Origin of the sequence: Rathayibacter sp. AY1F3 (assembly GCF_002931975.1) — a bacterium.
Taxonomy (GTDB): domain Bacteria; phylum Actinomycetota; class Actinomycetes; order Actinomycetales; family Microbacteriaceae; genus Rathayibacter.
Window position 1 is genome coordinate 1 of the sequence record NZ_PSVF01000015.1, and the last position, 55,874, is coordinate 55,874.

The window sequence follows — 55,874 nt, forward strand, 5'->3', positions numbered from 1 at the left end:
GGGCAGGACGACGCGGCCCGGCCCCGTCGTCCTGCCCCGCGAGGCGCGACCCGCCCCGCCACGGCTTCGACCACGCAGCGGGCCGTCGAGCAGCCCTCCACGTCTGAGGAGCGGTCGCGCACATCCGTCGAGGTCGAGAGGACGTTCCGCCCTCGAGGCGAACGCGGGGAACGCGTGTCAGCGTTTCCCGCTAGCCGGTCGCGACCCGCTCTCCGAATCGCGACCCCTCGCGAAGCCGACCGCGGTGAGGAGAGCGCAAGCGCTCTCCTCACAGTTCAGAACAGATCCGGCGACGGCGTCGACGCGTAGCGGATGGCGACGTCGGCGTGGCGGTCGAAGCGGTAGCCGACTCCGCGGACGGTGCGCACGATCTCCTCGTAGCGGCCGAGCTTGGCGCGGAGGCGGCGGACGTGGACGTCGATGGTGCGCTCGTTCGGTGCGTCGTCGTCCGCGGCGCCCCAGAGCGAGGCGATGAGCTCGGCGCGCTCGATGGTGCGGCCCTCGCGGAGCACGAGGTACTGGAGGAGCTCGAACTCCTTGTAGGTGAGGGGGGTGGTCTCCTCGTCGAGGATGACGCGCTTGCGGGAGATGTCGATGACGACGCCGCCGGGTGCGCGGTCGGGGTCGGGCTCGGCGTCGGAGCGGCGCTTGGCGACGGCGGCCGGGTCCTGCAGCGCGAGGCGGACCACGTCCACGTCGCGGCCGCCGGCGCCCTGCGGGGCGAGGGCGACGGAGGCGTACGTCTCGGCGTCGGGGGCGAGCTGCGCCGTGACGCGCTTGAGCTCCTCGACCAGGCGGCCGAGGTCGACTCCGGCGGCGCGGGCCTTGGCCTCGTCGATGCCGACGTAGAGGGCGAAGCCGCGGGCCTCGGTGCCCTGGGGCACGGCGCGGAGACGGGGAGCTGCGGGCGCTCCGTCGGCGACCGGCTGGAGGCGGGGCGCCTCGGTGGTGGTGGCAGCGGGGACGGTGCGGGTGTGGAGGAGGGTCATGACGAGTCCTTGGCTGGTCGGATCCGGGACGAGTGTCCGAGGGAGCGGATCCGGGTGTGCGCGATCGAGCCGGCCCGCGGTGCGCGGTGGCGGCAGAGTCGGATGCGGGGCATCCAGGGGATCATCCGCGCCTCGGACGCTCAGCCGATCGTGACGATCAGCGGGCGGAGGCGGTGCGGGGATCCGGCGAGGTCAGTTCCTCATGCACACATTCGACAGCACATGACGGGGCCACCGGCCATCATCATGCCGGCATTCCCGATGGCCTCGAGGGAGGTCGGGGCGTGCAGGGTGTCAGTCATGTCCGTCAGTAAAGCGGAGGCCGGTGCGGTGCGTCAACACTTCCGTGGGGATGGACGGCGCGTCGCGGGTGGTTCCGGTGCTCGGGAGGAGGCGCGAGCCGTGTCGGGATTCTCGATGCGCCCGCTGAGCGGGCTGCTCGATCAGCAGGACGGCGGTGCCGGACGGCCGCGGCGGGGGTCGTCGAGACCCTCGCTGCGCCGGCCGACCGGCACGGCTCAGCGGGGCTCCCTGTTCCAGGGCCCGACGCGGGGCCCGCTCGTCCGGGAGCCGGCCGGCTCAGCCCGCGAGGCCGTAGAGGCGGTCGCCCGCGTCGCCGAGGCCGGGGACGATGTAGCCGAGCTCGTTGAGCCTCTCGTCGAGGGAGCCGAGGACGATGGTCACATCGCGGTCGCCGAAGGCCTTCTCGACGGCGGCCAGGCCCTCGGGGGCGGCGAGCAGGCAGACGGCGGTGACGTCGACCGCTCCCCGGTCGAAGAGGAACTGGATGGCCGCGACGAGCGAGCCGCCGGTCGCGAGCATCGGGTCGAGGACGAAGCACTGGCGGTTCGACAGGTCGTCGGGCAGGCGCTCCGCGTACGTGGTCGGCTCGAGCGTCTCCTCGTTGCGCGCCATGCCCAGGAAGCCGACCTCGGCGGTCGGGATGAGCTTGACCATGCCCTCGAGCATCCCGAGGCCGGCCCGGAGGATCGGGACGACCAGCGGCTGCGGGTCGCTGAGCGCGAGGCCGGTGGTCTGCGTCACGGGGGTCTCGATGGTGACGGTGCGGGTGCGGACGCCGCGGGTGGCCTCGTAGGCGAGGAGCGTCATCAGCTCCTCGGCGAGCTGCCGGAAGGTGGGGGAGGGGGTGCGCTTGTCACGCAGCACGGTGAGCTTGTGGGTGATCAGCGGGTGGTCGGCTACGTGGACGCGCATAAGCTCAATCTACTGGCCGGAGCGGCGCCCCACCGGCCGCAGCGGGCCGCCGCAGGAGGGGGAGCGATGCGCGACAGCGATCTCCGGGTCCCCCGCCGCTCCGAGGAGTGGATGGGCCTGGCGCTCGACGAGGCGCGGCGGGCCGCGGGTTGGGGCGACGTCCCCGTGGGCGCGGTGGTCCTCGACTCGGAGGGGGTCGTGCTCGGGCTCGGGCGCAACGAGCGCGAGCTGCGGCGGGATCCGACGGCGCACGCCGAGGTGGTCGCGATCCGCGCGGCGGCCGAGGCCCGCGGCGACTGGCATCTCGAGGGCTGCACGCTGGTGGTCACGCTCGAGCCGTGCGTGCTCTGCGCCGGAGCGATCCTGGCGGCGCGGATCGACCGCGTCGTCTTCGGTGCGTGGGACGAGAAGGCGGGCGCCTCCGGATCCGTGCACGACCTCCTCCGCGACCGCCGGCACAACCACGTGGTCGAGGTGTACCCCGGGGTCCGCGCCGCGGAGTGCTCGCGGCTCCTGCTGGACTTCTTCGCCGACCGCCGCTGACGCCGAACGGCGCCGAACCCCTCAGCTCGGAGCGCCCAGCCACTCCGCCAGCGCGAGCCGCGTCGCCGCGTGCATCCGCTCGAAGCGCTCCGCCGCGACGTCGTCGGCGAGCACGGCGGCGTCGTAGCCCGCCGCTCCTGCCCACTCCCCGTCGCCCTCGAGCCACTGCGCGGCCATCGTGCCGGTCAGCTCGGGGTGGAACTGCACGCCGAGGAGCCAGTCCTCCACGGCGAACGCCTGCACCTCGCCCGCCGGCGACGACGCCAGCAGCGCCGCTCCGCTCGGCAGCGCGAAGGTGTCGCCGTGCCACTGCATCACGTCGACGCCGGCGAGGTGCCGGAGCGGGGAGCCGGCGCCCTCCTCCGTGAGCACGACCGGGCGGAAGCCGACCTCGCGGGCCGATCCGGGATGGACGGACTCGCCCAGGGCGGTCGCGATCAGCTGCGCTCCGAAGCAGACGCCGAGCGTGGGACGGCGGTGGTGCATCCGGTCCTGCAGGAGCGCGATCTCGGGGCTGATGAAGGGGTGCCGCGAGGTCTCGTAGACGCCGGCGCTGGAGCCGAGCGTGACGACGAGGTCGGGGGCGAGGATGTCGATCGCGTCGAGGTCCGTCCCTGCGACGGCGTCGACGGCGAACCCCCGCTCGGTCAGCATCGGCTCGAGCGCGCCGAGCCCGGCACCGCGCTCGTTGACGATCGCCAGGGCCCGGCGCATCTCAGGCGCTCCCGTGCGGCGCGGCCGGCGGGGAGGCGGCGGGCGGAGCGGCGGCAGCGGCCGTCTCCGTCACGGCCGGACGGGTCGCCGCCGATCCTGCGCGTCCACGGTCGACGTCGGGCTCGAGGTAGATCGTGGTGGCGGCGGGGACGGCCTCGCGGATCCGCTTCTCCGCGGCGTCGATCCCGGCGGCCACGTGCTCGAGGGTCTCGGCGGCCGGGAAGGCGAGCTTCGCGGCCACGAGGATCTCGTCCGGTCCGAGGTAGAGGGTGCGCATGTGGATGACGCGCTCGACGTCGCGCCCGGCCTCGAGCGCGGCGCGGATCGAGGCGGCGTCGGCGGGGGTCGCCCCCTCGCCGACCAGCAGGCTCTTCGTCTCGACGCCCAGCACGATCGCCACCACGATCAGCAGGGTGCCGATCATGATCGTTCCGATCGCGTCGTAGATCGAGTCGCCGGTTATCACGGTCAGCCCGACTCCGAGCAGCGCGAACGTCAGGCCGGTGAGCGCGGCGACGTCCTCGAGGAGCACGACCGGCAGCTCCGGCGCCTTCGCCCGGCGGATGAACTGGAACCAGGACTGCGAGCCGCGGACCCGGTTCGACTCCTTCACTCCGGTGCGCAGCGAGTAGCCCTCGAGGCAGATCGAGATCACGAGGACCAGGATCGGCAGCCAGGCGTTCTCGAGCTCGTGCGGCTCGGCGATCTTCTCGATGCCCTCGTAGAGCGAGAAGACGCCGCCGACGGAGAACAGGATGATCGACACCACGAAGGCGTAGACGTAGCGCTCGCGCCCGTAGCCGAACGGGTGCTCCTCGTCGGCGGCCTTCCGCGACTTGCGGCCGCCGAGCAGCAGGAGCAGCTGATTGCCGGAGTCGGCGAGTGAGTGCACGCCCTCGGCGAGCATGGAGGCGGATCCGGAGAAGAACCAGGCGACGAACTTCGTCAGGGCGATGCCGAGGTTGGCCGCGAGCGCCGCGATGATCGCGGTGCCGCCTCCGGATGCGCTCACGTGGTCTCCTCGGGCTCGCCGCTGGATGGTCGGGCCATCCTACGAGGCGCCGGACCGCACCCGGACCCCCTTGCCGCGGGCTCTTCGTAGGATGAGCGGCGTGACCGATGCGCCCGTCCTGCTCCCGTCCATCGCCGTCCTCGGCCTCGGCTCGATGGGGGGCGCGATCCTCCAGGGCCTGCTGGCTCCCGGCGTGCGCGTCGAGGGGGGCGTGCGGGTGACCAACCGCGACTCCGCGAAGGCCGCCGCGTGGGACGGCCACCCGGTGGTCACCGCCTTCGCCACCGCGGACGACCCGGAGGCCAACCGGCGTGCGGTCGAGGGCGCGGCGATCGTGCTCGTGGCCGTCAAGCCGCACATGGTGCCGGACCTGCTCGACGAGATCGCCGACGCGCTCGCCCCGGGCGCGGTCGTCGTCTCCGTCGCCGCCGGCGTGACCGCGGCCACGTTCGAGCGGCACCTGCCCGCGTCCGTCGCCGTGCTCCGCTCGATGCCGAACACTCCCGCGGTCGTGGGCCGCGCCGTCACCGGCCTCAGCGCGGGCACGCGGTCCGGCGACGAGGACCTGGCGCTCGTGCGCCGCCTGTTCGAGACGGTCGGCGAGGTGGTCGAGGTGCCGGAGTCGCAGCTCGACGCGCTCTCGACGATCTCCGGTTCGGGGCCCGCCTACGTGTTCCTGCTGATCGAGGAGCTCATCGCGGCCGCTGTCGCGAAGGGCTTCACTCCGGAGCAGGCGTCGACGATGGTGGTCGGCACGTTCCGCGGCGCCGCCGAGCTGCTCGCGGACTCCGGCGAGGAGCCCGCGGAGCTGCGCCGGCGGGTCACGAGCCCGAAGGGCACCACCGAGCGGGCCGTCGCGGTCCTGCAGGAGGCCGACCTCGCCGCCCTCTTCACGCGGGCGACCGACGCCGCGCTGGCCCGCGCCCGCGAGCTCGCCGCCTCCTGACTCCGCCCTCCTCTCCGCGAGATGCCGCTCGGGTACGCGACACCCCGGAGCGGGCGTACCGGAGCGGCATCCCGCAGAGGAGGAGGAGGGAGGGGGCGCGGGTCAGGAGCCGAGGGCCGCGAAGCGCTCGATGTCGCTGGGGGTGCCGCTGACCACGATGAGGTCGTGGTTCGAGACGACGGTCTGCTCGGTCGCGTAGGTGAAGGGCTTGCCCGGGCTCTTGACGCCGACGACGGTCACGCGGTGCTTGCGGCGCACGCCCGACTCCGTGAGCGTCAGCCCCCGGATCGGCTTGGGCGGGTACATCTTCGCGAGCACGAAGTCGTCGTCGAACTCGATGAAGTCGAGCATGCGGCCCGAGACCAGGTGCGCGACGCGCTCGCCCGCCTCCGCCTCGGGGTAGATCACGTGGTTCGCGCCGATCCGCTCGAGGATCTTGCCGTGCGAGCGCGAGATCGCCTTCGCCCAGATCTGCGGGATCTTGAGGTCGACGAGGTTCGCAGTGATCAGCACGGACGCCTCGATGGAGGAGCCGACCGCGACGACGGCGACCTGGAAGTCCTGCGCGCCGATCTGCGCGAGGGCGTCGAGCGAGCGGGCGTCGGCCTGCACCGCGTGGGTGACCCGCTCCGACCACTTCTGCACGAGACCGGCGTCGGCGTCGATGGCGAGGACCTCGCGGTCGAGGCGGTCGAGCTGGCCGGCCGTGGCGGCTCCGAAGCGCCCGAGGCCGATCACCAGCACCGGGGCGTCGTACCTGATGCGGTCAACCAACGATGGGCCTCTCTTCCGGTCGTCTGAACAACTGCCTCCGCTGGCTCGCGGCGAGCGCGGCGGCGAGAGTCACGGTACCAACGCGGCCCATGAACATCGTCAGCGCGAGGATGTAGACCCCGGACGGCGGCAGCTTTGCGGTGAGCCCCGTCGAGAGCCCGGAGGTCGCGAAGGCCGAGATCACGTCGAAGAGCACGTGGTCGAGCGAGGCCTTGGTGATGTGCAGGATCAGGACGCTCGACACGGCGACCGTCGTCGCGCCCCACAGCACGACCGAGACGGCCAGGCGCAGGACGTCGTTCGGGATCCGGCGGCCGAAGGCCTCCATGTCGTTGTTGCCGCGGGCCTCGGCGAAGGCGGCCAAGAACAGGATCGCGAGGGTCGTGACCTTGATCCCGCCGGCCGTGGAGGCCGATCCTCCGCCGATGAACATCAGCATGTCCGTCACGAGCAGGCTCGAGCCGTTGAGGTCGGGGACCGAGATCGTCGAGAAGCCGCCCGACCGCGTCATCGTCGAGAGGAAGAAGGACTGGAAGACGGTGTCTCCCGCATCGAGGCTGCCGAAGGTCCTCGGATTGTCGAACTCGAGCACGATGTAGAGGACGGCCCCGGCGACGAGCAGGATCACGGAGGTGACCAGCGTCAGCTTCACGTGCACCGACCACTTGCGCGGGCGCCGCCAGCCGCGGGAGAAGGCGTAGATGACGGGGAAGCCGATCGAGCCGAGGAAGACGCCGAGCATCAGGATGCCGAGGAACCAGTAGTCGTCCTCGAACGGGGTGAGTCCCGCGGCGTTCGGGGCGAAGCCGGTGTTCGTGAACGCCATCGCGGAGTAGTAGAAGGAGTGCCAGACGGCCTCGCCGATCGGGATCCCGTCGATCAGCATCCGCGGGAACAGCAGCAGCGCGACGATGATCTCGATCGCGGCGGCGCTGATCGCGACGGTGGCGAGCAGTCCGCCGATCTCGCCCAGGCGCACGGCCTGGCCCTCGGCGACGGGGCCGGAGTGGATCCGCAGCGGATTCGAGTCGCTGGCGACCATGAGCTTCGCCCGGAGCCCGAGGCGGCGCGAGATCGCCAGGCCCATGATCGAGGCGAGCGTCAGCACTCCCAGAGCGCCGATGTTCACGCCGACGAAGATGATCGAGTGGCCGAACGCCGACCAGTGCGTCGCCATGTCGACCGTCGCGAGGCCGGTCACGCAGATCACCGACATCGCGGTGAAGAAGGCGTCGTGCAGCGGAGTGACGGTGCCCGTGGTGCTCGACACCGGCAGCGAGAACAGCAGGGTGAAGACGAGCACGAGCGCCGAGAAGATGAGGATCGCGAAGCGGGACGGCGAGCGTCCGGCGAAGTCGTCGATGAGGTCGCGGGCCCGCTCGAACCCCGACCAGGGGGAGACGGGCGAGACGCCCACGGGGCTGCGGAACTGCTGCCGAACCACCACGGCGGATCCTCCACTCGATCGCGGCCATGCTACCCGCTCGGTGCCGGGCCCCCGGGGCGCTGACTAGCCTGGGCGCATGGCTGACATCTTCGGGGTGATCGCGGACGGGACCCGCCGGGACATCCTCGCCCTGCTGCTCGAGCAGCGGCGGGACGGCTCGGCCGAGGGCATGAGCGTGTCGCGGATCGTGGCGCGCCTCGAGCTGAGCCAGCCGACCGTCTCGAAGCACCTCAAGGTGCTGCGCGAGACCGGCCTCGTCACGGTGCGCGAGAGCGGACAGCACCGCTTCTACGCGCTCGAGTACGCGCCGCTGGCGGAGGTCGAGGACTGGCTGCTGCCCTTCCTCGCCGAGGACGAGGCGGCCGGCGCCCTGCTCGACGCTCCGACCGCGGCCCGGGCGGAGTCGCTGGGTCGGGCGCTCGCCGAGCGCACCCACCAGGTCAGCACCGTGGTGCAGGACATCCAGCGGGGCGTCAGCGAGGGAGCGACGAAGGTGGCGGAGGCGCTGCGCATCCGCAAGTGAGGGGCGCCGAGGAGCCGGAAACGGTGGAGCCCCGGGTCGTGTAAGCTCGCGGGAGCCAGTTTTTCGTAAGCGGCCGCCCGTCGGGCGGTCGACCCCCTGAACGTTGTGAGGTCTTCGTGGGTTCTGTCATCAAGAAGCGTCGCAAGCGTATGGCGAAGAAGAAGCACCGCAAGCTGCTTCGCAAGACTCGCCACCAGCGTCGCAACAAGAAGTAGGCTCGCGCCTCTTCCCACTCGAGCGTCCGCCCTTCCGGGGTCGGGCGCTCGTCTGCGTTCAGGAGATGATCCCGGCGGCGCTCGCCGTCTCGGCGCCCGTCGCCGGGGCCGCCGTACACTGACCGCATGGTGGACGTGGAGCTGACGCTCGTGGGCAAGCCGGGCTGTCATCTCTGCGACGACGCGCGGACCGTGGTCGAGCAGGTGGTCGCCGATCTGGGCGGCGAGGCGTCGGTCGCCGTCTCGGAGGTGTCGATCCTCGACGATCCCGAGCTGCACGAGCGCTTCGTCGAGGAGATCCCGGTGGTGCTGATCGACGGGCGCGTGCACACCTTCTGGCGGGTCGATCCCGCGCGGCTCCGGCGGGCCCTCCTCGATCGCGGGTGAGCTTCGACCGGGCCGTCCGGACGGAAGCACGACCGCGACGTCCCTCTGACGGGGGACGGGACGGCTCGCGATAGCTCGCCTCTCGCCCTTACCCTCGTGAGGGGGGAGTGCGCTCCTCCGTGCGCGGACGCAGATCGTCGCCCGTGGAGGAAGGAACCGCCATGCCGTCATCCCGCCGACTCGCCCTGCCCGCCGCCGCTCTCGCGGCGCTCGTGCTCGGCCTGGCCCTCCCCGGAGCGGCCGTCGCGGCACCCTCCGCCTCGACGGTCTCGACCACGGTCGAGCAGCCGGCCGCGACGACCATCCCCGGCGTGCCGGAGGATCCCGAGCAGCCGGGCGACGGCGGCTCCGACCCCGTTCCCGGCGTCCCCGAGGAGCCCTCCGTTCCCGGAGTGCCCGAGGAGCCGGCAGAACCCGAGCAGCCCGCGCCCGTCGACCCCGCGCCCGTGGACCCCGCGCCGGTCGATCCGGCACCGGTCGACCCCGCGCCCCAGCAGCCGAGCCAGCCCTCCACCGGCGGCGGATCCACCGGCGGCGGCTCGACCGGCGGCGGCCAGCAGGGCGGCTCCGGCGGCGGTCAGCCCTCCACCGGCGGCGGATCGTCCTCCGGCGGCTCCGGCTCCGGCGGCGGCACCACCGGCGGAGCGACGCCCGGCGGCACCTCCGGCGGCGGCACCACAACCGGCACCACCACGTCCGGCACCGCCGGCTCCTCCGGTGCGGGCGCCGTCACTCCGGCGGCGTCGGCCCCCGGACGCACCGAGCTCGGCACCTCGACCGAGGGCGCGAAGCCGGCGGCCGGTGCCGCGACCGCGGACGTCTTCCTCACCCGCGAGCTCGCCGTGCAGCCGGAGGCGCTCACCGTCGAGCTCGCCCGCTTCTACGGCGTCGGCTTCTCGTACACCGGCTTCGCCAGCGGAGAGGCCGTCTCCGCGGTCCTCCGCGACCCGAACGGCACCAAGACCCCGCTGACCCTCGAGGCGGGGAGCGGCACCGCGACCGTGCCGACCGCGCTGATCACCAAGTCGGGCGCCTTCACGGTCGACCTCACGGGCGACCAGGGCTCCGCCGCCAAGGTCGTCTTCCGGCTCGCGCCCTCCACCGGCAACGGCCTCCTGCTCGAGCCGCGCGAGCTCGGCGACGGCAGCACAGAGGCGCCCCGCGGCGCCGTCTGGGGCTTCGACGCCGACGAGGAGGTCGCCGTGGGCGCATTCGAGACCTCCGGAGCCCGCGCCGACCTGGCCGCCGGCGACGTCGCCGTGCAGTCCGACTCGATCGGCTGGGCCGAGCTGGCGCTGGGCGACGCGGTCGTCGCCGACCCCGACCCCTCCGTCTACTGCGTCGTCGCCTTCGGTCGCGAGTCGCACCGCACGGCAGCCGTGACCGTCTCCTACCGTGACAGCGACACCACGGCCGCACCGTGGGAGGCGCAGCAGGTCTGCGGCACCGCGATCAGCGCCGCGCGCACCGCCTTCATCAGCACGGCCGCCTCGGCGGGACCGGCCGGCATCACGCCGACCACCGCGCTGATGATCGGCGGCGGTGCGGTCGCCGCGTCGCTCGTCGCCTGCGCGGCCGTCCTGGTCGTGATGCGCCGCCGGCGCATGAACACGGACCTCTTCATCGGCGGACCGCTGCCGCGCACGCAGAGCGACTGACGCGTCCCGAGGACGAGGGAAGGCCCGCGGGACGCGATCCCGCGGGCCTTCCCTCGTCCTCTTCCGGCGCTCAGCCGGCCGCGGTGAAGCGGAGGAGGATCGTCCGTGCCTCCGGCCGCAGCTGGAAGTCGGGCCACACGTCCGGACCGCACGCACGGGAGCCCAGGCCGTGCTGGGCGGCGTCGATCACGAGGACCGCGCGCTCCGACGCCGGCAGCTCGTGCGGGTGCGCGGCGGCCGTGATCTCCTGCGGCGTGTGCCTCGCCAGGGTGAAGCCGGGGAGGCGTCCGTGCAGGTCGCGCGCGGCTTCGATGCGGAGCCGGGGCGAGCCCGCCTCCGTCAGCGTCAGCTCGCGCACGCTGCTGCGGTGACCGCTCTCCTGCGGGCGGGCGTACGGAGTCGTCAGCCGGTCCATGTCCGCCGTGAAGCGCCCCACCCGCGCGGCGCGGAGGCTGTCGGGGTAGGACTCGAGCGGGCCGGTGCCGAACCACTCCGCGCCGTCGATCGACGCGGGCAGGTCGATCCGGATGCCCAGCCGCGGCCAGACGGAGTCCCAGCCCCGGGTCGGCACGAGGTCGACGCGGAGGACCGTGCTCTCCCCGTCGACGCTCCAGCGCTCCTCCATCAGGAGTCCCGCATCGAGATCCGCGGCCGAGAAGCGGGTCACGCGGCGGAGCCCGGCGGAGGCGTCAACCTCCTGCACGCGGCCGACCAGGCGGTCGAGTCCGGCCTCGCGCCAGCGGGCGGCGGAGGAGGGGGCCGGCATCCCGCGGCCGTCGCCGTCGTACGGGTCGCCGGTGACGTAGCCGGGGAAGCCCGCGCCCTCGTCGTTGTCGGTCGGGGCGCGCCAGAGCTCGGCGCGCGGTCCGTCGACGGGCAGGCCGGCGAGGGAGGCGAGCCGGCCGTCGCGGAATCGCGCGACTCCGAGCGCGCCGCCCTCGAGGGGCGGAGCGGCGCGGACGGCGCGGGTCCACGCGGGCACCGCCGACGGCACGGCGAGGAGGTGCTGACCGGTGGAGAGCACGTGGCCCTCCTCCGCCCAGGCGGTCGAGGCGTCGAGGACCGCGTCGACGGTGAGCCAGGTCTCGCCGCCGGGGCGCACCTCGAGCGGGGGGAGCTCCACGTGCACGGCGTCGCCGGCCGCGATGACCGGGGCGTCGAGCACTCCCTCCGCGGTGACCCGCCCGTCCCGCTCGACCCGCCACGCGAAGCGCAGATCGGCGGTGGAGGCGTCGTGCCGGCGATTCTCGATGACGACGCCGTCGCCGCGGACCGTGAGGCGCACCGGAGCGACGATCTGCTTCCACTCGAACAGGCCCGGGCTGGGCGTGCCGTCGGAGAGCACCATGCCGTCCATCACGAAGTTGCCGTCGTGCACCACCTCGCCGAAGTCGCCGCCGTACGCGTAGTACTCGACGCCCTCCGGCGTGCGCGCCCGCAGGCCGTGGTCGCGCCACTCCCAGACGAAGCCGCCGTGCAGCCGCGGGAAGCGGTCGACGAGGTCCTCGTACTGGTCGATCGCTCCCGGGCCGTTGCCCATCGCGTGCACGTACTCGCAGAGCAGGAAGGGCTTGGAGCGCTGCCGAGCGGACTCGCCGGGGGAGCAGCCGAGCAGCGGAGTGAGCGAGCCGTCGGTGCCGATCCGCTCGGTCTCGGGGATCGAGGAGTACATCCGCGAGTACACGTCGGTGTACGCGCCGGTGTAGTCGCCCTCGTAGTGGACGGGGCGCTCGGGGTCGCGGCCGTGCACCCAGGCGGACATCGCGGCGAGGTTCGCGCCGGTGCCCGCCTCGTTGCCGAGGGACCAGAGCACGATGCTCGGGTGGTTCTTGTCGCGCTCGACGGTCCGCTCGATGCGGTCGAGGTAGGCCTCTCGCCAGGCGGGGTCGTCGCTGGGGTTGCCCGCCCAGCCGACCCGCTCGAAGCCGTGGGTCTCGAGATCGCACTCGAGGACCACCCAGAAGCCGAGCTCGTCGGCGAGGTCGAGCAGACGGGGATGCGGCGGGTAGTGGCTGGTGCGGATGGCGTTCACGTTGAAGCGCTTCATCATCGCGAGGTCCTCGCGGGTGGAGTCCTCGTCGAACGCTCGACCGCGGTCGGGGTGCGTCTCGTGGCGGTTGACTCCATGGAAGACGACGCGCTCGCCGTTGACCAGGAAGCGGTCGCCGCGGATCTCGACCGTGCGGAAGCCGAGCCGCAGCGAGACCGTCTCGCCGGCGGAGGCGAGCGTCGCGTCGTAGAGGCGCGGAGCCTCCGCCGACCACGGCTCGACCTCGGGGACCTCGATCGCGGCGATCTCCTCCGCCGAGGCCCAGACCGTCTCGATCCCGAGCCCGGGCACGCGCAGCGTCAGCGGGAACGCGTCGGCCGCGGCGGTCACCTCCGCCTCGATGCGGCCCGCGCCGCCGGCGAAGGAGGAGCGCAGCCACACGTCCTCGATCCCGCCGACGGGGCGCGCGAGCAGGTGCACCGAGCGGAAGATCCCCGGCAGCCACCACTGGTCCTGGTCCTCCACGTAGCTCGAGGCCGACCACTGGTGCACGCGGACCACGACGAGGTTCTCGCCCGGGCGGACGACGCCGGTGACGTCGAACTCCTGCGCGAGCCGGCTGCCGGAGCCGATCCCGATCTCGACGCCGTTGACCCAGACGCGGTAGCGGGACTCGACCCCGTCGAAGCGCAGGACGACCGCCTCGGCGGAGTCCCACTCCTCCGGGACCACGACAGTGCGGCGGTAGTCGCCCGTCGGGTTCGCGTCCGGCACGAACGGCGGCTCGGTCGGGAACGGGAACTGCACGTTCGTGTAGACCGGCAGTCCGTAGCACCCGTCGCCCTGCAGCACCCAGTGCGAGGGCACCGGCATCAGGTCCCAGCCGGAGTCGTCGAACGACTCGTCCCCGACGGCGTCCACGCCCTCGCCCTCCGGCAGCACGCCGGCGCCGCCCGGGGTCCCCGGAGCGGCGGGGAGCAGGCGGAAGCGCCACTCCCCGTCCAGCGGGAGCGCCGGGGCGTCGGTGTGCAGCCACGAGCGGGGGGCCCGGCGGCGGCCGGAGCCCGGTCCGGTGTCCGTCAGGTAGTGGGAGGTCGTCGGGGGAGTCGTCACTTCACGGAGCCTTCCGTCAGGCCGCCGCGCCAGAAGCGCTGCAGCACGATCATGGCGATGGCGAGCGGGATGATCGACAGCAGGACGCCGCCGGTCGTCAGCTCGTAGAACTCGGGCAGGCGGTCGACCTGTCCGAGCCAGTTGTTCAGTCCCAGTGTGATCGGGAACAGGTTCGTGTCCGAGAGCATCACCAGGGGCAGGAAGTAGTTGTTCCAGATCCCGACCAGCTGGAAGAGGAACACGGTGACCAGCGCGGGAGTCAGGATGCGCAGCCCGAGCGTGTGGAAGATCCGCAGCTCCCCGGCGCCGTCGATGCGCGCCGCCTCGATGATCGCGGTGTCCACGGTCGCCTGAGCGTAGATCCGGCAGAGGAACAGCCCGAACGGCGAGACGAGCGAGGGGATCAGCACGCTCCAGTAGGTGTTCGCGATGCCCATCTGGCTGAAGAGCAGGAACAGCGGCAGAGCGGTCGCGGTGCCCGGCACCAGGACGCCCGCGAGGATCGTCCCGAACACGAGCCTGCTGCCGCGGAACTCGTACTTGGCCAGCGCGTAGCCGCCCGCCGCGGCGAGGTAGGTCGCGAGCAGGGCGCCCACTCCGGCGTAGAGGACGGAGTTGAGGAACCAGCGGACGAAGATGCCGTCGCCGTAGGTCAGCACCTGCGTCAGGTTGTCCCAGAGCGCGAACGTCGGGGCGAACCAGAAGCCGTAGGTGGCGAAGAGGTCCTCGGTCGTCTTGGTCGCCGCGACGACGACCCAGTAGACGGGGATGAGGAAGTAGACCGCCACGACGACGAGGATCGCGGTGACGATGATGGTCGAGGCGCGGTTGCGGCCGGCCGAGCGGTCGGGCCCGCGTCCGGCCTTCACGGGGCGGTCGGCGGTGACGACTCCGGTGGTCGTGGTCGGCGGGGTCTCGGTGCGGCTCATGACGACCTCCTGTTCGAGATCGAGAGGAACGTGAAGGAGAGCAGGAACGCGACCAGCGCGATCAGGACGGCCTGGGCGGCGGCGACGTTGTAGTCGTTGTAGGCGAAGGCCGTGGTGTACGCGCTGAGGTTCGGCGTGTACTGGCTGTCGATCGCCGGAGCGACCGTCTTCAGCACCTGCGCCTCGGCGAACAGCTGGAGCGTGCCGATGATCGAGAAGATCGTCGTCAGCACCAGCGCGGGGCGGATGAGCGGCAGCTGGATGCTGCGGGCGACGCGCCAGGTGGAGGCGCCGTCGACCTTCGCCGCCTCGTAGAGCTCGACCGGGATCGCCTTGAGCTGGGCGACGATGATCAGCATGTTGTAGCCGGTGTAGCTCCAGAGCGAGATGTTCGCGATCGACCAGAGCACGGTGTCCGCACCGAGGAAGTCGGGCTGGAGCCCGACCACGTTCGCCGCGTCGATGAGCGGGCTGAGGCCGGGCACGTAGAGGAACGACCACAGGATCGTCGCGATCACTCCGGGCACTCCGTAGGGGAGGAAGTAGGCCGCCCGGAAGAAGCCGGGGAACTTCGCCGACGCCGACTCGAGCATCAGCGCGAGGACGGTGCAGAGGGCGATCATCACCGGGACCTGGACGATGCCGAAGAGGAACATCCGCCCGATGGAGGCGATGAAGTTGCCGTCGGCGAGGGCCTGCGCGTAGTTGTCGAAGCCCGCGAACCCGCTGGTGACCCCGGCCTCGCCGAAGAGGCCGGAGCGCGTCACCTTCGTGAAGCTGGAGCCGACGGCGACGACGATCGGGACGATGAACGTGAGGACGAACAGGGCCAGGAAGGGTCCGAGGAGGATCCATGGGGCGCGGGCGACCGCGCGGCTGCGCCGGGGCGCGCCCGGCGTCCGCGTGGTGGCCGCGACCGCGGCGGCGGCGGGGGAGATCGTGGTGGTCATGCGGAGGCCCTCCTGATGCTCAGGCCCTTGTTCTCGAAGACCGTGATGATCTGCTGCTCCGCCTCGGCGACCGCGTCCACGAGCGAGAGCCCCGACGCCTTCTTCCGGAAGCCGTCGCTGAGGATGTTGAAGGACTGCTGCGTGACGGGCCACCAGGACCAGTCCGGGTTCTGCTCCTTCGATGCGGGCACGAGGACGTCCTCGTTGTAGTTCTGCCCGCTGAAGAATTCGCTCGGACCCTTGCGGGCCGTGCCGATCTCGCCGACCGCGGGAGACCAGCCGATGCCGCTGTTGGCGATCATCGCGTCGATGCCCTCCTGCGTGGTGGTCATCCAGACGGCGAACTCGATCGCCTCCTCCGGGTGCTTGCTGCTCGAGAACACCGCCGCGGTCGATCCGCCGAGGAAGCTCGAGCCGAAGCCGGTGTCGCCCCAGACGGGCATGGGAGCCGCGCGCCACTTGCCCGCGCCTCCGCTGACCCCCTCGATCAGGGCGTCGCCCCAGCTGCCGGTGGCGCAGGAGGCGATGCCGCCCTTCGCCGCGGCCGCGAACCACGCGGGGGAGTAGGCGCCGTAGCCGGTCTGCACCAGGTCCTGGTCGATGGCCGTGTCGAAGAAGGAGGCGACGCGCGTCGTGGCGTCGTCGGTCATGTCGATGACCCAGCCGTCCTCCTCCGGGCGCAGCCACTGCGCGCCGGCCTGCGTCGCGAACGCGGCGAAGACCGAGGCGTCGGCGAGCGGGAAGCAGTCGATGTAGGAGCCGGCTCCGCGCAGCTCCGTCGCCACCGCGGCCCAGTCGTCCCAGGTCGTCGGCGGCTCCGCACCCACCTTCCCGAACACCTCGGGCTGGTAGAAGAGCGCCATCGGGCCGCTGTCCTGCGGGATGCCGTAGACGCCGCCGGTGTAGCTGACCTGGCCCCAGAGAGTGGGGTCGTACAGGTCGCGGTACTGCTCGACGCCGTACCGGGTGAGGTCGACGAGGCCGTTGACGAGCATGAACTCGGGGACGGAGCGGATCTCGACCTGGCCGAGGTCGGGCCCGCCGCCCGCGGCGAGGGCCGAGTAGAGCTTCTGGTACCCGCCCGCGTTGCCGCCAGGGATCCAGACGGCCTCGACCTGGATCTCGGGATGCGAGGCGTTCCAGACGTCGCAGACCTTCTGCAGGTCCTTCAGCCAGCCCCAGTACTGCAGGCGGACCGGGCCGTTGGCCGGGGCGATCGTCGGCGCCGTGTTGACCGAGACGGTGCCCGGTGTCGCGCAGGCCGTCAGGCTCCCGAGTGCCGCGGTGCCGAGACCGGCGGCGATGAGCTGTCTCCGGGTGAACGGATGCATCTTCCCTCACTTCGTCGTGGTGGAGAGCCGGGGAGTCTCACCCGGCGATGATCGGGACGCTACCACGAATTCGAGTAGGTACTCGAAATTGGCGGGACTGCTCCTCCGCCGCCGCTACGCTGGCCGTTCGAGGGGCACGGCGAGGCGCCTCCAGTGCTGAGGAGGGGTCCATGGCGGAGGCGACGAGGCGACGCGGCCCGTACGCGAAGTCGGCCGAGCGCCGCCGCGCCATCATCGAGGCCGCCCACCAGGTCTTCGCTGCACGGGGCTACGCCCGCGGCTCCCTCCAGGAGGTCGCCGACCGCGTCGGGCTCAGCCAGACGAGCCTCCTGCACTACTTCCCGTCGAAGACCGACCTGCTCTTCGCGGTCCTCGAGCACCGCGACCTGATCACGGGCGACGGTTCCTCGCCGCCGGACCCGGAGGAGGGGCTGGTCGCCGGCATCCTGCGGCAGACCCGCTACAACGAGACGGCGCCCGGAGTGATCGAGCTGTACGCCGTGCTCTGCGGCGAGTCGACGACGCAGGAGCACCCGGGGCGCGACTTCTTCGCCGCGCGGTTCCGCCGGCTCCGCAGCGAGTACGCGGCCGAGCTGCGCGAGCTCCAGGCCGCCGGGCGCCTGCGCGAGGGGTCTGATCCGGAGCGGGTGGCGGCGTCGATCATCGCGCTCTGGGACGGCGTGCAGCTGCAGTGGCTGCTCGAGCGCGACGCGGTGGACATGGTGGCGTGCCTGGCCGACTACCTCGACCTCGTGGTGCTGCCGGCTCCCTAGCCGCTGGCGCGAGGAAACCCCGGCCCGTCGAGGGGAACCGCCGTCCGCGGCGGTCTCGATGGTCCGGGGTTCCCGCGACCGTGGTGCGCGCCTAGGGCAGCAGGCGGGTCGGGCCGCGGAACAGGTAGGTGACCTCGCGGAGGTTCGCCTGGTTCAGCATCAACATGATCACGCGCGAGAGGCCCATGCCGAAGCCGCCGTGCGGCGGGACGCCGTAGCGGAAGAAGTCGAGGTAGAACTCGAGCTCCTCCGGGTCGAGGCCCTTCTCGCGGGCCTGCTCGACGAGGACGTCGACGCGGTGCTCGCGCTGCGCTCCGGTCGAGATCTCGACGCCGTTGTAGATGAGGTCGTAGCTGTTGGTGATCGTCCCGTCGCCCTCGCGGCGCATGTGGTAGAACGGCCGGATGCTCGACGCGTAGTCGGTGAGGAACACGAAGTCGTGCCCGAACTCCTCCTGCACGTAGGCCGCGATGCGGCGCTCGCCCTCGGGGTCCATGTCGTCGTCGGCGCGGGGCACCTCGTAGCCGCGCTCGGCGACGATGCGCTTGGCCTCGGCGAGCGGGATGCGCGGGAACGGCGTGGTCGGGACGGTCAGGTCGATGTCGAAGAGCGCCTTGACCTCGGCGCCGTGCTTCTCGACGACGGCGGTGAGGCCGGCGACCATCAGCTGCTCGTGCAGCTCCATGACGTCCTCGTGCGAGTCGATCCAGGACACCTCGGCGTCGACGCTCGTGAACTCGGTCGCGTGACGCGAGGTGAAGCTCGGGTCGGCGCGGAAGGCGGGGCCGACCTCGAAGACCTTGCCGAAGCCGGCGGGCTGCGCCATCTGCTTGAAGAACTGGGGGCTCTGCGCCAGGTAGGCCTTCGTCTCGAAGTACTCGACCTCGAAGAGCTCGGCCCGCGACTCCGAGGCGCTCGCCATGAGCTTCGGGGTGTGGATCTCGATGAAGTCGTGCTCGATCCAGTACGTGCGCAGCGCGTGCTCGAACGTGGTCTGCACACGGGCGATGAGGTTCTGCTCGGGACGGCGCAGGTCGAGGAAGCGCCAGTCCATGCGCTTGTCGATGCCGGAGTCGGGCGCGATCGGCGCCTCCGGGATCGATGCGGCGACGACCTCGAGCGTCTCGAGCTTGACCTCGATGCCGCCGAGCTTCACGCGCTCGTCGTGCTTGAGCGCGCCGGTGACGGTGATGAAGGAGCCCTGGGCGAGGCCGGAGATCTCCTCGGTGATCGCGAGGCGCGCAGCCGACGCGTCGTCGCCCTCGACGGCCTCGCGCACGGCCGGGTTCACCAGCTGCACGGCACCCGACTCGTCGCGCAGGACGACGAACTGCACCTTCTTCTGGTCGCGCACGGTCTCGACCCAGCCGGACACGCGGACGGGTCCGTCCTCGAGCGCGGCGAGCTTCTTGACAGTGGTTCGGGGGAGGCGGGTCTCGTCGGTCACGGTAGGGGAGTCTACTCGGGGGCCGCCGGGCGGCGACGGGTAGCGTCGGAGCATGAGCACCGCACTGATCACCGGCGCGTCCTCCGGCATCGGCCTCGCCTTCGCCCGGGCGTTCGCGCGCCGCGGCTGGAGCCTCGTCCTCGTCGCCCGCAGCGAGCAGCGCCTCCAGGAGGCGGCGGCCGGGCTGCGCGGCCTCGGCGCCGCGGCGGTCGAGGTCCTGCCCGCCGACCTCGGCGACCGCGAGCAGGTCGAGCGCGTGCGCGCGCGGCTCGTCGATCCGGCCCGGCCCGTCCGCGTCCTCGTCAACAACGCCGGCTTCGGGATCGACGGGACCTTCGCCGAGCCGGACGTCGCCGCCCAGGACCGCGCCTTCGAGGTGATGGTGCGCTCGGTCGCCGTGCTCTCGGGCGCGGCGGCCGAGGCGATGACCACCCGCGGCCGCGGCGCGATCCTCACGGTCTCGAGCGTCGCGGGCTTCGTGCACCTCGGCCCCTACTCCGCGGTGAAGGCGTGGGCGACCGCCTTCGCGCAGTCGCTGGCCGTCGAGCTGCGCGGCACCGGCGTCCGCTCGGCCGCGCTCTGCCCGGGCTGGGTGCGCACCGAGTTCCACGAGCGGGCGGCGATGGACACCTCCTCCATCCCCTCCTTCCTCTGGCTCGACGCGGACGCGGTGGTGGAGGAGTTCCTCCGCGACGTCGCGCGCGGCTCCGTCGTCTCGGTGCCGTCGGTGCGCTTCGGGGTCCCGATGGCCGTGGTACGGCACCTGCCCGGACCGCTCGTGCGGCGGCTGTCGGCGGCGGTCTCGGCGCGCCGCTGAGGCTCCGCTCAGGTCCGGCTCAGGCGACCCTTTCCCGGCGTTCCCCCACGCCGCGTTCCGTACACTTGACGCTCGTGGTTGCCGATCAGATCCATCTCGTGCGGCACGGCGAGGTGTTCAACCCCGACCGGGTCCTCTACGGACGACTCCCGAACTTCCGGCTCTCGGATCTGGGCCACCGCATGGCCCGCTCCGCCGCCGACGACCTGCTCGAGCGCCGGCGCCACGTCACGGCGCTGATCGCGTCGCCGCTCCAGCGCACGCAGGAGTCCGCGCAGCCGATCTCGCAGGCGTTCGAGCTCGAGATCCGCACCGATGAGCGGGTGATCGAGCCGAGCAACCGCTTCGAGGGGAAGTCCCTCGCCGCGCGCAGCTCCGCCCTGCGGAACCCCAAGCACTGGCCGTGGCTCCGCAACCCCTTCGAGCCCAGCTGGGGCGAGCCGTACCTCTCCATCTCGGCGCGGATGTACGCGGCGATCGAGTCGGCGTGGGAGAGCACGGAGGAGGGCGACGCTGCGATCGTCAGCCACCAGCTCCCCATCTGGACGGTCCACCGCGCCCTCGCCGGCGAGCGCCTCTTCCACGATCCGCGCAAGCGCCGCTGCGCCCTCTCGAGCATCACGACCCTCGAGCGCCGCGGCGACGGATTCGTCGAGGTCGGCTACTCCGACCCGGCCGCCGGCCTGCAGGGCCTGGCCACAGACGTGGGAGCGGTCTGATGCGCCGGACGGGGCGGCTCCGCGCCGCGGGCGTCCTCGCGCTGGCCGCCGCGCTCGCGCTGACGGGCTGCTCCGAGGATCCGCTCGCCGACCAGTACCGCAATGGCAGCAACAAGGGCTACATCTCGGGGGACGGCACCGTCACCGAGATCGCCGCCGCCGACCGGGACGACCCCATCGTCTTCTCCGGCACCGACGAGACCGGCGCCACCATCGACTCCGCCGACCTCGCCGGGCAGGTCGTCGTCGTCAACTTCTGGTACGCCAGCTGCGCCCCGTGCCGCGCTGAGGCCGCGGACCTCGAGACGGTGAACACGGAGTTCGCCGACAAGGGCGTGTCGTTCGTCGGCGTCAACGTGCGCGACCAGGCCCCCACCGCGGCCGCCTTCGCCGAGACCTTCGGGCTCGGCTACCCCTCCATCGTCGACACCGACTCGTCGGTGCAGCTCGCCTTCACCGGCACCGTCCCGCCGAACGCCGTGCCCACGACGCTCGTCCTCGACAGGGAGGGGCGCGTCGCGTCGCGCATCCTCGGCCAGCTCCAGGAGGCGTCGATCCTCTCGACCCTCGTGGGCGACACGCTCGCCGAGGGGCAGTAGCGGCGTGGGCGACATCGTCGTCAGCGGTCAGCTCCTGCTGGCCGTGCCGATCGCGCTCCTGGCCGGGCTCGTGTCCTTCGCGTCGCCCTGCGTGCTCCCGCTGGTGCCCGGCTACCTCGCCTACGTCGGCGGATTCACCGACGCCGACGAGCGTGCGGCCCGCGGACGCCGCCGGGTCGTGCTGGGCGTCCTCCTCTTCGTGCTCGGATTCTCGCTGGTGTTCGTCCTCTACGGTGCGGCGGCGGGCACGGTCGGCTTCTGGCTGCGCCAGTACACCGACCTGATCACCCGCGTCCTCGGGCTCGTCGTGATCGCGATGGGGCTCGTCTTCATCGGCCAGTTCTCGTTCCTCCAGCGCACGCTCCGGCCCGGGATCCGTCCCGCCACCGGGCTGATCGGAGCGCCGCTGCTCGGCATCGTCTTCGGCGTCGGCTGGACGCCCTGCCTCGGCCCGACGCTGAGCTCGATCCTCGCCCTCAGCTACGGCGTGGGCTCGCCCTGGCGCGGCGCCCTCCTCGCCCTGGTCTACTGCCTCGGACTCGGCATCCCCTTCCTCCTCGTCGCCTTCGGCTTCAGCTGGGTGACCAGCACGCTCGCCTTCGTGAAGCGCCACATCCGCGTGGTCAACATCCTCGGCGGCGCCGCCCTCGTCCTGATCGGAGTCCTGATGGTCACGGGCATCTGGAACACCCTCGTCTACGGATCCCTCTCGGCGGTGATCGATGGCTTCCAGCCGGCGATCTGAGCCCGAGGAGAGCACGCGCCGCCCCGACGAGGCCGCGCAGCGGAGGACGGACGCCTCCTTCCGCCCCGCCGACCACTACGACTCCGACGGCACCGTCACGCAGCCGGCGCTCGGGTTCACCGGCTGGCTCCGCTGGATGTGGCGCCAGCTCACCAGCATGCGCACGGCGCTGTTCCTCCTGCTGCTGCTGGCGATCGCGGCGGTCCCCGGATCGCTCGTGCCGCAGCGCTCCTCCGACCCCAACGGCGTGACCCAGTACTTCGTCGACAACCCCGACCTCGCACCCCTGCTCGACAAGGTGCAGGCGTTCGACACCTACACCTCCGCCTGGTTCTCGAGCATCTACCTGCTGCTGTTCATCTCCCTGATCGGCTGCATCGTCCCGCGCACGCGCCACCACTTCCAGGCCATGCGGTCGCGGCCGCCGCGCACCCCGGCACGCCTGCAGCGCCTCGCCGGCTACACCGTCCGCGAGGTCGAGTGCGCGACGGAGGAGGAGGCCGTCGCCTCCGCCCACTCCGTCCTGCGCCGGGCGGGCTACCGCGTCGAGCGCTACGACGACCGGCGCGGCCGCTGGTCGAGCGTCTCGGCCGAGCGCGGCTACCTCCGCGAGACCGGCAACCTGGTCTTCCACTCCGCCCTGGTCGGCATCCTCGTCGCCGTCGGAGTGGGCGGCGGGTTCGGCTACAGCGGGCAGCGCGTGCTGGTCGAGGGCTCCCAGGGGTTCGCGAACAACCTCGCGGCCTACGACTCCTTCAACCCCGGTCGTTTCTTCGACAGCAGCCAGCTCGACCCGTACCAGCTGACCCTCGACAGCCTCGACGTGAAGTACGAGGAGCAGAACCAGTCGGCGCTCGGCCAGCCCGTCGACTTCACCGCGAACGTCACGACCTCCGAGCGCGGCGGGGGCACCGAGGACCGCACGATCAAGGTCAACGACCCGCTGGCGATCGGCGGCACGAACGTCTACCTCCTCGGCAACGGCTACGCCCCGACGATCACGGTCCGGGATCCCTCCGGCCGGGCGATCTTCACCGACTCGGTGCCGTTCCTCCCGCAGGACGCGAACCTGACCTCCGTCGGCGTCGTGAAGGTGCCGGACGGGCTCTCGGAGCAGCTGGGCCTCACCGGCTTCTTCTACCCGACGCAGGACACGCTGGCCTCCGGGGCGTCGACCTCGATCTTCCCCGACCTGCAGTACCCCGTGCTCTCGCTGAACGTCTTCGCGGGCGACCTCGGCCTCGACGGGGGAGTGCCCACATCGGTCTACGTGCTCAACACCGACTCGCTGACCCGGCTCACCGGCGGCACCACCGGCGTCGCGCCGATCACCCTCAAGCCCGGCGACACGGCCGAGCTCCCGAACGGGCTCGGCAGCGTGACCTTCGACAACACGGGCGCCGACCCGACGCGGATCGGCACCGACAGCGTCAAGCGCTTCGCCTCGTTCGACATCCACCACGACGCGACCCAGGGCTGGGTGCTGCTCTTCGCGATCCTCGTGCTCGCCGGACTCCTCACCTCGCTGTTCGTCCCGCGGCGCCGCGTGTGGGTGAAGGCGACCGCCCAGGACGACGGCGGCCTCCTCCTCGAGTACGCGGGACTCGCCCGCGGCGAGGACCCCCAGCTGGTGCGCGCCGTGCGGACGATCGCCGACCGGCACGCCCCGCTCGACTGACCCGCCTCCCGGACGCCCCGGAGGCCCCTCCACAGGCGCCGCCCGGCTGGGCAGGGGCCGAGTCTGTGCAAGCGCGAAGGGGCGGGCGGGGCGGCGAGCGATTACCCTGAGGAGGTGATCGCGACCCTCTCGCAGTACTCGGTGCTGTGCCTCTCCTCCGCCATGGGCATCTACGCCATGGCGTTCGTCTTCTTCGCGATCGACCTCGCCCGCCGCGCCTCCCTGGCCGACGGCGAGTCGATCGAGGTCGTGCAGGAGGCGGAGCGCGTCGCCTCCGCGGCCGCCGCCGACCGCGCGGCCAGCGGCAAGGCCACCGTCGCCGCCGCAGGCTCCGGACGCACCGCGACGCTCTCCCGCATCGGCAGCCGCGTCGAGGACGAGGTCTACCGCGCTCCCGCCCGCTCGAAGACCATGCGCATCGGGTTCTCGCTCACGCTCCTCGGCTTCGTGCTGCACCTCGCCGCGACCGTCCTCCGCGGCGTCGCCGCCGGCCGCGTCCCCTGGGCGAACATGTACGAGTTCTCGATGACCGGGACGCTCATCATCATCGGCGTCTTCCTCGCCGTCCAGCTGCGCTGGGACCTCCGCTTCCTCGGAGCGTTCATCACCGGCCTCGTCCTGGTGCTCCTCGGCATCGCGACCGTCAACTACTACGTCGCCGTCGTCCCGCTCCCGCCGGCACTCCAGTCCTACTGGCTGGTCATCCACGTGCTCGTCGCGATCCTCGGTACCGCGTTCTTCGCCCTCGGCTTCGCGCTCTCGGTCACCCAGCTCCTCCAGGCCCGCCGCGAATCCTCCGGCGACAGCCCCCGCTCGGTCCTCCGCTTCCTGCGCACCCTGCCCAGCTCCCTCACCCTCGAGAACCTCGCCTACCGCGTCACGATCCTCGGCTTCATCCTCTGGACCTTCACGCTCATCGCCGGCGCAGTCTGGGCCGAGAAGGCCTGGGGCCGCTACTGGGGCTGGGACACCAAGGAGGTCTGGACCTTCATCATCTGGACCATCTACGCCGGCTACATCCACGCCCGCGCCACCCGCGGCTGGCGCGGCACCCCCTCCGCCTGGCTCGCCATCGTCGGCTTCGCCGCCGTCATGTTCAACTTCGGCGTCGTCAACGTGTTCTTCAAGGGACTCCACGCCTACTCCGGCCTCGACACCGGCATGTGATCGGCGGGGCCTGGCGGGGCCGCTCGCGGCGTTGTCGGCGACGAACGTAGCTCCGCTACGCCCGACCCCTCCGCCTTGCGATCGGGTCGGCGGGGCCTGGCGGGGCCGCTCGCGGCGTTGTCGGCGACGAACGTAGCGCCGCTACGCCCGACGCCTCCGCCTTGCGATCGACCCCACCAGGCCCCGCCGACCGCCCACCAGGACGCGCACTGGGGACGGCTCCGCTTCGCGGTCGCCGTGGGGGAGTGCTCCGCTTCGCGGTCGCGGTGGTGGGTGGGCTCCGCTTCGCGGTCGGGTCTGCGTGGGCTCCGCTTCGCGGTCGCCGAGGTGGGTGGGCTCCGCTTCGCGATCGCCGTGGGGGAGCGGTCGCCGTGGGGGAGCGCTCCGCTGCGCGGTCGGGTTCTGGGGAGCTGCGCTTCGCGGGAGGGCGGGGGGACGGCGGTCGACGGGACATGCTGATCGAGTAGTGAGCAGCGCGAGTATCGAGAACCCCTGACACGAACGCTCGGAGCGAGCCTGTCGAGTTCCCGCGTACGGAAGCGCCGGGTCGGCGCGTGCTGATCGAGGAACGGGCGTGTCGCGGCCGGGGGCACGGACGGACTTCGGGTGGCCCCGCGCGGGTCAGACGGCGGTGACGACGTCGATGAGGTGGGGGGCGAAAGGGGCGTCGAGGGCGAGGACGACGCGGGTGCGGGCGTCGGAGGGGTGGACGCCGCGGTAGATGCCGCGGAGGTCGGCGACGGTCTGGCCGCGGCCGGGGCCGTGGGTGGCGTCGACAGTGACGTGGACGCGCGGGGCGGAGGTGAGGGCGACGGCGTCGACGGCGATCGCGGCGGCCATGGGGTCGTGCATGGCGGCGGTCCGCTCGCCGAAGTGGCCGACGTAGAAGTCGAAGTAGAAGTCGAGCGCCTGCCCGATGGCCTGCGCGAGGGGATCGGGCGACGCGAGCAGGACGGCGCGGTCCTCCTCCGTCAGCAGGTGCCGCATGGTCACGTCCAGGGGCACGAGCGTGAGATCCCAGTCGGCCGCGACGACCTCGGCGGCGGCCGCAGGGTCGTGCCAGATGTTGGCCTCCGCCACGGCGGTCACGTTGCCGGGGACCAGCGCGGCTCCGCCCATCACGGTCACCGAGTGGACGAGGGACGCGATCTCCGGGTGCGCACGGAGGGCGAGCGCGAGATTCGTCAGCGGGCCGATCGCGACCAGCCGCAGCTCGCCCTCGTGCTCACGAGCGAGACGGAGGAGGAGGTCGGCCGGATCCTCGTCGACCGGCTCGCCGCCCTCGGGCAGCGCGACCCCGCCGATGCCGTCGTCGCCGTGCACGTGCGGAGATCCGCCGGCGTAGTCCTCCTCGAGGAAGTGGTGCGCCCCCACGGCGACCGGCACGTCGTCGCGGCCTGCCAGCGCGAGCAGGCCGAGGCTGTTGACGGCGGCCCGGCGGGCGTCGGTGTTGCCGCTGACCGTGCTGATCCCGACGAGGCGGGCCCGGGGCGAGCGGAGGAGGTACGCCAGGGCGAGCGAGTCGTCGATGCCGGTGTCGCAGTCGAGGAAGACGGGGACGGTCGATGCGCTCACGGTGCTCCGATGCTCGAGGGTGGGGGACGCGTCGGGCACCGGCGGCCGACGCTCCCATTCTGCCGCTCCTCGGACGCGGCGCCCGCCGCCGACGATCAGAGCAGCGCGTAGGAGTCGCGGAGCCGCGCCCGCCACCAGGCGAGCCGCTCCGGCGACACGGCGTGACGGGAGAGGAGCTCCTCCGAGACCTCCACGCGGCCGACGGGGATGCTGCCGTCGACCGGCCGCAGCGGCCGCTCCGTGACGTCCGCGGCGAGGAGGGACGCGGTGCCGAGTCCGCAGTCGAAGGGCAGCTCGGGGAGCGCCGCGGCCAGGGCGGCGCCCATGGCGAGTCCGACCGAGCTGTCGATCGCGCTCGAGACCACCGCCGGCAGCCCCGCCTCGGCGACGAGCGCCAGCGCCCGGCGTGTCCCGCCGAGCGGCTGGGCCTTCACGACCAGCAGGTCCGCGGCTCCGGCCCGGGCGACGGCGAGCGGATCGGCGGCCTTGCGGACGCTCTCGTCGGCGGCGATCGGGATGCCCATGTACTTCACCCGGTAGCGCAGCTCCGCCAGCTCGTCGACGCTCGCGCACGGCTGCTCGACGTACTCGAGGTCGGACTCCGCGAGGGCGTGGACGGCGTGCTCGGCCTCGTCGAGGTTCCAGCCGCCGTTCGCGTCCACGCGGATCCGGCCCTCCGGACCGAGCAGGCGGCGGACCTCGACGACCCGGGCCACGTCGTCGGCCAGCGTCTGGCCGCGCTCGGCGACCTTCACCTTCGCCGTGCGGCAGCCGTGGTAGCTCGCGAGCACGGCGGCGACCTCGTGCGGTGCGACGGCCGGGATGGTCGCGTTCACCGGGATGCGGTCGCGCAGCGGTGCCGGCTGCTCGCTCCAGCCGTAGTCGATCGCCGCCCGGAGCCACGCCGCCGACTCCTCCGCGCCGTACTCGAGGAAGGGCGAGAACTCGGTCCAGCCCTCGGGGCCGCGCACGAGCGCGATCTCGCGGTTGTCGACGCCGCGGAAGCGGGTGCGGAGCGGCAGAGCGACGACGCGGAGTCCCGCGTCGATCTCGCCGAGGGAGGGGAGCGGGGAGGCGGGCACGACGTCGTCCATCCGGCCATTGTCCACCGGCCGGGGCGACGCGGCGGCCACCCGGGCGCAGGAGGTCGGCGACGCGCGCGCAAGCCCCCGGGGTCCCACCTCCGAGCGCCGCCGAGGTGCCAGACTGACGAGGCTGCCGTTGGAGTCCGGAGGAGTGCGATGAGCCAGATGCCGATGAGCCCGCCGCCCGCGCCCGCCCCGGGCCCGACGCAGGGCTCCGTCCCCTCCCACCGCCCGCTCGGCAGGGGCGCCTGGATCGCGCTGGGCACGAGCCTCCTCGTGGGCGTCGTCTACACCGGCGTGCTCGGCACGCTCGTCGCCGTCGGAGTGGGCGGCGCGCTCGACTCCGCCGCAGGCAGCGCGTCGACGAGCGCTCCGGCCGAGCCGTTCGGCGACCCGACGGACGACCCGTTCGGCAGCGGGGACCCGTCCGATCCGCTCTACGACTACCCCGGCTACCAGGACGGCGACGCCGCGACGATCCTCGGCCAGCCGTCCGCGGAGGACGTGCGCGCGAGTGCCGAGAAGGCCGTCGCGGCCGTCGAGGGCGCCGTCCCCGAGGAGTGGACCTCGGCCGACGACGAGTACTACGAGCAGTCGCAGAACGCCTACGGCGGGCCCTCCCTCCTCTACGACTACATCTCGGCGACCGAGTACGCCGCCGCCGACGTCTCGACCGACGCCGACAGGCAGGCGGCGGTCGACCGCTTCACCGCAGCGCTCTCGCCCCTCGGCTTCGACGACGTCGAGGTGGCCGACACCCCCGAGGAGTGGTCGGAGGCGGGCTACGAGCTCGACGGCGACCTCTCGGACGAGGAGGCCTCGGCCGCGCTCTGGATCGTCACCGCCCGCTCCTCCGCCGACCTCGTGCCCGCGATCGAGCTGGGCCTCGTCGACCTCGACGCCGATCCGACCGGCCTGGTCGCCGACATGCTCGACGGAGTCGGCCTCTCGCCGGACCCGCAGGGCGCGTTCCTGGCGGGGTACGCGAACGGGGTCCTCCAGGACGAGGACCGCGGCGAGTTCACCGACCGCCTCGAGGAGTACGGCGGAGTCGCCACGACCTGACCGGGCGCTACAAGCAAGCCCGTCCGCCCGCAAGCCCGAATCGGTGCACCGCCCGCGCCCTACGGTGAGGGGATGGCTGCACCCCGCTCGACCAGGCCCCTGCGCGACTACGCCGCGATCGGAGACGGTCGCACGGTCGCCCTGATCGCGAAGGACGGCAGCGTCGACTGGATGCCCGTCCCGGACCTCGGCTCCACCCCCGCCTTCGCCGCCCTGATCGACGCCGAGTCCGGCGGCTGCGTCGAGCTCGCCCCCGAGGAGCCCGCCGAGGTCTCGCGCGCCTACATCCGCGACACGAACGTCCTCGAGACCACCTTCACCACCGAGTCGGGCACCGTCCGCGTGACGGACGCGCTCGTCACCGGGATCGCGGGCCGCCTCCCGTGGGCCGAGCTCGCGCGCCGCGTGGACGGTGTCGACGGCGAGGTGCGGATGCGGTGGGCCGTGCGTCCCGGAACGGGACTCGGCCGGTTCTCCCCGTGGATCCAGAACGCCGACGGCCGCTCGCTCATCCGCGCCGGAGACATCACCATCGGCGTCACCGGGCAGGAGCACGGGCCCGACGGCGACGACGCGCCCTCCGGCGCCGGCGACGAGCTGACGGGCTCCTTCGTCGTGACCGCGGGGAAGGACGCCGTGCGGCACGTCCTGGTCGTGTCGGCCACGCACGACGAGCCGCTGCACTTCCCGGTCGCGAAGAACGTCGACCGCGGCATCGACCGCACCATCCGCAGCTGGCAGGACTGGTCGGAGGAGTTCTCCTACGACGGCCCGTGGTCCGAGGCCGTCCAGCGCAGCGCCCTCGCGCTCAAGCTGCTGATCTACTCGCCCACGGGAGCCATCGCCGCGGCCGCGACCACGTCGCTCCCGGAGTCGCCCAACGGTGGCAAGAACTGGGACTACCGCTTCGCCTGGGTGCGCGACGCCGCGTACACGATGCACGCGCTGGTGCGCTTCGGCCTGCGCGAGGAGACGCACGCCGCGCTGTCCTGGCTCCTCCGCACGATCAAGGAGCACGGGCCGGACCTGCACATCTTCTACGGACTCGACGGCTCCATGCCGACCGTCCTGGAGGAGTTCGACGTCCCGGGCTACGCCGGCATCGGCCCGGTCGTCGCCGGCAACGCAGCGCAGAGCCAGCTGCAGCTGGGCGTCTTCGGCGACCTCTTCGACATCTGCCGCATCTACGTCGACGAGGGCAACGTCCTCGACATCCAGACCGGTCGGCTCCTCGCCCGCGTCGCCGACACCACCTGCGACCTGTGGCGGAACCGCGATGCAGGAATGTGGGAGCTGGAGGAGGAGCAGCACTACACCTCCTCGAAGATGGGCTGCTGGCAGGCGCTCGACGCGGCCGTGCACCTGGCGGAGCTCGGCCAGGTCGCGGGCAGCCCCGACCGATGGCGCTTCGAGCGCGACCGCATCCGGGAGTGGATCGAGGAGCACTGCTGGTCCGCGGAGCTCGGCTCCTACGTGATGTACCCGGGCAGCGAGGAGCTGGACGCCTCGGTGCTCCTGCACGCGCCCAGCGGCTACGAGCGCGGCGAGCGGATGATCTCCACCATCGACGCCCTGGTGAAGGAGCTCGGCCGCGGCGCGCTGCTGTTCCGCTACTCCGGCATGGAGGGCGAGGAGCACCCGTTCGTGGCCTGCTCGTTCTGGCTCGCCTCCGCCCTGGCCTGCGTCGGTCGGCACGACGAGTCGGTCGCCCTGATGGACGAGCTCGTCGCCACGGTCCCGAACGACGTCGGGATCATGTCCGAGATGATCGCGGTCGACGACCTGGCCTTCTGGGGCAACCTGCCGCAGGGGCTCAGCCACCTCGCGTTGATCAACGCGGCCATCACCATCGAGGAGCTGGCGCCGGAGAAGGTCGGCCGCGCGTAACCCCGCCGACGGCGTCCGCGCAACCCGTTGAGGGCCGGCTCCGAGGGGCGTAGACCGGTACCACCCCCTCGCACCGCACCCACAAGGAGCACCTCAGCATGGATCTCGGGATCACCGGCCGCACCGCCCTCGTCACCGGAGGCGACTCCGGCATCGGCCTGGCCACGGCGCAGCTCCTCCTCGCCGAGGGCGCGACCGTCGTGATCACCGACAAGGACCAGGCGGAGCTGGACCGGGCCGCGGCCGGGCTCGACGCTCCGGAGGGCCGTCTGCACGCCTTCGCCGCCGACGTCACCAGCACGGAGCAGCTCGCCGAGCTGCACCGCCGCGTGGCCGGAGCGGTCGGCGCGATCGACATCCTCGTGCAGTGCGCCGGAGTCACGGGGGCGCAGGGCCTGTTCCACGAGATCGACGACGAGGGCTGGACCAGCACGCTCGAGGTCGACCTGCTCGGGCCTGTGCGGCTCGTGCGCGAGTTCCTCCCCGACCTCCGCACCGGAGGCTGGGGCCGGCTCGTGCTCACCGCCTCCGAGGACGCCGTGCAGCCCTACGACGACGAACTGCCCTACTGCGCCGCGAAGGCGGGCGTCCTCGCCTTCGCCAAGGGCCTCTCGCGCTCCTACGCGCAGGAGGGCCTGCTCGTGAACACGGTCTCCCCCGCGTTCATCCGCACTCCGATGACCGACGCGATGATGTCGAAGCGCGCCGAGCAGAGGGGCACCTCGGTCGACGAGGCGATCTCGTCCTTCCTCGACGAGGAGCGGCCGTACATGGAGCTGAAGCGCCGGGGCGAGGCCGAGGAGGTCGCAGCCGTGATCGCCTTCCTCTGCTCCGACCGCGCCTCGTTCGTGAACGGCTCGAACTACCGCGTCGACTCCGGATCCGTCGCCACGATCTGATCCCCGCAACCACGGGCCCCGCCCAGCGCGCGCACCCCGCGCGTGCGGGCGCCGTCCAGCCGAAGAAGCCAGACTCGGGGCGGGACACCGCACCCGGCACTGCAAGAGAAAGGAACGGTCCATGACCACCACCCTCGAACGCCACGTCGAAGCCCCCGCGGGCTCCGGTGCCAAGACCAGCCGCCGTCAGAACGCCGAGAAGGGCTTCAAGGCCTCCAAGGAGCTGCTCGACAGCCTCCAGATCGTCCTCGTCGACCTGATCGAGCTCCACGTCCAGGGCAAGCAGGCCCACTGGAACGTCGTCGGCAAGAACTTCCGCGACCTCCACCTGCAGCTCGACGAGATCATCGAGGCCGCGCGCGAGTTCAGCGACGACATCGCCGAGCGCATGCGCGCCCTCCACGGGATCCCGGACGGCCGCAGCGACACCGTCGCCGCGACCACCACCCTCCCCGAGTACCCGCACGGCGAGATCGACACCGCCGAGACCGTCGACCTGGTCACGATCCGCCTCGAGAACACCGCCGCCACCATGCGCGAGGTCCACGACCAGGTGGACGAGGAGGACCCGACCAGCGCGGACCTCCTCCACGCGATCATCCAGAGCCTCGAGCAGTACGCCTGGATGGTGTCAGCCGAGAACCGCACCACCTCCGCCGCCAAGTAGGGGCGAGCACCGGCAAGGGGACTCCGCGTCAGCGGGGTCCCCTTCCGTCTGCCCGGGCGGTGTCGAGTCGCCGTGCAGTCCGGATCAGTAGGGTCGTGGCATGAGCACGCAGGTCTCCGAACTGTTCGACGCCCACCGCTGGGCGGCCGTCGACGGCTTCGACGCACTCGAGGACATCACCTACCACCACGACCGCTCCGGCCGCATCGCGCGGGTCGCGTTCGACCGGCCCGAGGTCCGCAACGCGTTCCGGCCGCGCACGGTCGACGAGCTGTTCCGCGCCCTCGAGGACGCCCGGACGAACCCGCGCATCGGTGTCGTCATCCTCACCGGCAACGGCCCGAGCCCGCGCGACGGAGGCTGGGCGTTCTGCTCGGGGGGAGACCAGCGGATCCGCGGCCGCGACGGCTACCGGTACTCCGACGGCGAGACCGCCGAGGGCATCGACTCCGCGCGGAACGGCCGCCTGCACATCCTCGAGGTGCAGCGCCTCATCCGCTTCATGCCGAAGGTCGTCATCGCGGCCGTCCCCGGCTGGGCCGCGGGAGGCGGGCACTCGCTGCACGTGGTCTGCGACCTCACCCTCGCCTCCGCCGAGCACGGGCGCTTCAAGCAGACGGACGCCGACGTCGGCTCCTTCGACGCGGGCTACGGCTCGGCGTACTTCGCCCGCCAGATCGGGCAGAAGGCCGCGCGCGAGGTGTTCTTCCTCGCGCGGGAGTACTCCGCGCAGCGCGCCTACGAGATGGGTGCCGTGAACGCGGTCGTCCCGCACGCCGAGCTCGAGACGACCGCGGTGGAGTGGGCCGAGACGATCCTCACCAAGTCGCCCACGGCCATCCGGATGCTGAAGTACGCGTTCAACGCCGTGGACGACGGCCTCGTGGGCCAGCAGCTCTTCGCGGGCGAGACCACGCGCCTCGCCTACGGTACCGACGAGGCCGTCGAGGGACGCGACTCCTTCCTCGAGAAGCGCGAGCCCGACTGGTCGCCGTTCCCGTGGCAGTTCTGAGCCGGAGGGCACGCAGGTGACCCGCCCGCTCGCCGGTGTCGACGCGACGGTCGAGGCCGTCCTCCTCGCTCTGCGCGCGGCCCTGGACGGCAGCGGCCCGGCGATCCGCGTCTCCGCCCCCGGCGCCGCGACCGCCTCCGATGGGGCCGTCGTGCCCCAGCGCGTCGCCGTCGTCGTCGAGACCTCGGGCTCGTCGGGGCCGCCGAAGCGGGTCGCGCTCTCGACAGCGGCCCTGCTCACCAGCGCCTCCGCGACCCTCGCCGAGCTGGGCGGGCCGGGACGCTGGCTGCTCTGTCTGCCGACCCACTACGTCGCGGGACTGCAGGTGCTCGTCCGCTCGCTGACCGCGGAGGCCGACCCGGTCGTCCTCCCGGCCGGCGGCTTCGACGCGGCGGCCTTCCTCGCTCTCGCTCGGACGATGCCGGCAGGGGAGCGGCGTTACTCCTCGCTGGTCCCCGTGCAGCTCGCGCGGCTGCTGGACCTCGCCGAGCGCGATCCCGCCGCGGCCGAGGCGCTCCGCTCGTTCGACGCGCTCCTGATCGGCGGCCAGGCGACGCCGCAGCCGTTGCGGGACCGCGCCGCCGCCCTCGGTGCGCGCATCCGCCTGACCTACGGATCGAGCGAGACGTCCGGCGGCTGCGTCTACGACGGCGTCCCGCTCCACGACGTGCGGATGCGCGTCGAGAACGGGCAGGTGCTGCTCGGCGGCCCGACCCTCGCGGAGGGCTACCTCGACGCCGACGGCGCGATCGACCACGAGCGCAGCGCCTCCGCCTTCCTCGAGCTCGACGGGGAGCGCTGGTACCGCACGGGAGACGCGGGGTCGATCGTCGACGGGCGCCTCCGGGTGACCGGTCGGCTCGACCGCGTGATCGTGTCGGGCGGGGAGAAGGTGTCGCTCGACGCCGTCGAGGCCGTGCTGCGCGAGGGGACCGTCCCCGACGCGGTCGTCGTGCGGCGGGCGGACGAGCAGTGGGGCGAGGTCCCGGTCGTCGTGACGGCGGAGGAGGCTCCCGCGCTCACCGACCTGCGCGCCCTGATCGCCGACCGCCTCGGGCGCGCCGCCGCTCCCGCGGCCGTGCTGCCGGTCGGCCGCATCCCCCTCCTCGCCTCCGGGAAGCCCGACCGCCGCGCCCTCGAGGTGCTCGCCGAGCAGGCCTGACCGGCTCCGAGCGTCGACGGGCCGGTGGGTAGGATTCCCTCCGTGTCGAGTACGAGTCGCAAGAAGAAGTCCTCCAGCGGCCGCCCCGGGGGCAGCCCGCGAACGGTCGTCGTGAAGCCCGCCGGTCCCCGCGAGTGGATCGCCGGCGCCCGCCTCCGCACCCTCCCGCTGGCCGTCGCCCCCGTGCTCATCGGCACCGGAGCGACCCAGGTCGTCGACGAGGGCTGGCACTGGGTGCGCGCCCTGCTCTGCCTGGCCGTCTCGCTCGCCCTGCAGATCGCCGTCAACTACGCCAACGACTACTCCGACGGCGTGCGCGGCACCGACGCCAACCGCGTCGGACCCTCGCGGCTGACCGGCTCCGGAGCGGCGAAGCCCCGCCAGGTGCTCACCGTCGCCCTGGTCTTCTTCGGGATCGCGGCCGTCGCCGGCCTCGTGCTCACCGCCCTCTCGGGGCAGTGGTGGTTCCTCATCGTCGGCGCGGCGGCGATCGCGGCCGGCTGGTTCTACACCGGCGGACGCCGCCCCTACGGCTACCTCGGGCTCGGCGAGCTCTTCGTCTTCGTGTTCTTCGGCCTGGTCGCCACCGTCGGCACCACGTTCGTGCAGATCGGCCGCACCAACCAGGAGTCGTGGCTCGGCGCCGTGGCGGCGGGCCTGTTCGCCTGCGCCGTGCTCATGGTCAACAACATCCGCGACATCCCGACCGACCGCCTCTCGGGCAAGCGGACCCTCGCGGTGCTCGCGGGACCGGCCGTGTCCCGCGCGATCTACACGGGTTTCGTGCTGATCCCGTTCGGCATCGCGGTGATCCTCGCGCTGTTCTACCCGCTGGCGTGGCTGACGCTCTTCGTGCTTCTGATGATCCTGCCGGCCATCCTGATCACCCTGACGGCGAAGACGGCGAAGGAGCTCATCCTGGCGCTGCAGCTGACAAGCCTGGGCGGGCTCGCCTACGCGATCATCCTCGGGGCGGCGCTGGCGTTCTAGAGCGGCGGCTCGCACGAGGCGGGCTCGGGTGGGCCGGATTCGGGTGATACCGGCTGTTGCGTGCCGGGCCTGGTGCGAGCGGGGTCAGCGCGTCCGAGGGGGGCCCTCGCCGGCGGGATCGCCCGGCTCAGCGGTCGTCGCGGGTCGCGTCGACCGCGGCGTCCTCGACGTCGTCGTCGGTCGGAGCGCGCGGGACGTCCTTGCGGCGCTCGTAGATCGCCTCCGCGATGCGCTCGCGGGGCTTCCTCAGCAGGATGTAGGAGAGGGACAGGCTCGCGATCGCGGCGACGAAGCCCGCGGTGACCGCGGCCGTCAGCTCCGAGTCGACGAAGGTGCGCGCCGGCAGGTACACCAGCACGAAGACGCCGGCGAACATCGCCAGGCGCAGGAGCGAGTAGACGACGACCGCGCGGCTCAGTTTCACCGGGACAGTGTACGTCGGCCCCTGCACGCGCTTCCGTGAGCACCGTGGGAGCCTCCTGTCCAGCGTCCGTGCGGACCCTCCCCGACGGGGGTGCCGGACGTAGACTCGTGTCCATGATCCGCCTCGTCATCGGCCTGCTCGTGGCCCTCGCCGTCTTCACGGTCTACACCGTGATCGACGTCGCGATGAGCAACCGTCACGCCGTGCGGGCGATCCCGAAGTGGTCCTGGCTCCTGGTGGTGCTGATCCTCCCGGTCATCGGTGCGGGACTGTGGTTCTGGATCGGCCGTCCCCGCAAGCAGCGCGCCGCCGGCCGCCGCTACACCGCTCCGGACGACGACCCCGACTTCCTCGGCACCCTCCGCACCGAGCGCGACCCCGAGGAGGAGCGCCTGCAGGCCGAGCGCATCGCCCAGCTCGAGCGCGACCTCGCCGACATGGACGAGCAGGGCGAGGCCGACGGCCCCGGCCGCCGGGATGCCTGAGCACCGGCCGGTCGCCCCCTCCACCCGATTCGCGGTCGACCTCCTCACCCGCTTCGTCGCGCTCGGCGTCCGCGACGTCGTCGTCGCTCCGGGCTCCCGCTCGCAGGCGCTCGCCCTGGTGGCGGCCGAGCTCGAGACCCGCGGCGACGTCCGGCTGCACGTGCGGATCGACGAGCGCTCCGCGGGGTTCCTGGCGCTGGGCCTCGCCCTCGAATCCGGGATGCCGGCGCTCGTGATCACGACCTCCGGCACGGCGACCGCGAACCTGCACCCGGCCGTGCTCGAGGCGGACGCCTCGGACGTGCCGATGATCGTGCTGACCGCCGACCGGCCCGACGAGCTGCGCGGCATCCGCTCGAACCAGACGGCCGAGCAGCGCGAGCTGTACGGGCGTGCCGTGCGGCTGTTCGAGGACGTCGCTGCTCCGGACGACGCCTCCCGGCCCGAGGACGCGCGTGCGCTCGCCGATCGTGCCGGCACCGCGGCGCGGCGCGGGCCGGTCCACCTGAACCTCTCCTTCCGCGATCCGCTCTCCTCCGCTCTGCCCGACATGGAGCGGATCGAACCGGTCTCGTCGCCCTCCGTCGGATCCGGGATCCCGCGTGCCGTCGTGACCGCCGGTCCTGGTGAGCCGCTCACGGTCGTCATCGCCGGGGACAAGGCGGGCGCCGCGGCCGAGGAGATCGCTCGCGCCGGCGACTGGCCGCTGCTGGCCGAGGTCTCCTCCGGCGCACGCTTCGGACCGCAGCTCGTCGTCGCCTGGCGGCGCCTGCTCGGCGAGCCCGACTTCGGCGGACGCATCCGCCGGGCGATCGTGCTCGGACACCCGACGCTCTCCCGCGAGGTCCCCGAGCTGCTGCGGCGCGAGGACGTCGAGGTGATCGTCGTGGACGCCGTGCGCGAGCAGTTCTACAACCCCGGCCGGCGCGCCCGCCGCGTCGGAGGCGTCGACGTGGTCCGCCCCGAGGGATCGCCGCGTCCCGAGCGCGGCGAGCGCGCCTGGGCCGGATCCTGGGTGTCCGCGAGCCGCGCCCTGACGGTCGACCTCGACGAGCTGGACGAGGTCCCCGACGCCGGGTCGATGTCGGTCGAGGACCGCCGCGGCTACGCGCGCAACGCCCTCGCCGCGATCAGGGCACCGCTCACCCGCGACTTCGTCGTCGCCGCGGTCTGGAAGGTCACCTGGCCGCACGACCGGCTGCTGTTCGGAGCGTCGCGGCTGATCCGCGTCGCCGACGGGACCCTGCCGGGCAAGCGGATATCCGTCCTGGCGAACCGCGGCCTCGCCGGCATCGACGGCACGATCTCGACGGCTCTCGGGATCGCGGTGGCTTCGCAGGCGACCGAGCAGGGAGCCGGCGGAGTCACCCGGGCGGTCCTCGGCGATCTCACTCTGCTCCACGAGGCCGGCGGCCTCCTCCTCCCGCCCGGAGAGCGACGCCCGCGCGTGCAGCTCGTCGTCGTGAACGACGGGGGCGGCACGATCTTCGACGGACTCGAGGTCGCGTCGAGCTCGCATCCCGATGCGTTCGACCGCGTGCAGTTCACCCCGCAGAACGCCGATCTGGAGGCTCTCGCGCGCGCCTACGGGTGGGGCCACCGTCGTGCGGCGACGCGCGGCGAGCTGGAGCAGGCGCTGACCTCGCCGGGTGACGGGCCGGGCATCGTGGAGATCCGGCTCGAGCGCTGAGTCCGCGCGGGTCCGGTCGGACGGTCCTCCACAGGTCGTCGTCGGACGCTGTTCTCCCGGGGACGCCTCGTTCGAGCTCCGCAGCTCGTCAGCTGCTGCTTCGCTGGAGGAATGGCTGATGCGGAGACCGTGCGAGGAGAGGTCCTCGCCCTCGGCGACCGGGCGGCGGCGCTCGCGAGGAGCGCCTCCCCGGTGCTCCTGTCCGCGGCGGAGGCGCTGCACGCGGGACACTGCGCGGCGATGACCTGTCCCGACGCGTTCGCCCGAGGCTCCTCGGCGGACAGCAAGGATGCGACGGACCTCGTCGAACGGTCGATCCGAGCGGAGTTCGCCGTCGCCCTCGGGGTCTCCGAGCGCACCGCCGCCAGGGAGCTGCTGCACGCCTCGCTCCTGATGGAGGAGCTGCCGCGGACCCGCTCCGCGCTCGCCGACGCCAGAATGCGCTGGGAAGCCGGCCAGCTCATCTGCTCCGTCGCGGCGACCCTCCCCGCAGCGGCGCGCGCGGCCTACGACGACCGGGCCGTCGACCTCGCGGAGACGCTGACCCCGGGGCAGCTGCGCCACGCCCTCGCGCGGGTGCGGGAGGAGCTGCACGACGAGCCCCTCGTTGAGCGGCACGCTCGCGCCCGCGAGGACCGCCGGGTGTGGATGACAGCCGGGATCGACGGCATGGCGACGGTCTGCGCGCACGTCCCCGCGCCCGAGGCCGTCGGAGCGCTCGCGCGGCTCGACCGCATCGCGAGGGATCTGCGGGACGGCGCCGAAGGGGACCGCGATCTGCGGACGCTGGCGCAGCTCCGCGCCGACGCGTGGGCCGACCTGCTCTGCCACGGGGACGTGGCGGGGACCACTCCGGAGGGAGCCGCGGCGCCCTCGACCGGGCTGCAGGCCGAGGTGAGAGTCACCGTGGCGGCGAGCACCGCCGCAGGTGACGACGAGGCGGCCGCCGAGCTCGACGGCTACGGGCCGATCCCCGCCGAGGCGGTGCGAGCGCTCATCGACGACGACGCCGCCTTCACTCCCGTGCTGACCGACGAGGAGACCGGCGCGGTCGTCTCCGTCGGGCGCCGCCACCGCCTCCCGCCGCCGAGGATGAGGCTGCTGGTCCGCCTCCGCGACCAGACCTGCCGCTTCCCGGGCTGCACCCGGCCGGCGTCCTCGACGGAGACCGACCACAGCGTCGAATGGCGGAACGGGGGAGAGACGACTCCCGACAACCTCGCCTCCCTGTGCGTCGCCCACCACCACGTGCGCCACGGCGACCGCTGGACGTATCTGCTCCATCCGGACGGCACAGCGGACTGGACCACACCGACCGGCCGTCGCGTGACGACCCGGCCGCCGGCACTGCCCGGGCGTCCGCCGGTGGGCGCAGGACGACGGCCGGGTGCTCCCCGGCTCGAGAGCGACCCGGCGGGGTAGCCGACGGCTTCAGCGACTCCCGACGTGCGTCATGCCAGCGCGTCGGTGATCGGGCGGAACTTCATGCGGGTCTCGGCGAGCTCGGACTCGGGAACGCTGTCGGCCACGATGCCGGCGCCCGCCCAGGCCGTGACCGCGCCCTCGGCCGTGACCTCGGCGCTGCGGAGTCCGACGGCCCACTCGCCGTCGCCGTTGCCGTCGATCCAGCCGACGGGTCCTGCGTACCGACCGCGGTCGAAGGGCTCCAGGTGCTCGATGAGCGCAAGGGCGTCGGCGGTCGGAGTGCCGGCCACTGCCGCGGTCGGGTGAAGAGCATCGACGAGATCGAGCGCGCTGGAGGAGTCGCCCAGAATTCCTCGCACGTCCGTCGCGAGGTGCCAGAGATTCGGCAGGCGCAGCGTGAACGGGGCGGCGCCCGCCGTCAGCTCCCGTGTGTGGGGCTCAAGTTCCCGGACCAGACTGGCGAGAGCGAAAGCGTGCTCCGAGCGGTCCTTCGGACTCTCGAGCAGAGCGGCCTCCACGTCCGCGTCGGCGAGGGGATCCTCGCCTCGTGCGGCCGTGCCGGCCAACACCCTCGCCGAGATCTCGCCCCGATCGACCGCGACCAGCGTCTCCGGACTGGCGCCGAGGAATCCGTCCACGGCGAAGCCCCAGCAGTCCGGGTACCGCTCGGTGAGCGCACCCAGCATCCGACGCAGGTCCGCCCCCGGAGGGAGCCGCCCCTGCAGATCGCGCGCGATCACGACCTTGGACAGCTCGCCCGCCCGGATCGTCTCCACCGCGGCAGCGACCGCCGCGCGGTACCCGTCCGGCGGCAGCGCACCCGGCGAGAGCGGCACGTGGTACTCCGCCCCCAGCGGCTCCTCGCTCGGCGTATCCGGTCCCTCTGCCTCGCCGATCGTGATCCGCGTCAGCCATGACCGGCCGTCGCGCGTCCCGATCACGGTGCGCGGCACGATCAGCACACTCGCCGCCTCGGATCGGCTCGAGAAAGCGAAGGTCCCGAACGCGACCAGCCCCGTCCCGGGCAGTCCGACCCGGTCCTCCACCGTCGCCGCGTCGCAGAGCCGCCGCCAGGCCGCCGCCGCATCCCGCAGCCGTTCCGGGCCCGAGAACTCGAGGCGCAGGGCCTCGCCGCGTCCGCTGAGGCCGGCGCCGTCGCGCTGCCAGAGGAGGGGCCGCCTCGGGTCGGAGTGGGAGAGGAGCGACTGCGGAGAGTCCAGTGGAGTCGTCTCCGCACGCAGCAGGGGGGTTCCAGCGCCGATGAGCGTCACCTCAGCAGGGTACGCCCGCGCCAGAAGGTGGGACGTCCCATGCCGCGGGGCTCGGGGCGCAGGGCTCCGTTGCTACCGTGATCCGGTCCGGGGCCGCCGCGCGAGGCGGAGCGGGGCGGTCCCGGCGCTTCCCCAGGGGGGAGCGCGCCGACCGGGCGCGGGACGGCGGATGCACAGCCGCCGTCCCGCGTCTCGCCGTAGACTTGCGGATCGTGACGAAGGCAGACCTCACCAAACGGCCCGACGAGGTCGCCTCGATGTTCGACACCGTGGCTCCCGCCTACGACCTGGTGAACGGACTCCTCTCGGTGGGGAACGACCGGCTCTGGCGGATCGCGACGACTCGCGCCGTCAACCCTGCTCCCGGTGAGCGCATCCTCGACATCGCGGCCGGCACCGGAACGTCGAGCGCGTCGCTGGCGCGGTCGGGCGCCCAGGTCGTCGCAGCCGACTTCTCCCCGGGGATGATCGTCGTCGGCCGTCGCCGTCAGGCGGGCAACGACCGGATCGAGTTCGTCCAGGCCGACGCGATGGACCTCCCGTTCGAGGACGAGTCGTTCGACGCCGTGACCATCTCGTTCGGTCTGCGCAACGTGGCCGAGCCGAGGACGGCGCTCGCCGAGTTCCTGCGTGTGCTGAAGCCCGGCGGCCGGGTCGTGATCTGCGAGTTCTCGACTCCGCCGATCGCTCCGCTGGCCGCCGCGTACGACTTCTACCTGTCGACGGTCATGCCCGCCGTCGTGCGCCTCGCGTCGTCGAACAATTCTGCGTACGACTATCTCGGCGATTCCATCCGGGCCTGGCCGGAGCAGAGCGTCGTCGCCGCCTGGCTCCGCGCGGCGGGCTTCGAGCGCGTGGCCTACCGCGATCTGACCGCTGGCATCGTGGCGCTGCACCGCGGCGTCAAGCCGATCGCAGCCACCCGATGACGACCGGGGTCCGCACAGGCCGAGACGTTAGGGTTTCCCTGTGAACGCCACTGCGCCCGTCGCCCGTCGCAGCCCGTCTCTGACGGCGCAGCTCGGCCTCTCCGAGCGCATCTTCTCCTCCTCGTCGGACCGGGCTCTCGCCCGCACGATCGACGCGGGTCTGGAGCAGGTCGAGGAGGGTCTCGTCCGGCAGCTGTCCTTCGCGGACGCTGTGGCCGACGTCTCCACCCGGTACCTCCTCGAGGCGGGCGGCAAGCGCGTGCGCCCGATGCTCACCCTCCTGGCCGCGTCGCTGGGCCGCGGCAACACGCCGCAGGTCCTGCTCGGTGCGCAGGCGATCGAGATCACGCATCTCGCATCGCTCTACCACGACGACGTCATGGACGAGGCGGAGAAACGCCGCGGCGTCCCGTCGGCGCAGACCGTGTGGGGCAACAACGTGGCCATCCTGACGGGCGATCTGCTCTTCGCCCGCGCGAACCAGCTGATGGTCGAGCTCGGCGACAAGGCGATCCGGCTCCAGGCCGACACGTTCGAGCGTCTCGTCCTCGGGCAGCTGCACGAGACGGTCGGCCCGACCGACGGCGAGGACCCGGTCGAGCACTACCTGTCCGTCCTGGCCGACAAGACCGGGTCCCTGATCGCCGCGGCGGGCCGCACGGGAGTCGCGTTCTCGGAGGCTCCGGAGGAGTACGAGGAGGCCATGCGCGTCTTCGGCGAGAAGATCGGCGTCGCCTTCCAGATCGTCGACGACGTCATCGACCTCTCTCCCCAGCCGGAGGAGACCGGCAAGAACCCCGGCACGGACATCCGCGCCGGCGTGTCGACGCTGCCGATCCTGCGCCTGCGCGAGCGCGCCTCCTCGGACAGGGACGCCGCGGCTCTCCTCGCCCGCATCGAGAGCTATGTGAGCCGCTCGAACGACGCCATCGCGCACACGGAGGAGCAGAGCGCCGACATCTCGGACGCCATCGCTCAGCTGCGCGATCACGACGTCACCGCGCAGACCCTCGCCGAGGCCCACCGGTGGGCCGACGAGGCCGTCGCCGCCCTCGCTCCGCTGCCCGACGGCTCCGTCCGCAAGGCGCTGACGCGCTTCGCCGACACCGTCGTCGAGCGCAACGGCTGACCCCGATCGTCGCGGCGCGCCCTGCGCCGCAGGAATGAGACCGGTTGTGCGCTGCGGCGCCCCGGCAGGAGGAACGCAATGACCAAGCTCAGGCTGGCCATCGTCGGCGCGGGTCCCGCGGGCATCTACGCCGCCGACCTCATGATCAAGGCCGAGAAGAAGTACGACGTCTCGATCGATCTGTTCGAGCACCTGCCCGCGCCCTACGGCCTGGTCCGCTACGGCGTGGCGCCCGATCACCCGCGCATCAAGGGGATCATCACCGCGCTGCGGGAGGTGCTCGACCGGGGCGACATCCGCATCTTCGGCAACGTGCACTTCGGGACCGACATCACGCTCGAGGATCTCAAGCGGCACTACCACGCCGTGATCTTCGCGACCGGCGCCGTCCGGGACGCTCCGCTCGACGTCCCGGGTGTCGAGCTCGAGGGCTCCTACGGTGCGGCCGACTTCGTCAGCTGGTTCGACGGCCACCCCGACGTGTCGCGCACCTGGCCGCTGGAGGCGTCCTCCGTCGCCGTCATCGGCAACGGCAACGTGGCGCTCGACGTCTCGCGGATGCTGGCGAAGCACGCCGAGGACCTCCTGCCCACCGAGGTCCCGCCGAACGTCTACGAGGGGCTGAAGGCTTCTCCCGTCACCGACGTGCACGTCTTCGGGCGCCGCGGTCCCGCTCAGGTGAAGTTCACGCCGCTGGAGCTGCGCGAGCTGGGCGAGCTGCGCGACGTCGACATGATCGTCGCCGACGAGGACTTCGACCTCGATCCCGCTTCGGAGGCCGCCATCGCGACCAACAAGCAGGTCATGGTCATCAACCGGGTGCTCAACCAGTGGCGCACCCGCGAGGTCGGGAGCGCCTCGCGTCGTCTCCACCTGCACTTCTGGGCGAAGCCGCTCGAGTTCGTGGACGACGGATCGGGTCGGGTCGGCGCGATCCGGTACGAGCGCACCGAGCCGGACGGCGAGGGCGGAGTGCGCGGCACGGGTGAGATCCGCGAGGTCCCGGTGCAGGCCGTGTACCGCGCGGTCGGCTACTTCGGCTCGCCGCTCGACGGCCTCCCGTTCGACGAGATGCGCGGCGTGATCCCGAACCGCGAGGGCCAGGTTCTGGACGACGAGGACCAGCAGGTCCACGGCGTCTACGCGACCGGCTGGATCAAGCGAGGACCGGTGGGCCTCATCGGGCACACCAAGTCCGACGCCATGGAGACCGTCGCGCACGTGCTCAACGACCAGGCGTCCTGGTGGACGCCCGAGCACCCCGAGGAGGCGGCCGTGGTCGCCCTGCTCGAGGAGCGGGAGATCGCCTACACGGATCTCGACGGCTGGCACCGGCTGGACGAGCACGAGATGGCGCTCGGCGAGCCCGAGGGCCGTGCGCGGGTGAAGGTCGTTCCCCGCGAGGACATGATCGCGATCTCGCGGGCGGAGCCGGCCGCGCTCTGACGCGTGGTCTCCGAACGGCCCTCCGGTGCAGTCCGGAGGGCCGTTCGTCGTTCCGGCGTGGACGCCTTGCGCCTCCTCTAGGATTCGGGCACCGCTCTGGACGGAGACAGCATGACCACGGCCGCGCCCCACGACGTCATCCGGGTGCGCGGTGCGCGCCAGAACAACCTCCGGGGGATCGACGTCGACATTCCGAAGCGGAGGATCACCGTGTTCACCGGGGTCTCGGGCTCCGGCAAGTCGTCGCTCGTCTTCGGCACCATCGCGGCCGAGTCCCAGCGCCTCATCAACGAGACCTACTCCGCCTTCGTGCAGCAGTTCATGGGGTCGCCGGCTCGCCCGGACGTGGAGTCGCTCGACGGACTGTCGGCCACGATCGTCGTCGACCAGGAGCGGATGGGGTCGAACGGCCGGTCCACGGTCGGCACGGCGACCGACGCGTACACGATGCTGCGGATCCTCTTCAGCCGGATCGGCGATCCGCACGCGGGCACGAGCGGTGCGTTCTCCTTCAACCTGCCGGAGGGGATGTGCCCGCGGTGCGAGGGGACGGGCCGGGTGTCGAGCATCGACCTCGACGCGCTGATCGACCGCTCGACGTCGCTCGAGGGCGGCGCTCTCGACGCGATCCCCAACTTCGTCGTCGGCGGCTGGTACTGGAAGGGCCTCGCCGAGTCGGGCCTCTATCCGGCCGATGTGCCGATCGCCGACTTCACGCCCGAGCAGATGGACGCGTTCCTCTACCGTCCGGCCACGAAGATGGCCATCGCCGGGATGACGATGACCTACGAGGGCCTCCTGGTGAAGGTCACCCGCCTCTACCTGGCGAAGGAGGCGGCGCAGCCGCACATCCGCGCCTTCGCCGAGCGGGTGGCCACCTTCGCCGCCTGTCCCGAGTGCGGAGGCGGCCGGCTCACCCGCGCGGCACTGGAGTCGCGCATCGGGGGCCGGAACATCGCCGAGTGCGCCGCGCTGCAGGCGACCGACCTCGCCGCGTGGCTCCGCGGGCTGCAGGCGCCGTCCGTCGCTCCTATCGTCGAGACCCTCCTCGGGACGCTCGACGCCCTCGTCCAGGTCGGGCTGGGCTACCTGTCGCTCGATCGGGAGTCGGGCACCCTCTCGGGCGGTGAGGCGCAGCGGGTCAAGATGGTGCGGCATCTGGGATCGAGCCTCACGGACGTCACGTACGTCTTCGACGAGCCGACGGCGGGTCTGCATCCGCACGACGTCTCGCGGATGATCGAGCTGCTGCGCCGCCTGCGGGACAAGGGCAACACCGTCCTGGTGGTCGAGCACAAGCCGGAGATCATCGAGATCGCCGATCACGTGGTCGACCTCGGTCCGAGGGCCGGTGCGCACGGCGGCGAGCTGCGGTTCGAGGGGACGGTGGCGCAGCTGCGCACGTCCGACACCCTGACGGGCCGTCATCTCGGTCACCGCGTCCCGCTGAAGGAGGCCGTGCGCCGTCCGACCGGGGCGGTGGAGATCCGCGGGGCCTCCACGCACAACCTCCGCGGCGTCGACGTGGACGTCCCGCTGGGCGTGCTGACCGTCGTCACCGGAGTCGCAGGGTCGGGGAAGTCGTCGCTCCTGCACGGCTCGCTCGCGGGTCGGCCCGGCGTGGTGGTGGCCGACCAGTCGCCGATCCGCGGCTCGCGGCGCAGCAATCCGGCGACCTACACCGGGGTCCTCGACGCGATCCGGGCGGCCTTCGCGAAGGCGAACGGTGTGAGACCGGCGCTCTTCAGCGCGAACTCGGCAGGCGCCTGCCCCGTCTGCAAGGGGGCCGGGATGATCTTCACCGAGCTGGGCCCCGCCGCGACGGTCTCGTCGGTCTGCGAGGAGTGCGACGGCAAGCGGTTCACCGCTGAGGTGCTCGAGTACCGCCTCCGCGGGAGGAACATCCACGAGGTGCTCTCGATGCCGATCGTCGACGCCGCGGAGTTCTTCGCGAGCGGACCGGCGCACACGGTGCTCGCCCGTCTCGTCGACGTCGGTCTCGGCTACCTCACGCTCGGACAGCCGTTGAACACGCTGTCCGGGGGCGAGCGCCAGCGCCTCAAGCTCGCGATCAACATGGCCTCGTCCGGATCCGTCTACCTGCTCGACGAGCCGACCACGGGCCTGCACCTCGCGGACGTCGACACGCTGCTCGGACTGCTCGACCGGCTGGTCGACTCCGGGAACTCGGTCGTGGTGATCGAGCACCACCGCGCCCTGATGGCGCACGCGGACTGGATCATCGACGTGGGGCCCGGAGCCGGGCACGACGGAGGGACGATCGTCTTCGAGGGGACTCCGGTCGGGCTCGCGGCGGCGGACACGCTGACCGGACGCGCCCTCGCCGAGTACGCGCGCTGACGCGTTCGCAGCCGCGACGCTCGCGCGTCAGCGCGAGAACGGGCCGGACAGAGCCGCCCACTGCAGGAGCATGATCGTCTTCGCGTCGACGATCTGCACGCCGATCTGGGTCAGCGCCTCGTCGAACGAGAGCTCGAGTACCTCGATGTCCTCGCCCTCGTCAGCGAGTCCCGCGAACGCTCCGCTGCGGGTGCCCGCGCGGTAGCGGCCGGCGTAGAAGTGCAGCTTCTCGGTGACCGAGCCGGGGCTCATGAACGCGTCGAACACGTGCTCGAGCCGGCCGACCTCGAGTCCGGTCTCCTCGGACGCCTCCCGGCGGGCGCCCTCCTCGGGCCCGTCCTCGTCCAGGAGACCGGCGGGCACTTCGAGGAGCATCCCGTCGAGGTCGCCGTTCACGTACGCGGGGTAGCGGAACTGCCGGATCAGGACGACGGTGCGCGCGTCGGCGTCGTAGAGCAGGACCGCCGCGCCGTTCCCCCGGTCGTACGTCTCGCGCTGCTCGCTGGTCCAGCTGCCGTCGCGGTGCCGGTAGTCGAAGCGGGTGGTGCGGAGGACGTACCAGTCGCTCGAGAGGAGGGTGACCTCCTTCACGACGACGTCGGGGTTCCCGACGAGGTCGAGGCCCTCCCGGTCGAGTCCGGTGCGGCCCCGCCGGTCGGGCTCGTCGATGCCGGCGGTCACTCGCGTGCTCCCGTGTGCGTCATTCCTCAGCGGAAGTTGACGAACTGGAGGTCGAGCTCGAGGTCGGCTCCGCGCAGGAGCGCCATGGTCGCCTGGAGGTCGTCGCGGCTCTTCGAGGAGACGCGGAGCTCGTCGCCCTGGATCTGCGACTTGACCGACTTCGGCGCCTCGTCGCGGATGAGCTTGTTGATCTTCTTCGCGTGCTCCTGGTCGATGCCCTCCTTGAGGGTGGCCTCGATCCGGTACTCCTTGCCGGACGCGAAGGGCTCGCCCGCGTCGAGGCTCTTGAGGCTGATGCCGCGCTTGATCAGCTTCGACTGGAAGACGTCGAGGATGGCGTTCGCCCGCTCCTCGGTGTTGGCCTTGATCAGGATCTTCTCGCCGCTCCAGGCGATCGAGGCGCCGACGTTCTTGAAGTCGTAGCGCTGCTCGACCTCCTTGTGGGCCTGGTTCAGGGCGTTGTCCGCCTCCATCTTGTCGATCTTGCTGACGACGTCGAACGTTGAATCTGCCATGGCTCCGAGTTTAGCTTTCAGGCGTGGCGGAGCCCGGCCCCAGGCGCGGCTGGTACCTCTGAGGGGTGCGCCGCCTCCCCGTTCTCGTCCTCGTCCCGCTCGCCGGCCTCCTCCTGGCCGGCTGCGGCCAGCGGCCGCCCGCGCTGACGGTCGAGGAGGGCCTGTCCACCGTCCCTCCCGCGGCGACCGCTCCCGTCGCGGCCGACCCCGTCGTGCTGGAGGATCCCGAGCAGGCCGCGGCGACGCCGGTGCGACTGCTCGCCGACGAGGCGTGGCTGGGCACGGCGTCCGAGGGGAGCGGCATCCCGCTGCGTGCGCTCACCGCCTACGCGGGCACGGCCCTCCTCACGGCGTCGGTCGACCCCGACTGCCGGTTGGACTGGGCGACCCTGGCCGGCATCGGCTACGTCGAGAGCAGGCACGGCACGATCGACGGCGGCGAGCTGGGCGAGGACGGGCGGCCGACGGAGCCGATCTACGGTCCGCGCCTGGACGGAACGCGCTTCGACCGGGTCCCCGACAACGACGGCGGGGCTCTGGACGGCGACGCCGAGGTCGACCGGGCGATGGGTCCGCTGCAGATCATCCCGGCGACGTGGATGGCGTGGGCGTCGAGCGGATGGGATCCGCAGAACGTGGACCAGCAGGCGGTGACCGCCGCCCGGTACCTCTGCGACGCCGGCGGCGACCTCTCGACGGAGTCGGGATGGCGGGCGGCGATCGCGGCCTACAACCCGGCCGGGAGCTACGCGGGGAAGGTCGCGGAGGCGGCGTCCCGCTACGCGGCGGAGGCGGACTGAGGCCGCGCGGCACCGATTTCCGATCCGCCGGTCGCGTGGGTATCCTTGCTGAGCGCCTCCGGTTGTGAACACGCGGTCGGGTGCGCCACGGCGAGTTACCCTAGCGGCCAAAGGGATCTGACTGTAAATCAGACGGCGTAGCCTTCGGGGGTTCGAATCCCTCACTCGCCACCGAGCAGGAACATCCAGCAGACGCCCCGGCATCACGAGATGCGCGGGGCGTTCCGCATGTCGGGGGATCGCCCTTCCGGCGGAGTGCCTTTCCGGCGGAGCGCCTTTCCGGGGGAGCACCGGTCCGGCCCGCGCCGTCGCCTCAGCCCCGCGCCTCCTGCTCCAGGAACGCTGCGAGAGAGAGCGGCGGCCGTCCGGTCAGCCGCTCGACGTCGCCCGAGACGTGCTCCAGCTGTCCGGCGGCGATCGCGGAGTAGGTGCTGACCCAGGCGTCCAGCTGCCAGTCCGGTGCGTTCCAGCGGCGGCGTGACGCGTACGCCTCCTCGAGGGTCTCGTCGACGTACACGGCGGGGCGGCCCGCCGCCGTCAGGGTCGCCGCGACCTCGTCGAGGGTGAGGGCCTCGGGCCCGGTCAGCTCGTAGGCGGCTCCGCGGTGCTCGGAGGGGGAGCGGAGGACCGCGGCGGCGGCGCGGGCCACGTCCTCGCGCGCGACGACGGCGGCACGGCCCGATCCCGCGGGTCCGCGGATCGCGCCGTCGTCGCCGAGCATCGCGGGCAGGAAGTCGAGGTAGAGGTTGTCGCGGAGGAACGTCCAGCCCATGCCGGAGCGGCGGATCGCGTCCTCGGTGGCCGCGTGGTCTCGGGCGAGGGTGAAGACCGCGTCGGGTGCGGCTCCGGCGAAGGAGGTGTAGACGACGTGCTCGACACCCGCGGCGGCGGCTGCGTCGACGAACGCGAGGTGCTCGGCGCGGCGCTCCTCGTTCTCGGAGGCGGAGACCATCAGGAGGAGGCGCACGCCCTCGAGCGAGTCGCCCGCGTCGGCGAAGGAGGAGCGCACCACCTCGGCCCCGGGGAGCTCGGGCGCGCGGGACGGGTCGCGGACCAGCAGGCGGAGGGCGTGACCGGCGTCGGCGAGCTCGCGCGCGACGCGACCGCCCACGGCTCCGGTGGCTCCCGTGAGGGCGATAGGGGTGCTCATCCCCCCATGATGGGCCCGATCCCTAGGCTGGGGCCATGAGCGACAACGCCCCCCTCCTCGCCATCGCCCGCTCGATCGCCGTCGAGGCGGCGCACCTCGCCCGCCAGCGGCGGCAGGACGGTGTCGAGATCGCCGCGTCGAAGTCGTCCCCGGAGGACGTGGTGACGGCCGCGGACCGGGAGGTCGAGGAGCTGATCCGCCGGCGCCTGGCCGAGGCGCGTCCGGACGACGGCTTCCTCGGCGAGGAGTCGGGGTCGGGGGGCGGCACGAGCGGGCTGACCTGGGTCGTCGATCCGATCGACGGGACCATCAACTACCTCTACGGCATCCCCTCCTACGCGGTCAGCATCGCTGTGGTGGAGGGGGAGCCGGATCCCGCGACCTGGACCGCGCTCGCCGGCGCGGTCGTGAACGGAGCGACGGGCGAGGTGACCACGGCCAGCCGAGGCGGGGGAGCCGAGCGGGACGGAGTCGCGCTGCAGGTCTCGGCTCCCTCCTCCCTCTCGCTCGCGCTGGTCGGCACCGGCTTCGGCTACGACGCGGGCCGCCGGATGCGTCAGGGCGCCGTGGTGCAGGAGCTCCTGGGCTCGGTCCGCGACATCCGCCGCATCGGCTCGGCGGCGCTCGACCTGTGCTCGGTGGCCACCGGGCAGCTGAACGCGTACTACGAGCGGGGCCTGAACCCGTGGGACCTCGCTGCGGGCGCCCTCATCGCCGAGGAGGCGGGCGCGCGGGTCGCGGGACTCGACGGCGCACCCTTCGGCTCCGGGCTGCTCATCGCGGCACCGGATCCTCTCTTCGCCGAGCTGGAGGATCTGCTGCGCCGCTTGCGCGCGGACGAGGTGTAACCGCTCTCCCGGGCCGAGCCGACAAGGATTCCGTGCGCCGAGAGGCGGATCGGCGCAGGATCCCGCCGGGGCTCGCCGCGCGTCGTGCCCCGATCGCGCCTGTGCGCGGCGGCCTCTGGCCGGATCCCGCCGGCCGTGGTTATCCTTTATGAATTCGTGATGTTCGCACAGGCTGCGCTCACGGAGCCGAGCGGTGCCTCTCCCTGGAGGCCCGCTCGTCCCCTGCCCCCGACGGAAGACATCGATTTCGTGAGCCCCGATTCGCCCGCCCCCGCTGCCCCTGCATCGACCCCCGGCGAATCGACTCCACCCCTCTCCCGTCGCGAGCTCCGCGAGCGCGAGCGCGCTCTGGCCCTCGCCTCCGACGTCTCGCTCGCGAGCGGCTCCGACGACCTCCTCGCGGCTCCCACGGCGGAGCAACTGCGCGAAGCGGAGCGCCGCGTCGCCTCGGTCCGCAGCGCCCCGGCCCCCGTCCCCGCACCGCGCGCGACGCCGCTCCGGCCCGTGCGCCGGACCCGGGTCGGCGGACTCGTCGCCCTCTCCTTCGTCGCGGCCATCGTGGCGGCGACCTCTCTGCCGGCCACATCGCTCCTGACCGCGGAGGACGTGCAGGCGCAGAGCCTCTCGACCCCCTTCGGCGCCGACGCCCGCCGCGGCGCGCAGTCGTTCGTCGCCGGCGAGGTCAGCGCCGAGACGGTCGCCCGCGACGGCTTCGGCGTGCAGGAGCGCAAGACGCAGACCAACGTCGCCGACATCGTCCGCACCTCCGACACCGGCTTCACCAACGACCCGAACGCGTCCATCCAGTGGCCCTTCGCCGTCGGCGTGCCGGTGGGCGACCGCTTCGGCTACCGCAACTGCGCGGGCTGCTCGGTGAACCACGGCGGCACCGACTTCAACCCGGGCGACGGCTCGCCCATCCAGGCCATCGCCGACGGCGTCGTGCGCACGGTCATCGACGGCGAGGGCTCGCTCGGCGTGCACGTGATCGTCGACCACGAGATCGACGGGCAGCTCGTCTCGAGCGTGTACGCGCACATGCAGCACGGCTCGGCGGCCGTGAACGAGGGCGACCCGGTGAAGGTCGGCCAGCTCCTCGGCCTGGTGGGCACGACCGGCATGTCGACCGGACCGCACCTTCACTTCGAGATCCGCCTCGACGGCGTGACGAAGGTCGACTCCTACCTCTGGCTCAAGGCCAACGCCGGGCGCTGACCCGGCGGCGGGACGCGGGAGCCGCCGGGCGGACCCCGCGGCCCGCTACTCCGCGCGCAGCCAGACCGTGGTGTCGGCCGGCAGCGCCGGCTCGTGCAGCTCCTCCGAGGACAGCACCACGGAGCCGACGGGCAGCTCGACCGGAGCCTCGCCGAGGTTCGCGATCACCGTGACCGTTCCGTTGCGGAACGCCACGACGTCCTCCGGGTAGCCCTCGAGCCACTCGACGGCGCCGGAGCCCAGGTCCTCGGCGCGGCGCACCGCGAGCAGGGACCGGTACAGCTCGAGCGTCGAGCCCTCGACACCGCGCTGGCGGTCGCGGGCGAGCGGCGCCCAGTCGCCGGGCTGCGGCAGCCAGGAGTCGCCGGAGCCGCTGAAGCCGTACGCGGGCGCGTCCGCCTCCCACGGGATCGGCACCCGGCAGCCGTCGCGGCCGTAGCGCTCGCCGCCGGTGCGGAACCAGGTCGGGTCCTGACGCGCCGAGTCCGGCAGGTCGATCGCCTCGGGGAGCCCGAGCTCCTCGCCCTGGTAGACGTAGGCGGAGCCGGGGAGCGCGAGCATGAGGGCGGTCGCGGCACGAGCGCGGCGCAGCCCCAGGACGGGGTCGGGGAGTCCGGGCGTGCGCGGGCCGATGCCGTAGCCCTGCGGGTTGTCGGACGTCAGGGCCAGGCGGCTCGCGTGGCGCACGACGTCGTGGTTCGACAGCACCCACGTCGACGGGGCGCCGACGGCGGCGAAGGCCTCGACGGAGGAGTCGATGATGTCGCGGAGGGCGGGTGCGCTCCACGGGGTCTCGAGGTAGGCGAAGTTGAAGGCCTGGTGCATCTCGTCGGGGCGGACCCAGCGGGCGAGCTTGGAGAGCGGCTGCACCCACGCCTCGGCGCAGAGCACGCGGTCGTCCGGGTACTCGGCGAGCAGGGAGTGCCAGTCGCGGTAGATCTCGTGGACGCCGTCCTGCGCCCAGTAGGGGGCGGTGGCGGGCTCCTCGCCGTCGGCGGGAGCGACTCCGCCCATCGACCCGCTGTCGGCGGGCGGCGTGTAGTCGGGCAGCCCCTCGGCCTTGATCATCCCGTGCGCGACGTCGACGCGGAAGCCGTCGACGCCGCGGTCGAGCCAGAAGCGGAGGACGTCCCGGAAGCGCTCGCGCACCCACTCGTTCGTCCAGTCGAAGTCGGGCTGCGAGGTGTCGAAGAGGTGCAGGTACCACTGGCCGGCCGAGCCGTCGGGCTCCATGACGCGGGTCCACGCGGGGCCGCCGAAGACCGATTCCCAGTTGTTCGGGGGCAGCTCGCCCGACTCGCCCCGGCCGTCGCGGAACAGGTAGCGCGCCCGCTCGGCGCTGCCCGCGGGAGCGGCGAGCGCCTCCTGGAACCAGCGGTGGGCGCTGGAGGAGTGGTTGGGGACGAGGTCGACGATGATCCGGATGCCCAGGGCGTGAGCGCGGGCGAGCATAGCGTCGAAGTCGGCGAGGGTGCCGAAGAGCGGATCGACGTCGCAGTAGTCGGCGACGTCGTAGCCCGCGTCCGTCTGCGGCGAGGTCATGAAGGGCGAGAGCCAGATCGCGTCGACGCCGAGCTCGGCGAGGCTCTCGAGGCGCGAGGCGATGCCGGGCAGGTCGCCGATGCCGTCGCCGTCCGCGTCCGCGAAGGAGCGCGGGTAGATCTGGTAGATGACGGCGGTGCGCCACCACTCGGCTCCCCGGCGGTGCTCGGCCTCGGAGTCGGGGCCGGGGGAGTTCTCGGGCGCGCCGGAGGTAGCGGAGTCCAGGGTCATGAGGTCCAGTTTATCGGGCGGCTCGTGGGCGCCGGGGGCACGCCCCCCGCCGTCCCGTACAGTCGACGGGTGATCGAAGAGACGCCGGACGAGGCCCGAGCCCGACGCCGACGGGCGCTGCTGTGGGTGGTGCCGCTGCTGGTACTGCTGGTCGGCGGCCTGGTCGCCGTCACCCTCGCGATCGGCGGATTCGCGCTGCGCAGCATGACCGGGGCCTCCGCCGTGCAGCTCGTCCTCGTCGCCTAGGCGGTCGCGGCCGGGCCGTCCTCGTCCTCGGGCGGGGGCGCGGAGGAGGTGCGCGCCCGCTCCTCGGACGCGTGCGCGGTCTCGGGCCCGGTCGCGCGGGCCTGCTCGTCGGCGCGGGTGACCGCCTCCGCGAGCTCGTCGGCGACGAGGTACCCGGGAGAGACGGCCTCGGCCCGGTAGGCCGCCCGGCCGACCATGTGCGCCGAGACGGGCACGGTCAGCAGCTGGAAGCCGATCACCAGCACGATGGTCCCTGCGGCGGCGAAGCCGGGGTTCCGGATGGCGACCGCGAGCATCACGCAGATCAGTCCGAGCACCTGCGGCTTCGTGCCCGCGTGCATCCGGGAGAGCAGGTCGTCGAACCGCATCAGGCCGATCGCGGCCAGCAGCGAGAGCAGGGCGCCGACCAGCAGCAGCACAGCGGTGAGCGCGTCGAAGAACAGGTCCATGTCAGTCCTCCTCGCGGTTGGCCATGAACTTGGCGACGCTGATCGACCCGAAGACGGCGAACAGCGCGAGCCCGAGCGCGACGGGCAGGGTCCGCGCGTGGTGGTTGACCGCCATCTCGGCGCCGATCCCGCAGATGATCGTCGCGACGAGCACGTCGGCCGCGACGACCCGGTCGAGCACGGACGGACCGCGGAGGATCCGCACGAGCGCGAGCAGGCAGGCGGCGCCGAAGACCGGCACCAGGATCCAGATCAGCCAGTCGATCACCGGACCACCCCCGATCCGGCCTCGATCGGCCGATTCACCCGCTGCACGTCCTCGCGGGAGCCGATGGCCCGGACGATGCGCGCTTCCGTCCGGAGGACCGTCCGGCGCACCTCGTCGATCCGCTCGCCCTCGTCGTGGGTCACGCCGAGCACGTGCAGGTAGAGGACGTTCAGCTGCGGGTCCACGTCGATCACCAGGGAGCCGGGGACGAGCGAGACGGCCTCCGTCGTCCAGACGAGCATCCCCTCGGAGCGGCTGCGCAGGTGCACGGCGACGATGGCGTTGTGGACCGGGACGGGCAGGGTCAGGATCTGCCAGGACACCCGCACCGAGGCCACCGCGATGTCGGCCAGCAGGCGCAGGAGGAAGAGGAGCACGAACCACGGGTTGATGCGGTTCGAGAACTCGACCGGCGGCAGGTAGAACACCCGGGTGATCAGCAGGGCGACCAGGAAGCCGGTGACGATCGACAGCACCGAGACGTCGTCCCAGAGCAGCACCCAGATCCCGACGAGGGTCACGAACATCGCGACGCGGTTCCAGATGTCGACGCGGCGGCGGGGGCTCATCGCGGCCCCTCCTCTCCGAAGGACGAGTCGCGGTAGACGGTCGCGATGTAGGTCGCGGGGTCGGCGACCGCGCTCGCCGCTCGCTCGCTCGCGTCGTAGAGGGGACCGGCGCCGACGGTCAGCACGACGCCGACGACGACCATCCCCGCGGTGGCGAGCACCATCATGGGCGGCGAGTGGCGGGTGCGGATGCTGCCCGTGTCGTGGGGGTCCTCCTGCAGCTGGTCGATCAGGGGCGACTCGTAGCCGGGCACCTCCTCCTGGCGGCGCCAGAAGACCATGTTCCAGACGCGCGCGACGGCGTAGAGGGTCAGGAGCGAGGTGACGGCCCCGGCGGCGATGACGGCCCAGATCAGCCACGACGGCTGGTCGACGGCCGACTCCGTGCCGGCGACGAAGAGCCCCACCTTGCCGAGGAAGCCGGTGAACGGCGGGATCCCGCCGAGGTTCATCGCGGGGATGAAGTAGAGCAGCGCCAGCAGCGGCGAGGCCTTGAGCAGCCCGCCGAGGCGCAGGATCGAGGTGGTGCCGCCGACGCGCTCGATCAGGCCGGTCGCGAGGAAGAGCGTCGTCTGCACCGTGATGTGGTGGATGACGTAGAAGATCGTCGCCGCGTAGCCGGCCGGGGTGCCCACGGCGATCCCGAAGACCATGTAGCCGATGTGCGAGACCAGCGTGAAGGACAGCATCCGCTTGATGTCGGCCTGCGCGACGGCGCCGAGGATGCCGACGATCAGCGTCAGCAGCGCCACCACCAGCAGCACCTCGCTCAGCCTCCCGCCGGGGAAGAGCAGGGTCTCGGTGCGGATCAGCGCGTACACGCCGACCTTGGTGAGGAGTCCGGCGAAGACGGCGGTGACCGGCGCCGGAGCCGTGGGGTACGAGTCCGGGAGCCAGAACGACAGGGGGAACACGGCCGCCTTGATCCCGAAGCCGAGCAGCAGCACCACGTGGAGCACCAGCTGCACGTCGGCGGGGAGCTCGGCGATGCGGATCGAGAGCTGCGCCATGTTGACCGTGCCGGTGGCGCCGTAGAGCAGGCCGATGGCCGAGAGGAAGAACACGCTCGAGACCAGGCTGACGACCACGTAGGTCGTGCCGGCGCGGATCCGCGGCGCGGTGCCGCCCAGGGTGATCAGCACGTAGCTCGCGGCCAGCAGGATCTCGAAGCCGACGT

54 protein-coding genes and 1 tRNA gene (1 of these 55 running past the window's edge) are annotated in these 55,874 nt (G+C 72.4%); 32 read left to right on the forward strand and 23 right to left on the reverse strand.

Annotated features, from left to right (window positions below; all coding sequences use genetic code 11):
• Positions 1-275: 275 nt before the first annotated feature.
• Complete coding sequence (locus tag C5C39_RS10325) at positions 276-989, reverse strand: winged helix-turn-helix domain-containing protein (RefSeq protein WP_104353331.1); 714 nt, start codon at positions 987-989, stop codon at positions 276-278.
• 579 nt (positions 990-1,568) lie between these two features.
• Positions 1,569-2,204, reverse strand: a complete 636-nt coding sequence (gene upp / locus C5C39_RS10330; protein WP_104239094.1) for a uracil phosphoribosyltransferase — start codon at positions 2,202-2,204, stop codon at positions 1,569-1,571.
• 66 nt (positions 2,205-2,270) lie between these two features.
• On the opposite strand from upp, the gene C5C39_RS10335 reads away from it, so the two are divergent.
• Positions 2,271-2,747, forward strand: a complete 477-nt coding sequence (locus tag C5C39_RS10335) for a nucleoside deaminase (protein WP_258068435.1) — start codon at positions 2,271-2,273, stop codon at positions 2,745-2,747.
• Positions 2,748-2,768: 21 nt separating this feature from the next.
• On the opposite strand, the gene C5C39_RS10340 is transcribed toward C5C39_RS10335, so the two are convergent.
• Entirely contained in the window at positions 2,769-3,461 is a 693-nt protein-coding gene (locus C5C39_RS10340) for a gamma-glutamyl-gamma-aminobutyrate hydrolase family protein (protein WP_104353332.1), read from the reverse strand.
• Between the two features lies 1 nt (position 3,462).
• Entirely contained in the window at positions 3,463-4,473 is a 1,011-nt protein-coding gene (locus tag C5C39_RS10345) for a cation diffusion facilitator family transporter (protein WP_104353333.1), read from the reverse strand.
• 91 nt (positions 4,474-4,564) lie between these two features.
• Between C5C39_RS10345 and proC the strand changes: the two genes are divergently transcribed.
• Positions 4,565-5,419, forward strand: a complete 855-nt coding sequence (gene proC / locus C5C39_RS10350) for a pyrroline-5-carboxylate reductase (protein ID WP_104233429.1) — start codon at positions 4,565-4,567, stop codon at positions 5,417-5,419.
• A 102-nt stretch (positions 5,420-5,521) separates the two neighbouring features.
• Here the strand turns inward: proC and C5C39_RS10355 are convergent, their stop codons facing one another.
• Both C5C39_RS10355 and C5C39_RS10360 read right to left on the reverse strand, forming a co-directional pair.
• Positions 5,522-6,193: a TrkA family potassium uptake protein gene (locus C5C39_RS10355; protein ID WP_068255410.1), complete on the reverse strand. Its 672-nt coding sequence runs from the start codon at positions 6,191-6,193 to the stop codon at positions 5,522-5,524.
• Positions 6,186-7,556, reverse strand: coding sequence for a TrkH family potassium uptake protein (locus C5C39_RS10360; RefSeq protein ID WP_258075818.1), 1,371 nt, complete (start codon positions 7,554-7,556; stop codon positions 6,186-6,188). The genes C5C39_RS10355 and C5C39_RS10360 overlap by 8 nt, the downstream gene beginning before the upstream one ends.
• 160 nt (positions 7,557-7,716) lie before the next feature.
• Between C5C39_RS10360 and C5C39_RS10365 the strand changes: the two genes are divergently transcribed.
• The 4 genes from C5C39_RS10365 (at position 7,717) to C5C39_RS17505 (ending at position 10,423) form a co-directional block, all read left to right on the forward strand.
• On the forward strand, positions 7,717-8,163 hold the full coding sequence (locus C5C39_RS10365) for a helix-turn-helix transcriptional regulator (protein ID WP_104224854.1): 447 nt from the start codon (positions 7,717-7,719) through the stop codon (positions 8,161-8,163).
• 116 nt (positions 8,164-8,279) lie between these two features.
• Positions 8,280-8,378 carry a 30S ribosomal protein bS22 gene (locus tag C5C39_RS10370; RefSeq protein ID WP_003792170.1) on the forward strand — a complete coding sequence of 33 codons (99 nt, stop codon included), beginning with the start codon at positions 8,280-8,282 and terminating at the stop codon, positions 8,376-8,378.
• 126 nt (positions 8,379-8,504) lie between these two features.
• Entirely contained in the window at positions 8,505-8,765 is a 261-nt protein-coding gene (locus tag C5C39_RS10375) for a glutaredoxin family protein (protein WP_104224855.1), read from the forward strand.
• A gap of 161 nt (positions 8,766-8,926) precedes the next feature.
• The gene (locus C5C39_RS17505; RefSeq protein ID WP_181136369.1) at positions 8,927-10,423 is read left to right on the forward strand and encodes a hypothetical protein; all 1,497 of its coding nucleotides are present in this window, start codon (positions 8,927-8,929) and stop codon (positions 10,421-10,423) included.
• 70 nt (positions 10,424-10,493) lie between these two features.
• Here C5C39_RS17505 and C5C39_RS10390 read toward each other — a convergent pair whose 3' ends face one another.
• From C5C39_RS10390 to C5C39_RS10405, 4 genes are read right to left on the reverse strand one after another with little or no spacing between them, the layout of a single operon-like run.
• A complete protein-coding gene (locus C5C39_RS10390) occupies positions 10,494-13,526 on the reverse strand; it encodes a glycoside hydrolase family 2 TIM barrel-domain containing protein (protein ID WP_219813330.1) in 3,033 nt (1,010 codons plus the stop codon).
• On the reverse strand, positions 13,523-14,455 hold the full coding sequence (locus C5C39_RS10395) for a carbohydrate ABC transporter permease (RefSeq protein ID WP_104225919.1): 933 nt from the start codon (positions 14,453-14,455) through the stop codon (positions 13,523-13,525). The genes C5C39_RS10390 and C5C39_RS10395 overlap by 4 nt, the downstream gene beginning before the upstream one ends.
• Positions 14,452-15,405 carry a carbohydrate ABC transporter permease gene (locus tag C5C39_RS10400; protein WP_104353335.1) on the reverse strand — a complete coding sequence of 318 codons (954 nt, stop codon included), beginning with the start codon at positions 15,403-15,405 and terminating at the stop codon, positions 14,452-14,454. The genes C5C39_RS10395 and C5C39_RS10400 overlap by 4 nt, the downstream gene beginning before the upstream one ends.
• The gene (locus C5C39_RS10405; RefSeq protein WP_104353336.1) at positions 15,402-16,736 is read right to left on the reverse strand and encodes an ABC transporter substrate-binding protein; all 1,335 of its coding nucleotides are present in this window, start codon (positions 16,734-16,736) and stop codon (positions 15,402-15,404) included. Before C5C39_RS10405 ends, C5C39_RS10400 begins: the two co-directional genes overlap by 4 nt.
• Positions 16,737-16,906: 170 nt before the next feature.
• Between C5C39_RS10405 and C5C39_RS10410 the strand changes: the two genes are divergently transcribed.
• Positions 16,907-17,509, forward strand: coding sequence for a TetR/AcrR family transcriptional regulator (locus tag C5C39_RS10410; RefSeq protein WP_258059745.1), 603 nt, complete (start codon positions 16,907-16,909; stop codon positions 17,507-17,509).
• A gap of 91 nt (positions 17,510-17,600) precedes the next feature.
• On the opposite strand, the gene aspS is transcribed toward C5C39_RS10410, so the two are convergent.
• Positions 17,601-18,956, reverse strand: coding sequence for an aspartate--tRNA(Asn) ligase (aspS, locus tag C5C39_RS10415; RefSeq protein WP_244229585.1), 1,356 nt, complete (start codon positions 18,954-18,956; stop codon positions 17,601-17,603).
• A 52-nt stretch (positions 18,957-19,008) separates the two neighbouring features.
• Between aspS and C5C39_RS10420 the strand changes: the two genes are divergently transcribed.
• The 6 genes from C5C39_RS10420 (at position 19,009) to ccsB (ending at position 24,681) form a co-directional block, all read left to right on the forward strand.
• Positions 19,009-19,773: an SDR family oxidoreductase gene (locus tag C5C39_RS10420; protein ID WP_104262951.1), complete on the forward strand. Its 765-nt coding sequence runs from the start codon at positions 19,009-19,011 to the stop codon at positions 19,771-19,773.
• Positions 19,774-19,847: 74 nt separating this feature from the next.
• Positions 19,848-20,492 (forward strand): histidine phosphatase family protein, encoded by a 645-nt coding sequence (locus C5C39_RS10425; RefSeq protein ID WP_104224864.1) that lies wholly within the window; start codon positions 19,848-19,850, stop codon positions 20,490-20,492.
• Positions 20,492-21,091: a TlpA disulfide reductase family protein gene (locus C5C39_RS10430; protein WP_104262952.1), complete on the forward strand. Its 600-nt coding sequence runs from the start codon at positions 20,492-20,494 to the stop codon at positions 21,089-21,091. The genes C5C39_RS10425 and C5C39_RS10430 overlap by 1 nt, the downstream gene beginning before the upstream one ends.
• Positions 21,092-21,095: 4 nt before the next feature.
• On the forward strand, positions 21,096-21,836 hold the full coding sequence (locus C5C39_RS10435) for a cytochrome c biogenesis CcdA family protein (RefSeq protein ID WP_244230512.1): 741 nt from the start codon (positions 21,096-21,098) through the stop codon (positions 21,834-21,836).
• Positions 21,814-23,514 (forward strand): cytochrome c biogenesis protein ResB, encoded by a 1,701-nt coding sequence (locus tag C5C39_RS10440; RefSeq protein ID WP_104353338.1) that lies wholly within the window; start codon positions 21,814-21,816, stop codon positions 23,512-23,514. Before C5C39_RS10435 ends, C5C39_RS10440 begins: the two co-directional genes overlap by 23 nt.
• A gap of 162 nt (positions 23,515-23,676) precedes the next feature.
• Positions 23,677-24,681: a c-type cytochrome biogenesis protein CcsB gene (ccsB, locus tag C5C39_RS10445; RefSeq protein WP_104249832.1), complete on the forward strand. Its 1,005-nt coding sequence runs from the start codon at positions 23,677-23,679 to the stop codon at positions 24,679-24,681.
• A gap of 621 nt (positions 24,682-25,302) precedes the next feature.
• Here the strand turns inward: ccsB and C5C39_RS10450 are convergent.
• Both C5C39_RS10450 and C5C39_RS10455 read right to left on the reverse strand, forming a co-directional pair.
• On the reverse strand, positions 25,303-26,256 hold the full coding sequence (locus tag C5C39_RS10450; protein ID WP_104239146.1) for a nucleoside hydrolase: 954 nt from the start codon (positions 26,254-26,256) through the stop codon (positions 25,303-25,305).
• A 95-nt stretch (positions 26,257-26,351) separates the two neighbouring features.
• A complete protein-coding gene (locus tag C5C39_RS10455; protein WP_104353339.1) occupies positions 26,352-27,350 on the reverse strand; it encodes an o-succinylbenzoate synthase in 999 nt (332 codons plus the stop codon).
• A 147-nt stretch (positions 27,351-27,497) separates the two neighbouring features.
• Between C5C39_RS10455 and C5C39_RS10460 the strand changes: the two genes are divergently transcribed.
• The 7 genes from C5C39_RS10460 to C5C39_RS10490 all read left to right on the forward strand — a co-directional run bounded on the left by C5C39_RS10460 (position 27,498) and on the right by C5C39_RS10490 (position 35,023).
• Positions 27,498-28,406 carry a hypothetical protein gene (locus C5C39_RS10460; RefSeq protein ID WP_104353340.1) on the forward strand — a complete coding sequence of 303 codons (909 nt, stop codon included), beginning with the start codon at positions 27,498-27,500 and terminating at the stop codon, positions 28,404-28,406.
• Between the two features lie 72 nt (positions 28,407-28,478).
• Complete coding sequence (locus C5C39_RS10465) at positions 28,479-30,293, forward strand: glycoside hydrolase family 15 protein (RefSeq protein ID WP_104353341.1); 1,815 nt, start codon at positions 28,479-28,481, stop codon at positions 30,291-30,293.
• A gap of 98 nt (positions 30,294-30,391) precedes the next feature.
• Complete coding sequence (locus C5C39_RS10470; protein WP_104266734.1) at positions 30,392-31,192, forward strand: SDR family NAD(P)-dependent oxidoreductase; 801 nt, start codon at positions 30,392-30,394, stop codon at positions 31,190-31,192.
• Positions 31,193-31,313: 121 nt separating this feature from the next.
• Complete coding sequence (locus tag C5C39_RS10475; RefSeq protein ID WP_104223596.1) at positions 31,314-31,859, forward strand: Dps family protein; 546 nt, start codon at positions 31,314-31,316, stop codon at positions 31,857-31,859.
• A gap of 100 nt (positions 31,860-31,959) precedes the next feature.
• On the forward strand, positions 31,960-32,871 hold the full coding sequence (locus C5C39_RS10480) for a 1,4-dihydroxy-2-naphthoyl-CoA synthase (RefSeq protein ID WP_068255374.1): 912 nt from the start codon (positions 31,960-31,962) through the stop codon (positions 32,869-32,871).
• Between the two features lie 16 nt (positions 32,872-32,887).
• Positions 32,888-34,033, forward strand: coding sequence for an AMP-binding protein (locus C5C39_RS10485; protein WP_181133624.1), 1,146 nt, complete (start codon positions 32,888-32,890; stop codon positions 34,031-34,033).
• Positions 34,034-34,075: 42 nt separating this feature from the next.
• Complete coding sequence (locus C5C39_RS10490) at positions 34,076-35,023, forward strand: 1,4-dihydroxy-2-naphthoate polyprenyltransferase (RefSeq protein WP_374953687.1); 948 nt, start codon at positions 34,076-34,078, stop codon at positions 35,021-35,023.
• Between the two features lie 127 nt (positions 35,024-35,150).
• Here C5C39_RS10490 and C5C39_RS10495 read toward each other — a convergent pair whose 3' ends face one another.
• Positions 35,151-35,447 (reverse strand): DUF4229 domain-containing protein, encoded by a 297-nt coding sequence (locus tag C5C39_RS10495; protein WP_104239140.1) that lies wholly within the window; start codon positions 35,445-35,447, stop codon positions 35,151-35,153.
• 113 nt (positions 35,448-35,560) lie between these two features.
• Here C5C39_RS10495 and C5C39_RS10500 point away from each other — a divergent pair, with 113 nt between their 5' ends.
• The 3 genes from C5C39_RS10500 to C5C39_RS10510 all read left to right on the forward strand — a co-directional run bounded on the left by C5C39_RS10500 (position 35,561) and on the right by C5C39_RS10510 (position 39,044).
• Complete coding sequence (locus C5C39_RS10500; RefSeq protein WP_104225908.1) at positions 35,561-35,932, forward strand: PLD nuclease N-terminal domain-containing protein; 372 nt, start codon at positions 35,561-35,563, stop codon at positions 35,930-35,932.
• Positions 35,925-37,622: a 2-succinyl-5-enolpyruvyl-6-hydroxy-3-cyclohexene-1-carboxylic-acid synthase gene (gene menD / locus C5C39_RS10505; RefSeq protein ID WP_104353343.1), complete on the forward strand. Its 1,698-nt coding sequence runs from the start codon at positions 35,925-35,927 to the stop codon at positions 37,620-37,622. Before C5C39_RS10500 ends, menD begins: the two co-directional genes overlap by 8 nt.
• 111 nt (positions 37,623-37,733) lie before the next feature.
• Positions 37,734-39,044: an HNH endonuclease signature motif containing protein gene (locus tag C5C39_RS10510; RefSeq protein WP_104353344.1), complete on the forward strand. Its 1,311-nt coding sequence runs from the start codon at positions 37,734-37,736 to the stop codon at positions 39,042-39,044.
• Positions 39,045-39,073: 29 nt separating this feature from the next.
• On the opposite strand, the gene C5C39_RS10515 is transcribed toward C5C39_RS10510, so the two are convergent.
• Complete coding sequence (locus C5C39_RS10515; protein WP_374953688.1) at positions 39,074-40,318, reverse strand: isochorismate synthase MenF; 1,245 nt, start codon at positions 40,316-40,318, stop codon at positions 39,074-39,076.
• 212 nt (positions 40,319-40,530) lie between these two features.
• Here C5C39_RS10515 and ubiE point away from each other — a divergent pair, with 212 nt between their 5' ends.
• The 4 genes from ubiE (at position 40,531) to C5C39_RS10535 (ending at position 46,183) form a co-directional block, all read left to right on the forward strand.
• Complete coding sequence (gene ubiE, locus C5C39_RS10520; RefSeq protein WP_104353367.1) at positions 40,531-41,247, forward strand: bifunctional demethylmenaquinone methyltransferase/2-methoxy-6-polyprenyl-1,4-benzoquinol methylase UbiE; 717 nt, start codon at positions 40,531-40,533, stop codon at positions 41,245-41,247.
• Between the two features lie 40 nt (positions 41,248-41,287).
• Positions 41,288-42,376 carry a polyprenyl synthetase family protein gene (locus tag C5C39_RS10525; RefSeq protein WP_104233415.1) on the forward strand — a complete coding sequence of 363 codons (1,089 nt, stop codon included), beginning with the start codon at positions 41,288-41,290 and terminating at the stop codon, positions 42,374-42,376.
• A gap of 78 nt (positions 42,377-42,454) precedes the next feature.
• Positions 42,455-43,822, forward strand: coding sequence for an FAD-dependent oxidoreductase (locus C5C39_RS10530; protein ID WP_104249783.1), 1,368 nt, complete (start codon positions 42,455-42,457; stop codon positions 43,820-43,822).
• A gap of 111 nt (positions 43,823-43,933) precedes the next feature.
• Positions 43,934-46,183, forward strand: a complete 2,250-nt coding sequence (locus C5C39_RS10535; protein ID WP_104353345.1) for an excinuclease ABC subunit UvrA — start codon at positions 43,934-43,936, stop codon at positions 46,181-46,183.
• 27 nt (positions 46,184-46,210) lie between these two features.
• Here the strand turns inward: C5C39_RS10535 and C5C39_RS10540 are convergent, their stop codons facing one another.
• Positions 46,211-46,864, reverse strand: coding sequence for an NUDIX domain-containing protein (locus C5C39_RS10540; protein WP_104282427.1), 654 nt, complete (start codon positions 46,862-46,864; stop codon positions 46,211-46,213).
• Positions 46,865-46,890: 26 nt separating this feature from the next.
• Positions 46,891-47,379, reverse strand: a complete 489-nt coding sequence (locus C5C39_RS10545) for a YajQ family cyclic di-GMP-binding protein (RefSeq protein WP_104223606.1) — start codon at positions 47,377-47,379, stop codon at positions 46,891-46,893.
• 65 nt (positions 47,380-47,444) lie between these two features.
• On the opposite strand from C5C39_RS10545, the gene C5C39_RS10550 reads away from it, so the two are divergent.
• Entirely contained in the window at positions 47,445-48,179 is a 735-nt protein-coding gene (locus tag C5C39_RS10550; RefSeq protein WP_104247936.1) for a hypothetical protein, read from the forward strand.
• Between the two features lie 89 nt (positions 48,180-48,268).
• Positions 48,269-48,350, forward strand: a tRNA-Tyr gene (locus C5C39_RS10555).
• A gap of 142 nt (positions 48,351-48,492) precedes the next feature.
• On the opposite strand, the gene C5C39_RS10560 is transcribed toward C5C39_RS10555, so the two are convergent.
• Entirely contained in the window at positions 48,493-49,329 is an 837-nt protein-coding gene (locus C5C39_RS10560; RefSeq protein ID WP_104254842.1) for an SDR family oxidoreductase, read from the reverse strand.
• Positions 49,330-49,364: 35 nt separating this feature from the next.
• On the opposite strand from C5C39_RS10560, the gene C5C39_RS10565 reads away from it, so the two are divergent.
• Positions 49,365-50,177, forward strand: a complete 813-nt coding sequence (locus C5C39_RS10565; RefSeq protein WP_104353346.1) for an inositol monophosphatase family protein — start codon at positions 49,365-49,367, stop codon at positions 50,175-50,177.
• Between the two features lie 249 nt (positions 50,178-50,426).
• The gene (locus C5C39_RS10570; protein WP_146083919.1) at positions 50,427-51,392 is read left to right on the forward strand and encodes a M23 family metallopeptidase; all 966 of its coding nucleotides are present in this window, start codon (positions 50,427-50,429) and stop codon (positions 51,390-51,392) included.
• A gap of 45 nt (positions 51,393-51,437) precedes the next feature.
• Here the strand turns inward: C5C39_RS10570 and C5C39_RS10575 are convergent, their stop codons facing one another.
• Positions 51,438-53,165: a glycoside hydrolase family 13 protein gene (locus C5C39_RS10575; protein ID WP_104353348.1), complete on the reverse strand. Its 1,728-nt coding sequence runs from the start codon at positions 53,163-53,165 to the stop codon at positions 51,438-51,440.
• A 69-nt stretch (positions 53,166-53,234) separates the two neighbouring features.
• On the opposite strand from C5C39_RS10575, the gene C5C39_RS17510 reads away from it, so the two are divergent.
• The gene (locus tag C5C39_RS17510; RefSeq protein WP_181067860.1) at positions 53,235-53,411 is read left to right on the forward strand and encodes a hypothetical protein; all 177 of its coding nucleotides are present in this window, start codon (positions 53,235-53,237) and stop codon (positions 53,409-53,411) included.
• On the opposite strand, the gene mnhG is transcribed toward C5C39_RS17510, so the two are convergent.
• The 4 genes in view from mnhG to C5C39_RS10595 are tightly spaced (at most 1 nt apart) and all read right to left on the reverse strand, a layout consistent with a single transcriptional unit that may run on beyond the window.
• Complete coding sequence (gene mnhG, locus C5C39_RS10580; protein ID WP_219813331.1) at positions 53,408-53,860, reverse strand: monovalent cation/H(+) antiporter subunit G; 453 nt, start codon at positions 53,858-53,860, stop codon at positions 53,408-53,410. The two genes, C5C39_RS17510 and mnhG, sit on opposite strands and share 4 nt — an antisense overlap.
• A gap of 1 nt (position 53,861) precedes the next feature.
• Entirely contained in the window at positions 53,862-54,128 is a 267-nt protein-coding gene (locus C5C39_RS10585) for a monovalent cation/H+ antiporter complex subunit F (RefSeq protein ID WP_308470711.1), read from the reverse strand.
• On the reverse strand, positions 54,125-54,697 hold the full coding sequence (locus C5C39_RS10590) for a Na+/H+ antiporter subunit E (RefSeq protein WP_104234245.1): 573 nt from the start codon (positions 54,695-54,697) through the stop codon (positions 54,125-54,127). Before C5C39_RS10590 ends, C5C39_RS10585 begins: the two co-directional genes overlap by 4 nt.
• Positions 54,694-55,874 carry the 3' portion of a Na+/H+ antiporter subunit D gene (locus C5C39_RS10595; RefSeq protein WP_104223613.1) on the reverse strand. It continues 415 nt past the right edge of the window, so the window shows 1,181 of its 1,596 coding nt (coding positions 416-1,596); its start codon lies off the right edge, out of view; the stop codon is at positions 54,694-54,696. Before C5C39_RS10595 ends, C5C39_RS10590 begins: the two co-directional genes overlap by 4 nt.

Excerpts from the sequence above, each read along its gene's own strand:
- C5C39_RS10325 (WP_104353331.1), bottom strand. The coding sequence starts at position 989 with ATGACCCTCCTCCACACCCGCACCGTCCCCGCTGCCACCACCACCGAG.
- upp (WP_104239094.1), bottom strand. The coding sequence starts at position 2,204 with ATGCGCGTCCACGTAGCCGACCACCCGCTGATCACCCACAAGCTCACC.
- C5C39_RS10335 (WP_258068435.1), top strand. The coding sequence starts at position 2,271 with ATGCGCGACAGCGATCTCCGGGTCCCCCGCCGCTCCGAGGAGTGGATG.
- C5C39_RS10340 (WP_104353332.1), bottom strand. The coding sequence starts at position 3,461 with ATGCGCCGGGCCCTGGCGATCGTCAACGAGCGCGGTGCCGGGCTCGGC.
- proC (WP_104233429.1), top strand. The coding sequence starts at position 4,565 with ATGAGCGGCGTGACCGATGCGCCCGTCCTGCTCCCGTCCATCGCCGTC.
- C5C39_RS10365 (WP_104224854.1), top strand. The coding sequence starts at position 7,717 with ATGGCTGACATCTTCGGGGTGATCGCGGACGGGACCCGCCGGGACATC.
- C5C39_RS10375 (WP_104224855.1), top strand. The coding sequence starts at position 8,505 with ATGGTGGACGTGGAGCTGACGCTCGTGGGCAAGCCGGGCTGTCATCTC.
- C5C39_RS17505 (WP_181136369.1), top strand. The coding sequence starts at position 8,927 with ATGCCGTCATCCCGCCGACTCGCCCTGCCCGCCGCCGCTCTCGCGGCG.
- C5C39_RS10395 (WP_104225919.1), bottom strand. The coding sequence starts at position 14,455 with ATGAGCCGCACCGAGACCCCGCCGACCACGACCACCGGAGTCGTCACC.
- C5C39_RS10400 (WP_104353335.1), bottom strand. The coding sequence starts at position 15,405 with ATGACCACCACGATCTCCCCCGCCGCCGCCGCGGTCGCGGCCACCACG.
- C5C39_RS10405 (WP_104353336.1), bottom strand. The coding sequence starts at position 16,736 with ATGCATCCGTTCACCCGGAGACAGCTCATCGCCGCCGGTCTCGGCACC.
- C5C39_RS10410 (WP_258059745.1), top strand. The coding sequence starts at position 16,907 with ATGGCGGAGGCGACGAGGCGACGCGGCCCGTACGCGAAGTCGGCCGAG.
- C5C39_RS10420 (WP_104262951.1), top strand. The coding sequence starts at position 19,009 with ATGAGCACCGCACTGATCACCGGCGCGTCCTCCGGCATCGGCCTCGCC.
- C5C39_RS10430 (WP_104262952.1), top strand. The coding sequence starts at position 20,492 with ATGCGCCGGACGGGGCGGCTCCGCGCCGCGGGCGTCCTCGCGCTGGCC.
- C5C39_RS10440 (WP_104353338.1), top strand. The coding sequence starts at position 21,814 with ATGGCTTCCAGCCGGCGATCTGAGCCCGAGGAGAGCACGCGCCGCCCC.
- ccsB (WP_104249832.1), top strand. The coding sequence starts at position 23,677 with ATGGGCATCTACGCCATGGCGTTCGTCTTCTTCGCGATCGACCTCGCC.
- C5C39_RS10455 (WP_104353339.1), bottom strand. The coding sequence starts at position 27,350 with ATGGACGACGTCGTGCCCGCCTCCCCGCTCCCCTCCCTCGGCGAGATC.
- C5C39_RS10460 (WP_104353340.1), top strand. The coding sequence starts at position 27,498 with ATGAGCCAGATGCCGATGAGCCCGCCGCCCGCGCCCGCCCCGGGCCCG.
- C5C39_RS10465 (WP_104353341.1), top strand. The coding sequence starts at position 28,479 with ATGGCTGCACCCCGCTCGACCAGGCCCCTGCGCGACTACGCCGCGATC.
- C5C39_RS10470 (WP_104266734.1), top strand. The coding sequence starts at position 30,392 with ATGGATCTCGGGATCACCGGCCGCACCGCCCTCGTCACCGGAGGCGAC.
- C5C39_RS10475 (WP_104223596.1), top strand. The coding sequence starts at position 31,314 with ATGACCACCACCCTCGAACGCCACGTCGAAGCCCCCGCGGGCTCCGGT.
- C5C39_RS10480 (WP_068255374.1), top strand. The coding sequence starts at position 31,960 with ATGAGCACGCAGGTCTCCGAACTGTTCGACGCCCACCGCTGGGCGGCC.
- C5C39_RS10500 (WP_104225908.1), top strand. The coding sequence starts at position 35,561 with ATGATCCGCCTCGTCATCGGCCTGCTCGTGGCCCTCGCCGTCTTCACG.
- menD (WP_104353343.1), top strand. The coding sequence starts at position 35,925 with ATGCCTGAGCACCGGCCGGTCGCCCCCTCCACCCGATTCGCGGTCGAC.
- C5C39_RS10510 (WP_104353344.1), top strand. The coding sequence starts at position 37,734 with ATGGCTGATGCGGAGACCGTGCGAGGAGAGGTCCTCGCCCTCGGCGAC.
- C5C39_RS10530 (WP_104249783.1), top strand. The coding sequence starts at position 42,455 with ATGACCAAGCTCAGGCTGGCCATCGTCGGCGCGGGTCCCGCGGGCATC.
- C5C39_RS10535 (WP_104353345.1), top strand. The coding sequence starts at position 43,934 with ATGACCACGGCCGCGCCCCACGACGTCATCCGGGTGCGCGGTGCGCGC.
- C5C39_RS10545 (WP_104223606.1), bottom strand. The coding sequence starts at position 47,379 with ATGGCAGATTCAACGTTCGACGTCGTCAGCAAGATCGACAAGATGGAG.
- C5C39_RS10560 (WP_104254842.1), bottom strand. The coding sequence starts at position 49,329 with ATGAGCACCCCTATCGCCCTCACGGGAGCCACCGGAGCCGTGGGCGGT.
- C5C39_RS10565 (WP_104353346.1), top strand. The coding sequence starts at position 49,365 with ATGAGCGACAACGCCCCCCTCCTCGCCATCGCCCGCTCGATCGCCGTC.
- C5C39_RS10575 (WP_104353348.1), bottom strand. The coding sequence starts at position 53,165 with ATGACCCTGGACTCCGCTACCTCCGGCGCGCCCGAGAACTCCCCCGGC.
- mnhG (WP_219813331.1), bottom strand. The coding sequence starts at position 53,860 with ATGGACCTGTTCTTCGACGCGCTCACCGCTGTGCTGCTGCTGGTCGGC.
- C5C39_RS10590 (WP_104234245.1), bottom strand. The coding sequence starts at position 54,697 with ATGAGCCCCCGCCGCCGCGTCGACATCTGGAACCGCGTCGCGATGTTC.